43 protein-coding genes (1 of these 43 only partly in view) are annotated in these 52742 nt (G+C 67.5%); 13 read left to right on the top strand and 30 right to left on the bottom strand.

The window, feature by feature from the left end:
• The 5 genes in view from OK17_RS04350 to OK17_RS04370 are tightly spaced (at most 22 nt apart) and all read left to right on the top strand, a layout consistent with a single transcriptional unit that may run on beyond the window.
• Positions 1 to 803 carry the 3' portion of an aldehyde dehydrogenase gene (locus tag OK17_RS04350; protein WP_232718255.1) on the top strand. Its footprint begins 664 nt before the window's first position, so only the last 803 of its 1467 coding nucleotides appear in the window; its start codon lies off the left edge, out of view; its stop codon occupies positions 801 to 803.
• 22 nt (positions 804 to 825) lie between these two features.
• Entirely contained in the window at positions 826 to 1566 is a 741-nt protein-coding gene (locus OK17_RS04355; protein ID WP_232718254.1) for an SDR family oxidoreductase, read from the top strand.
• Entirely contained in the window at positions 1563 to 2444 is an 882-nt protein-coding gene (locus tag OK17_RS04360; protein WP_232718253.1) for an NAD(P)-dependent oxidoreductase, read from the top strand. The genes OK17_RS04355 and OK17_RS04360 overlap by 4 nt, the downstream gene beginning before the upstream one ends.
• A complete protein-coding gene (locus OK17_RS04365; protein ID WP_006866137.1) occupies positions 2441 to 2830 on the top strand; it encodes a carboxymuconolactone decarboxylase family protein in 390 nt (129 codons plus the stop codon). The genes OK17_RS04360 and OK17_RS04365 overlap by 4 nt, the downstream gene beginning before the upstream one ends.
• Positions 2827 to 4179, top strand: a complete 1353-nt coding sequence (locus tag OK17_RS04370) for an alpha/beta hydrolase domain-containing protein (RefSeq protein WP_461416773.1) — start codon at positions 2827 to 2829, stop codon at positions 4177 to 4179. The genes OK17_RS04365 and OK17_RS04370 overlap by 4 nt, the downstream gene beginning before the upstream one ends.
• A gap of 195 nt (positions 4180 to 4374) precedes the next feature.
• On the opposite strand, the gene OK17_RS04375 is transcribed toward OK17_RS04370, so the two are convergent.
• Genes OK17_RS04375 through OK17_RS04390 form a run of 4 tightly spaced genes read right to left on the bottom strand, consistent with a single transcriptional unit; the run spans position 4375 to position 9462 of the window.
• Entirely contained in the window at positions 4375 to 5547 is a 1173-nt protein-coding gene (locus OK17_RS04375; RefSeq protein ID WP_461416774.1) for an alpha/beta hydrolase family protein, read from the bottom strand.
• Positions 5544 to 6992 carry a wax ester/triacylglycerol synthase domain-containing protein gene (locus OK17_RS04380; RefSeq protein WP_461416775.1) on the bottom strand — a complete coding sequence of 483 codons (1449 nt, stop codon included), beginning with the start codon at positions 6990 to 6992 and terminating at the stop codon, positions 5544 to 5546. Before OK17_RS04380 ends, OK17_RS04375 begins: the two co-directional genes overlap by 4 nt.
• Before the next feature lie 3 nt (positions 6993 to 6995).
• Complete coding sequence (locus OK17_RS04385) at positions 6996 to 8645, bottom strand: AMP-binding protein (RefSeq protein WP_461416776.1); 1650 nt, start codon at positions 8643 to 8645, stop codon at positions 6996 to 6998.
• A gap of 19 nt (positions 8646 to 8664) precedes the next feature.
• Positions 8665 to 9462 (bottom strand): 1-acyl-sn-glycerol-3-phosphate acyltransferase, encoded by a 798-nt coding sequence (locus tag OK17_RS04390; RefSeq protein WP_232718248.1) that lies wholly within the window; start codon positions 9460 to 9462, stop codon positions 8665 to 8667.
• A gap of 194 nt (positions 9463 to 9656) precedes the next feature.
• Between OK17_RS04390 and OK17_RS04395 the strand changes: the two genes are divergently transcribed.
• The 4 genes from OK17_RS04395 (at position 9657) to OK17_RS04410 (ending at position 13248) form a co-directional block, all read left to right on the top strand.
• A complete protein-coding gene (locus OK17_RS04395; protein WP_232718247.1) occupies positions 9657 to 10298 on the top strand; it encodes a PaaI family thioesterase in 642 nt (213 codons plus the stop codon).
• Positions 10299 to 10301: 3 nt separating this feature from the next.
• Positions 10302 to 11303 carry an alcohol dehydrogenase catalytic domain-containing protein gene (locus tag OK17_RS04400; protein WP_232718246.1) on the top strand — a complete coding sequence of 334 codons (1002 nt, stop codon included), beginning with the start codon at positions 10302 to 10304 and terminating at the stop codon, positions 11301 to 11303.
• 46 nt (positions 11304 to 11349) lie between these two features.
• Positions 11350 to 12270: an amidohydrolase family protein gene (locus tag OK17_RS04405; RefSeq protein WP_461416777.1), complete on the top strand. Its 921-nt coding sequence runs from the start codon at positions 11350 to 11352 to the stop codon at positions 12268 to 12270.
• 174 nt (positions 12271 to 12444) lie between these two features.
• Positions 12445 to 13248, top strand: a complete 804-nt coding sequence (locus tag OK17_RS04410; RefSeq protein WP_461416797.1) for a FadR/GntR family transcriptional regulator — start codon at positions 12445 to 12447, stop codon at positions 13246 to 13248.
• A gap of 4 nt (positions 13249 to 13252) precedes the next feature.
• On the opposite strand, the gene OK17_RS04415 is transcribed toward OK17_RS04410, so the two are convergent.
• The 6 genes from OK17_RS04415 to OK17_RS04440 all read right to left on the bottom strand — a co-directional run bounded on the left by OK17_RS04415 (position 13253) and on the right by OK17_RS04440 (position 20996).
• Complete coding sequence (locus OK17_RS04415) at positions 13253 to 13999, bottom strand: amino acid ABC transporter ATP-binding protein (protein ID WP_461416778.1); 747 nt, start codon at positions 13997 to 13999, stop codon at positions 13253 to 13255.
• 3 nt (positions 14000 to 14002) lie between these two features.
• Entirely contained in the window at positions 14003 to 15784 is a 1782-nt protein-coding gene (locus OK17_RS04420) for an ABC transporter substrate-binding protein/permease (protein ID WP_461416779.1), read from the bottom strand.
• 994 nt (positions 15785 to 16778) lie between these two features.
• Positions 16779 to 19178 carry a TPR repeat region-containing protein gene (locus OK17_RS04425; RefSeq protein WP_461416780.1) on the bottom strand — a complete coding sequence of 800 codons (2400 nt, stop codon included), beginning with the start codon at positions 19176 to 19178 and terminating at the stop codon, positions 16779 to 16781.
• Entirely contained in the window at positions 19178 to 19474 is a 297-nt protein-coding gene (locus OK17_RS04430; RefSeq protein WP_461416781.1) for a hypothetical protein, read from the bottom strand. Before OK17_RS04430 ends, OK17_RS04425 begins: the two co-directional genes overlap by 1 nt.
• Before the next feature lie 226 nt (positions 19475 to 19700).
• Positions 19701 to 19970 carry a DUF2277 domain-containing protein gene (locus tag OK17_RS04435; RefSeq protein WP_005201435.1) on the bottom strand — a complete coding sequence of 90 codons (270 nt, stop codon included), beginning with the start codon at positions 19968 to 19970 and terminating at the stop codon, positions 19701 to 19703.
• 57 nt (positions 19971 to 20027) lie between these two features.
• Positions 20028 to 20996, bottom strand: a complete 969-nt coding sequence (locus tag OK17_RS04440; protein WP_461416783.1) for an NADPH:quinone oxidoreductase family protein — start codon at positions 20994 to 20996, stop codon at positions 20028 to 20030.
• Between the two features lie 49 nt (positions 20997 to 21045).
• On the opposite strand from OK17_RS04440, the gene OK17_RS04445 reads away from it, so the two are divergent.
• Positions 21046 to 21738, top strand: a complete 693-nt coding sequence (locus OK17_RS04445; RefSeq protein WP_232718237.1) for a class I SAM-dependent methyltransferase — start codon at positions 21046 to 21048, stop codon at positions 21736 to 21738.
• A 93-nt stretch (positions 21739 to 21831) separates the two neighbouring features.
• Here OK17_RS04445 and OK17_RS04450 read toward each other — a convergent pair whose 3' ends face one another.
• From OK17_RS04450 to OK17_RS04460, 3 genes are read right to left on the bottom strand one after another with little or no spacing between them, the layout of a single operon-like run.
• The gene (locus tag OK17_RS04450) at positions 21832 to 22599 is read right to left on the bottom strand and encodes an SDR family NAD(P)-dependent oxidoreductase (RefSeq protein ID WP_461416784.1); all 768 of its coding nucleotides are present in this window, start codon (positions 22597 to 22599) and stop codon (positions 21832 to 21834) included.
• Positions 22596 to 23537: an alpha/beta hydrolase gene (locus OK17_RS04455; protein ID WP_232718235.1), complete on the bottom strand. Its 942-nt coding sequence runs from the start codon at positions 23535 to 23537 to the stop codon at positions 22596 to 22598. The genes OK17_RS04450 and OK17_RS04455 overlap by 4 nt, the downstream gene beginning before the upstream one ends.
• On the bottom strand, positions 23534 to 24925 hold the full coding sequence (locus OK17_RS04460) for a flavin-containing monooxygenase (RefSeq protein ID WP_232718234.1): 1392 nt from the start codon (positions 24923 to 24925) through the stop codon (positions 23534 to 23536). Before OK17_RS04460 ends, OK17_RS04455 begins: the two co-directional genes overlap by 4 nt.
• A gap of 169 nt (positions 24926 to 25094) precedes the next feature.
• On the opposite strand from OK17_RS04460, the gene OK17_RS04465 reads away from it, so the two are divergent.
• On the top strand, positions 25095 to 25697 hold the full coding sequence (locus OK17_RS04465; RefSeq protein WP_232718233.1) for a TetR/AcrR family transcriptional regulator: 603 nt from the start codon (positions 25095 to 25097) through the stop codon (positions 25695 to 25697).
• Between the two features lie 26 nt (positions 25698 to 25723).
• On the opposite strand, the gene OK17_RS04470 is transcribed toward OK17_RS04465, so the two are convergent.
• The 6 genes from OK17_RS04470 to OK17_RS04495 all read right to left on the bottom strand — a co-directional run bounded on the left by OK17_RS04470 (position 25724) and on the right by OK17_RS04495 (position 32353).
• Positions 25724 to 26587 carry a mycofactocin-coupled SDR family oxidoreductase gene (locus OK17_RS04470; RefSeq protein ID WP_461416785.1) on the bottom strand — a complete coding sequence of 288 codons (864 nt, stop codon included), beginning with the start codon at positions 26585 to 26587 and terminating at the stop codon, positions 25724 to 25726.
• A gap of 58 nt (positions 26588 to 26645) precedes the next feature.
• Entirely contained in the window at positions 26646 to 27503 is an 858-nt protein-coding gene (locus tag OK17_RS04475; protein ID WP_006866158.1) for an LLM class F420-dependent oxidoreductase, read from the bottom strand.
• Positions 27504 to 27617: 114 nt separating this feature from the next.
• A complete protein-coding gene (locus OK17_RS04480) occupies positions 27618 to 28673 on the bottom strand; it encodes a prenyltransferase/squalene oxidase repeat-containing protein (protein ID WP_232718232.1) in 1056 nt (351 codons plus the stop codon).
• On the bottom strand, positions 28670 to 29398 hold the full coding sequence (locus tag OK17_RS04485; RefSeq protein WP_461416786.1) for a class I SAM-dependent methyltransferase: 729 nt from the start codon (positions 29396 to 29398) through the stop codon (positions 28670 to 28672). The genes OK17_RS04480 and OK17_RS04485 overlap by 4 nt, the downstream gene beginning before the upstream one ends.
• The gene (locus OK17_RS04490) at positions 29385 to 30662 is read right to left on the bottom strand and encodes a glycosyltransferase family 4 protein (protein ID WP_461416788.1); all 1278 of its coding nucleotides are present in this window, start codon (positions 30660 to 30662) and stop codon (positions 29385 to 29387) included. The genes OK17_RS04485 and OK17_RS04490 overlap by 14 nt, the downstream gene beginning before the upstream one ends.
• Before the next feature lie 2 nt (positions 30663 to 30664).
• Entirely contained in the window at positions 30665 to 32353 is a 1689-nt protein-coding gene (locus OK17_RS04495) for an FAD-dependent oxidoreductase (RefSeq protein ID WP_461416789.1), read from the bottom strand.
• 100 nt (positions 32354 to 32453) lie between these two features.
• Between OK17_RS04495 and OK17_RS04500 the strand changes: the two genes are divergently transcribed.
• On the top strand, positions 32454 to 33287 hold the full coding sequence (locus tag OK17_RS04500; RefSeq protein ID WP_461416790.1) for an acyl-[acyl-carrier-protein] thioesterase: 834 nt from the start codon (positions 32454 to 32456) through the stop codon (positions 33285 to 33287).
• Between the two features lie 13 nt (positions 33288 to 33300).
• Here the strand turns inward: OK17_RS04500 and OK17_RS04505 are convergent, their stop codons facing one another.
• The 9 genes from OK17_RS04505 to OK17_RS04545 form a co-directional block, all read right to left on the bottom strand.
• Entirely contained in the window at positions 33301 to 33852 is a 552-nt protein-coding gene (locus OK17_RS04505; protein ID WP_155225516.1) for a DUF3558 domain-containing protein, read from the bottom strand.
• The gene (locus OK17_RS04510; RefSeq protein ID WP_461416798.1) at positions 33849 to 34733 is read right to left on the bottom strand and encodes a DUF3558 family protein; all 885 of its coding nucleotides are present in this window, start codon (positions 34731 to 34733) and stop codon (positions 33849 to 33851) included. The genes OK17_RS04505 and OK17_RS04510 overlap by 4 nt, the downstream gene beginning before the upstream one ends.
• A 182-nt stretch (positions 34734 to 34915) precedes the next feature.
• Positions 34916 to 35110, bottom strand: coding sequence for a hypothetical protein (locus OK17_RS04515; RefSeq protein ID WP_005201466.1), 195 nt, complete (start codon positions 35108 to 35110; stop codon positions 34916 to 34918).
• 191 nt (positions 35111 to 35301) lie between these two features.
• On the bottom strand, positions 35302 to 37116 hold the full coding sequence (locus OK17_RS04520; protein ID WP_461416799.1) for a hypothetical protein: 1815 nt from the start codon (positions 37114 to 37116) through the stop codon (positions 35302 to 35304).
• Between the two features lie 220 nt (positions 37117 to 37336).
• A complete protein-coding gene (gene atzF / locus OK17_RS04525; RefSeq protein ID WP_461416791.1) occupies positions 37337 to 39007 on the bottom strand; it encodes an allophanate hydrolase in 1671 nt (556 codons plus the stop codon).
• Positions 39004 to 41058 carry a 5-oxoprolinase/urea amidolyase family protein gene (locus tag OK17_RS04530; RefSeq protein WP_232718227.1) on the bottom strand — a complete coding sequence of 685 codons (2055 nt, stop codon included), beginning with the start codon at positions 41056 to 41058 and terminating at the stop codon, positions 39004 to 39006. Before OK17_RS04530 ends, atzF begins: the two co-directional genes overlap by 4 nt.
• 51 nt (positions 41059 to 41109) lie before the next feature.
• Positions 41110 to 41778: an urea amidolyase associated protein UAAP2 gene (locus tag OK17_RS04535; RefSeq protein ID WP_461416792.1), complete on the bottom strand. Its 669-nt coding sequence runs from the start codon at positions 41776 to 41778 to the stop codon at positions 41110 to 41112.
• Positions 41779 to 41805: 27 nt separating this feature from the next.
• Entirely contained in the window at positions 41806 to 42654 is an 849-nt protein-coding gene (locus OK17_RS04540) for an urea amidolyase associated protein UAAP1 (RefSeq protein WP_232718225.1), read from the bottom strand.
• 106 nt (positions 42655 to 42760) lie between these two features.
• Complete coding sequence (locus OK17_RS04545) at positions 42761 to 44305, bottom strand: amino acid permease (protein WP_232718224.1); 1545 nt, start codon at positions 44303 to 44305, stop codon at positions 42761 to 42763.
• Positions 44306 to 44523: 218 nt separating this feature from the next.
• Between OK17_RS04545 and OK17_RS04550 the strand changes: the two genes are divergently transcribed.
• Positions 44524 to 45165, top strand: coding sequence for a TetR/AcrR family transcriptional regulator (locus OK17_RS04550; protein WP_461416793.1), 642 nt, complete (start codon positions 44524 to 44526; stop codon positions 45163 to 45165).
• A gap of 96 nt (positions 45166 to 45261) precedes the next feature.
• On the opposite strand, the gene OK17_RS04555 is transcribed toward OK17_RS04550, so the two are convergent.
• Positions 45262 to 46251 (bottom strand): hypothetical protein, encoded by a 990-nt coding sequence (locus tag OK17_RS04555; protein ID WP_461416794.1) that lies wholly within the window; start codon positions 46249 to 46251, stop codon positions 45262 to 45264.
• 101 nt (positions 46252 to 46352) lie between these two features.
• Positions 46353 to 52742: amino acid adenylation domain-containing protein (locus OK17_RS04560; protein ID WP_461416795.1), on the bottom strand; the 6390-nt coding region annotated here is incomplete at its 5' end.

Genomic DNA, 52742 nt, shown 5'->3' on the forward strand with positions numbered 1-52742 from the left:
AGCAGCTCAGCACCGATCCACGCGTCGACCTCGTCTCCTTCACCGGCTCCACCGCGACCGGAAAGAAGGTGATGGCGGCCGCATCGGAGTCGCTGAAGAAGGTGTTCCTCGAGCTGGGCGGCAAGTCCGCGTTCATCGTGCTCGACGATGCCGACATCGGTTCCGCCTGCGCGATGGCGGCTTTCAACGTCGTCACCCACGCCGGCCAGGGGTGCGCGATCACCACCCGACTGGTGGTCCCCCGCACCGCGCTCGACGAGGCGATCACCGCGACCCGCGATGCACTGGCAGGCCTCCCGGCCGGGGACCCGACGAGTTCGGGAACCATCTGCGGGCCGCTGATCTCCGAGCGCCAGCGTCAGCGCGTCGAGTCCTACATCGAACTCGCGAAGCAGGAGGGCGGGACGATCGAGATCGGCGGGGGTCGCCCGAACGACAAGCCCAAGGGCTTCTTCGTCGAACCGACACTCATCTCCGGACTCGACAACTCGGCACGCGTCGCACAGGAGGAGATCTTCGGCCCGGTGCTGGTCATCATCGCCCACGACGGCGACGACGACGCCATCCGTATCGCGAACGACTCCCCCTACGGATTGTCGGGGATGGTCTACGGCACCGATGAGGACCGGATCACCAAGGTGGTCAACGGTGTTCGCACCGGAACCATGGGCGTCAACGGCGGCATCTGGTACTCCGCCGACGTCCCGTTCGGCGGTTACAAACAGTCCGGCATCGGTCGCGAGATGGGCGTCGCCGGATTCGAGGAGTACCTGGAGACCAAGGCCGTCGCCCGGCCCGCCTAGTACCTACACAGAAAGCAGGACAATGAGTTCCAAGCGTTTCGAGAACAAGACCGTCATCGTGACCGGGGCCGCGGGCGGTATCGGTGAGGCCTATGCGCGGGCACTGGCCGCGGAGGGCGCGAACGTCGTGGTCGCCGACCTCGCCGACGACAAGGGCAAGCAGGTCGCCGCCGACATCGGTGGCCTGTACGTCAGCACCGACGTCGCCGACGAGGACTCGGCGAAGGCTCTCGCCCAGGCGACGGTCGACGCCTACGGTTCGATCGACGGCCTGGTCAACAATGCCGCCATCTACGGCGGCATGAAGCTCGACTTCCTCATCACCGTGCCGTGGGACTACTACAAGAAGTTCATGAGCGTGAACCTCGACGGTGCGCTCAACGTGACCCGCGCGGTCTACCCGCACATGACCAACGGCGGCGGCGCGATCGTCAACCAGTCCTCCACCGCCGCATGGCTGTACAGCGGTTTCTACGGTCTGGCGAAGGTCGGTGTCAACGGCCTGACGCAGCAGCTCGCCACCGAGCTCGGCGGGCAGAACATCCGCGTCAACGCCATCGCACCCGGCCCCATCGACACCGAGGCGACACGCACGACCACTCCCAAGGAGATGGTCGCCGACATCGTGAACCGGCTCCCGCTCAAGCGGTTCGGCACACCTGAAGACCTCGTCGGCATGTGCCTGTTCCTGCTGTCCGACGAGGCCGGCTGGATCACGGGGCAGATCTTCAACGTCGACGGTGGGCAGGTCATCCGGTCATGAGCGAGGACACCCCGATCCGCCTGGGGTATGTCGGCCTCGGCAACATCGGTGGCCCGATGGCCGGCAGCCTCGCCGCATGGCCGGGCGGTCTCACCGTGTTCGACCTGTCCGACGAGGCGATCGCGAAGGTCGTCGACAAGGGCGCGAAGGCGGCCGGTTCGCTCGCCGAACTCGCCTCCGGTGCCGACATCATCGGCATCTGCGTTCTGAACGACGAGCAGGTCCGCTCGGTGGTCACCGGTCCCGATGGCCTGCTGTCGACGGCCCGCCCGGGCACCATCATCACGGTCCACTCGACCATCGGTCCGGACACCGCGATCGATCTCGCGAGACAGTGTGCAGAACGCGAGGTCATCCTGCTCGACGCCCCGATCTCCGGCGGCGCGATGGGCGCGGCGTCGGGACGGCTGGCGATCATGGTCGGCGGCCCGCGGGAGGCCTACGAGAAGCTGAAGGAACCCTTCCGGCTCACCTCGGACATGCTCGTGCACGCGGGGGCCGAGGTCGGCGCGGGCACCAAGATGAAGCTCGCCCGCAACCTCCTGCATTTCATCTCGTTCACCGCCACCACCGAGGCGGCTCGTCTCGCCGAGGCCGCCGGGCTCGACATCACCAAGCTGGGCAAGGTCGTTCGGCACACCGACGCCATCACCGGCGGTGCCGGCGCGATCATGCTGCGGGAGACCACGGCGACGCTCGACGCCGACGATCCGTGGTACGGCATCTTCACCGGCGTTCGTACACTGGGCGAGAAGGACCTGTCGTTGGCACTCGCACTCGCCGACGACCTCGGCGTCGATCTGCCACTCGGCCAGATCGCACTCCGCGAGCTGGCCCCCGGACTCGGTGTCCCCCATCTCGAAGGAGAAACCGCATGACCCGATCCAACATCTCCGACGAAGCACCCGACGAGGTGCGCAAGCGCGGTCTCAAGCGGATGTCCGAGGTCTACGGCTGGGAGATGAGCGACGGTCCCGGCGACTATTTCGCGCACACCGCCGATCAGGTGTTCGCCAACGTGTGGGCGCGCGAGGGCCTCTCCGACCGGGATCGGCGACTCATCCTGCTCGGCGCTCTCGCAGCGAGCAACAACATCGACGTCGCCGAGATCCAGGCCGGCGCCGCACTCGGCAACGGCGAACTGACGCCTGAGCAGCTCGAGGAGATCAGCCTCTTCCTCTGCTATTACATCGGCTGGCCCCAGGGAACCAAGATGCACTTCATGTTCGGTGAGGTCATCAAGAAGCACCGGAAGCAGAAGTGAACCAACAGATCACGTTTCGACCCCTGACCGACGGCAAGGGCTCCTCACTCCTGAGTGCCTCGCCGCTCCCCGACCTCGCGGCCGCCGGATACACCGACACCGAGTACGCGGCGTCAGGAGTTGCCCGTCGCCTCGTCGGCGACGCCGACGCCCCGCCGGCCGAGTTCACGACCCGGCTCGTCGTCCGACGCCCCGCCGACGCCGCAGCGTTCAACGGCTGCGTCGTCGTGGAGTGGCTGAACGTGAGCAGCGGCAGCGATGCCGCACCGGAGTACTCGTATCTCGCCGCCGAGCTGGTGCGTGCCGGCTACGCCTGGGTGGGGGTGTCGGCACAGTACGTCGGCATCGAGGGCGGCGCCGGATCGGTGGGCGTCGCGACCGGTGAACCCCAGAGCCTCGCCGCCAAGGACCCCGATCGCTATGCCGGACTACATCATCCCGGCGATGCGTACTGCTACGACATCTTCCGTTCGATCGGCATCGCGGTCCGCGGTGACCACTCCGGCGAGACCCCTACCCCGGACCACCCGCTCGCCGGGCTGGCAGTCGGCTCGGTGCTCGCAGTCGGCGAATCCCAGTCCGCGATGGCCCTGACCACCTACGTGAATGCCGTTGCAGGCGATGGAGATTTCGACGGGTTCCTCATCCACAGCCGGGCCGCTGCAGGGTTGCCCGCGGGCGAGGTCGGCACCGGTATCGACGTTAGCACCGTGTTCAGCGGCGAACCCACCACGATCCGGACCGATCTCGACGCACCGGTCCTCGTCGCGCAGACCGAGACCGATGTGCTGACCAACTTCCGCTACCACCTGGTGCGCCAGCCGGACACCGACCGTCTGCGGGTCTGGGAGATCGGCGGTACCTCACACGCCGACCTGCATCAGATCGGCGACTTCGAGGAGTTCCTCGGCTGCCCCGACCCGGTCAACCGGGGCCAGCAGCGCTTCGTGCTGCGCGCCGGACTCCGCCACCTCCGCGCCTGGGCCGACGGCGGGGACCCGCCACCGTCCGCCGACCCGTTGCGTCTGCGAGGTGTGACGACTCCCGAACCCGAGTTCGAGGTCGACGACATCGGCAACGTCCTCGGCGGCGTCCGCACCCCCTGCGTCGACGCACCGACCCAGGTGTTGAGCGGCGTTGTCCCTGAGCCGATCTCGCGGATCTGCCTGCTCTTCGGATCGACCCACCCGGTGCCGGAGCATCTCCTCGCCGAACGCTACGGAACCCGCGACGAATACGAGAAGCACTACCGCGACGCTGCCGACGCGGCCATCGCCGCGGGGTTCGTGCTCGTCGAAGACCGCGACGAACTGATCGCCGACGCGAATCCGGAGTTGGTGCCCGAGTAGGGGCTCCCGTACAGAAGATCGACGTTTCGGGTGCGCGGCCGAGAAGAGTCACCGGCACCACGCTGCTGAAAACCGCCCCTGATTTGCGCCCTCCACAGCGACGCCGGCGACATATCGTCGCCGGCACTCGCCTGGAGGGTGGTTATCGGGGGCGGATTTCAGACGCGCTTTTCAGGGGCGCTTTTCAGACCAGGCTCAGAACGCCGCGCGCTCGCCTTCCTCGGCCGGTCCGGCGGGGCGGGCGGGTTCGCTGAGGAAACCGTCCGTCGCGTGCCGAATGCCGGCCGAGATGGCATGGCCGACATGGCTTCCGGGGTACCAGTGGATACGTCCGCCCCAGTGTTCGTGGAGTTGTTGTGCCGCCGACACCCAGGTCACCCGGTCGTTGAGAGCCGCGACGACCATCCGACGATCCGGCGGCGCGATCGGCGTGACCCGCAGCGGGCTGATGACACTCGCGACCTCGCGTACCGACTCGTCGCGCATCAACGACGCCAGGTGCTCGCCCTTGGGTCCACCGCGGGACATGTGATGGGCCAGCGTCGCGTGCATGTCCAGCATCGGGACCACCGCGAGAACGGTGGCGACCCGCGGGTCCATCGACGCGACCAGCGCGGCGATCGGCCCGCCGAGAGATGTTCCGGCGATGGCGATCTCGGCAGGTTCGTGCTGCTCGATCCAGGAGACCAGCGACCGGATCTCGGCGACGGCGCGGATGGTGATGAGCGTGTTCACGAGCGGGTCGAAACCCGGGTAGGACACCTTCGCCATGCGCCGACCACCGTGTGCGGGCAGCACCGGGAAGGCGACGTCGTAGCCGAGCTTCTTGTGCAGGTGGGCCGCCCGGAAGGCGTAGAGATCGTCCGGCCGGCCCTGTGCCGCACCGTGCACCCAGATCAACCATCGTGCTCCGGGCCTGTTCTTGGTCATCACCCGGACCGACGAGATGCCGTCGACATACGGGTCCAGTGACGCCACCGACGCCGGCAGCTTCGCGTCGACGGAGTAGTCGATGTGCTCGAACGTCGTGGTGCCGAAGGTCTTCCGGTCGCGCGACAGGATGCGGGGCGGACCCGGATCGCGGTGCACCCCGGCAGGTCCGAGGCGTACGAATTCGTCGGCGACGTCGGCGCACCGCGCCACCATCTCCTCGACCGACTCCATCGGCGGGATGTCCCGGATCACGGAGTTGATCGCGATGAACATCTCGTCGATCGCGGTCTCACCGACCTGTCGCGGTCCGCAGCCGGCAGCCGGGATACCCGTTTCCGGATTCCCTCGTCTCGCGGCCAGCGAACTGCCGATCGCGCGGGGCAGTACGCCCGCGAACAACCCCAGCCGGGCGCGCTCGGTCTCCCAGTCGATCAACTGGCCTCCTGTGCCATGGCACCGATACCGAGGGCATCGGTCGCCTCGTCGACGGCCTCGACGACCCGCCGGAGGAACCCGGCCGGGTTCGGCATCGATTCCGGTGTCGCGATGAGTCCCATGCTCAGCCGTCCGGCGTAACTGTAGGTCGTCAGGTTCACATCCGCGGGCGCAATGGCCAGGGCGAAGGAGATCCAGTCGACCACTTCGATGTCACCGATCCAGCGCGTCGTCCGCGGGCCGGGCATGTTGGCGGTGGTGATGTTGTTCATCACCAGCGGCATCACATTGGCGGCCAACCCGCGGAACAACGGGCCGAGCCGGCCGGTGTAGGTCGAGAGCTTCTCGGTCAGTTCGAAACCGACCTCGCGACGGCAGGCGACGGTGGCCCCGCAGCTCTCGCCCGTCGCGACGATCCGCTCTACGGGATCGGCGAGGTCGGAGCGCAGATACGCCATGGCGGTGGCGATCTCGTTGCCGTGCACGCGGTTCGACGCGAGGTCCTTGCAGACCCCGAAAATGGTCACCGAGTTGCCCGGCTCCTCGGCGCGGGCGAGAAGCTCGTTGCGAATCGCACCGGCGATCACGCCGTGCAGTGCACCGTTCACCGTGGTGCCGGCGGCCAGGGCGATTCGCTGGATGTCGGCGAGCGCGATGTCGGCCGACGCGCACACGCGGTCCGCCCCGCTACGTGCGTTGAAGCTGGTACGACGCACCGTCAGCGGCTTGGGGATCAGGTCGCCGTCGGCCACCCGGCGTCGTGCCCGCACAGCGCGCCGCCCGGCCGAGATCGCAGCCGGCACACCGCGGAACAGTCGTCGCGACTCGGCGCGGGCCGCCTTCGTGAGGCTCTTCGTGTCCGGGGCGAGGGCCTCGGGGATCGGTGCCGGGTGAACCCGCTCGCCGGGTTCGGCGGTGGCTGCCATGAAGGTGTTGAGCGCAGCCAGCCCGTCGGCCACCGCGTGGTGGACGCGGACCACGATCGCCTGACGGCCTCCCTCGAGACCGTGGACGAGGGTGAGCCCCCAGAGCGGTAGCTCGCGGTCGAGCTGCCGCACGGCGAGTTCGGACAGCACCGCGTCGAGCTCGGCGCGCCCTCCCGGGGCGGCGACCTCCGTCTCGTCGATGTGACGCGTGATATCGAAGGCGGTGTCGTGCACCCAGAACGGGCGAGCAGAGCATCCGGGTACCCAGCGCACCCGCTGGGTGGCGCGCGGGAACATCCCGAGATGGCGCGGGATCACGTCGGCGATCTCGTCGAGTGTGAGTGGACGGTCACGCCGGCTCGTGTCGAGCACCGCGACCTTCAGCGTGTGCATCGGATTCGACGGGGACTCCATGTTGAGCATCAGCGAATCCGGACCGGTCATCCGCTCGGCGTCGTGCGGGACGCCGCCGGCGCCGGCGAACAGCTCGGTGACGCGAGGCGTGTTGCGTGCGTTCATCGTTCAGCTCACCTTTCGTTCCGGGACGGCGGAGAGCAGATCACGCTTGAGGATCTTGCCGGTGGCGTTGCGGGGCAGCTCGTCGAGGAAGTGGACGTCGCGGGGGACCTTGAACCCGGCCAGCTGTTCCTTGACGTGCTGTCGGATCTGGTCGGCACCGATGAGGGTCTGCGGGGCGCGCACCACGTAGGCGGCCAGGCGCTGGCCGAACTTCTCGTCGTCGACGCCGATCACCGCGACCTCGTGGACCTCGTCGAGCGCGCCGATGACCTGCTCGACCTCGAGCGGGTAGACGTTCTCGCCGCCGGACACGATCATCTCGTCGTCGCGGCCCACGACGAACAGCCGGCCGTTCTCGTCGATCCGTCCGACGTCACCGGACACCATGTGCCCGTCGCTGAACGCCTTGGTGTCGGCGGTGGTGTAACCGTCGAACCCGGAGTTGTTGGCGACCACGATGCGACCGATCTCGCCGGTCGGCAGCCCCCGATCGTCGTCGTCGAGGATGCGGACGCTGGTGCCCGTCAGCGGGCGACCCGCGGTGTCCGGCGCGATGCGCAGGTCCTCCGGGGTGGCGGTGCTGATCAGGCCGGCCTCGGTGGCGTTGTAGCTGTTGTAGACGACGTCGCCGAAGCGGTCGAGGAACGCGATCAGGGCGTCGGTCCGCATCCGCGAACCGCTGGCCGTCGCGAAGCGAAGACTCGGCACCGGGTGGGCGTCGAGAACGTCGTCGGGCAGGTCCATGATGCGTTCGAGCATCACCGGCACGACGGCGAGCCCGGTCGCCTCGTGGTCGCGGACGAGGTCCAGTGTGGCCTCGGGGTCGAAGCGCCGACGCATGATCATCGTGCACGTCATCGTCGCCGAGATCGCCACCTGCCCGAATCCCCAGGCGTGGAAGATCGGTGCGGCGATGACCGTGGACTCACCTGCGCGCCAGGGGATGCGGTCGAGCATGGCGGCCAGCGACGCGATGTCGGTGCTGCCACCCCGCCGCGCACCCTTCGGGGTGCCGGTGGTGCCCGAGGTCAGCAGCACGATGCGGCCTGCACGTTCGGGGCGCGCGGGGCGTCGACCGAGGTTCGCCGCGATGAGCGAGTCGGTCGTGTCCCCGGCCACCGGGCCGGTCTCGGTCCAGGCGTGGATGCGACGGATCTTCGGAATCCGTTCTGCCGCAGGGGCGATGACCGCGTCGAACTCATCGTCGGCGATCAGGACGTCGGCGCCCTCGCGTTCGAGGACGTCGGCGAGCTGCGGCCCGGCGAACCCGGTGTTGAGCAGCACCGCGTCGGCGCCCAGACGCGATGTCGCGGCAAGGGCCTCGATGAGCCCGCGGTGGTTGCGGCAGAGGATGGCGACGGTGTTCACCGCCGTGTCGGGAAGCTCACGCAGTCCGACGGCCAGTGCGTCACAACGCGCGTCGAGTTCTCCCCAGGTGAGTTCGCCGGCCTCGTCGACGAGGGCGAGCCCCTTCGGGGCGCGGGCTGCGGCCAGGCCGATGCCGCTGACCGGGGACGCACCGCCGTGGCGACGCAGGTTGAGCCCCATGCGGATGTACCGGTCGAGTCGCAGTGTGCCGAGGAAGCCACTGCGGATGAGGGTGCGTACGAGCCACGTGTAGGTGGTGATGCGATCGCGAAGGCGCGTGATCATCGTCGATCTCCTTTCGTGGTCAGCCGAGAACCGGGAACCGGCGCTCGCGGGCAAGCCCGTCGAGGGCGTGCTGCATGCGCTTGCGGATCATCTGGTCCACCTCGTCGTGGTCGGGATTCGTTCCGAACTCGGCGGTGATGTCGATGGGGTCGAGCACCTCGGTGACGAGCTTCGAGGGCAACGGGATGTTGGGCGGGAAATGGGCGGTGAGGCCGAACGGGAAGCCGAAGGCGAACGGCGCGCTGTCGATGCGCAGCAACTTGTCCAGCTTGAGCAGCTTGGCGAGGCTGTCACCGCGGTTGAGGAAGAGCTGGGTCTCCTGGCCGCCGATGGTGACGATGGGGACGATCGGGACACCCGCCTCGAGGGCCGTGCGGATGTAGCCGGTGCGGCCGTGGAAGTCGATGGTCGCCGACTCGCTGGTGGGACGCAGCACCTCCCACTCGCCGCCGGGGAACACGATGGTCGCGGCGCCCGCCTTGAGCGCGGCGACGGCGTTCTTCGGATGGGCCGGAAGAAAGCCGAACTTCCCGAAGACGTCCTTGCCCGCGCCGGTGAAGATCAGGTCGTGGGCCAGCGTGTAGAGCGGGCGGTCGGCACCGAACTCGTCGGCGAAGGCCACGCTGATCACCGGGACGTCGAAGGCCATCAGGCCACCCGAGTGGTTCGAGACCAGCAGGACGCCCCCGTCGGGGACCTTGTCCATGCCCCGGACCTCCGAGCGGAAGTACTTCTTGGCCACGAGCTTCAGGACGGGCAGGACCCGTTTGACCCATGTCTCGTCGCGGGCGGTGAGGTCGAAGGTGCCGGCACTCATCGTCGTAACTCCTGTGGTTGCGTTTCCGGGTTGGGGATCACCGCCCCGGGATGTCACCCACGGGCTGGATGACCTGGTGGTCGATGTCCACGAAAGCGGAAAACTAGAACACGTTCTAGTGTTGAATTAGAACACGTTCTAGTGGGAGTCGCCACTCGGCGTTACCTATGCCACACCTACTGATGGGTAGCCATATGCAGTTCATCCTCGAGGACATCACCGAAGCCGAGGTCGAGCGCCGTCGCGGGGTCTACACGCCCCTGACCGACACCGTCCGCGACCTGGTCGACGCGGTGATCAGGACCGAGGTCGGCGAGGACGCCCTCGCCGACGCCCAGCGGCGGATCGCCGAGATCGTCGCCGACCTGCGGTCGGAGCAGATGGACGGGCCGTACGGGGTCCGGCACACGCGCGAGAACACCGGGATGGCCTGGGGCAATGCTGTGATCGGGGTACGCAACGCCCTTGCGCCGCCGCTGAATGTCGAGCATGTCGACGACGGGGTGCGCTGCGACTTCACCCTGGGCGCGGCCTACGAGGGGCCACCGGGATGTGTGCACGGCGGGGTGTGCGCGATGCTCCTCGACCATCTCCTCGGCAACGCCGCCAGCTACGAGAGCGCCTGCTACACCGGGACCATCACCATCCGCTACCTCCGTCCGACGCGCCTGGGCGCGCTGACCGCGCGGGCCTGGGTCACCGAGGAGACCGGCCGCAAGCGGATCGCACGCGGCACCATCTCCGACGCCGAGGGCGTGACCTGCGAAGCCGAGGGCGTCTTCATCGTGCCGCGATCGGCGGTCGACACCCCGCGGGTGCGCTGGTCGGCGGGCTGAGTCATGAGGGCTGCAGTGACCTCGGCGGACGGATTCGAGGTCGTCGAACTCCCCGATCCGACACCCGGCCCCGGTGAGCTCGTGCTCCGGGTCGCCGCGAACGGCATCTGCGGCTCGGACCTGTCGACCGCACCGTTCCTGCCCGCCGGCACCGTGATGGGTCACGAGTTCGCCGGCGAGGTCGTCGCGATCGGTCTGGATGTTCCCGACGTCGCGCCGGGGTTCCGCATCGGTGACCAGGTCGCGTCGATGCCCGTCCGCGGCTGCCACCGGTGTCGCGCCTGCCTGACCGGCGACATCGCCCGGTGCCCGGCCGCGCGCACGCTGGGACTGGGCGTGCTGCCGGGCGCGTTGGCCGAATACGTCGTCGTCGGTGCCGCCGAGAGCGTGCTCGTCGACGGCATCGACCCGGCCGAGGGTGCACTGGTCGAACCCCTCGCGGTCGGCCTGCACGCCGTGACGCGCGCCGCGGTCGAACCCGGCGACCGCGTCCTCGTGCTCGGCGCCGGGCCGGTGGGAACGGCTGTGCTGCACTGGTTGTCGCGCAGTGTCGCCGGCGAGGTGACCTGTTCCGACCCCTCCCCCGGTCGTCGCGCCGCGGCACTCGACGTCGGCGCATCCGAGGTGCACACACCGGAATCGGTGACCGCGCAGATCCGGGACGGCTTCGACGTCGTGATCGAGTGTGTCGGCAAACCGGGGATGATCGCCGCGGCGCTCGATGCGGTGCGCACCCACGGGCGCATCGTCGTCGCCGGCGTGTGCCTGCACGACGACCACTTCATGCCCGTCGCCGGCATCGTCAAAGAGGCCTCGATGGACTTCGTCTCGTACTACACGAAGGCCGAGTTCGGCACCGCTGCTGCCGAACTGAACCGCGGCGCGGTCGGCTCGTCGACGCTGGTCAGCCAGATCGTCGGGCTCGACGCCGTGAACCGCGTCTTCGCCGAACTGTCCGCGCCCAACGACCACCGGAAGGTGCTGATCGCCCCGGCCGTCGGCTGACCGGCCTCCGTGTCCCGGGCCGGGCGTCGGGCGTACCGTCGTACAGGTGAACAGTGCCGTTCCAGAGTCCCCAGTGCCGTTCAGTTCCCACGAGGCGGAGCGCGTTCGCGCGGTCTGGCAGGACCTCGATCTACCGGGCATCGTCGACGTCCACACGCATTTCATGCCGCGTCCGGTGATGGACAAGGTGTGGGCCTACTTCGATTCCGCGGGTCCGCTCGTCGGACGCGAGTGGCCGATCACCTACCGCGCCGACGAGGACGTCCGGGTGTCGACCCTGCGCGATTTCGGGGTCCGCGCCTATTCGTCGCTGGTCTACCCCCACAAGCCCGACATGGCGGAGTGGCTCAACGGCTGGGCGAATGATTTCGCCGCCCATCACGAGGACTGTCTGCACACCGCGACCTTCTATCCGGAGGAATCGGCCGCCGCATACGTCTCCCGCGCGATCCAGGCCGGCGCGCGTGTGTTCAAGTCCCACATCCAGGTCGGCGGCTACTCCCCGATGGACTCGCTGCTCGACGGCGTGTGGTCGCAGATCGCCGACGCGCAGGTACCGGTGATCATCCACTGCGGTTCGGGCCCCGCACCCGGGCACCACACCGGCCCGGAACCCATTCGCGCTCTGTTGCACCGGTTCCCGTCGCTGCCGCTGATCATCGCGCACATGGGCATGCCCGAATACGAGCCGTTCCTCGACTTCGCGCTCGAGTACCCGAACGTCCATCTCGACACCACGATGGCGTTCACCGACTTCGCCGAGGAGAACGCCCCGTTCCCCGACACCCTGCGCTCACGTCTCGCCGACGCCGGGGACAAGATCCTGTTCGGCAGCGACTTCCCCAACATCCCGTACGGCTACACACATGCGCTCGAGGTGATCACCGGCCTCGGCATGGGCGATGACTGGCTGCGCAATGTGTTCTACCGCAACGCCGCTCGGTTGTTCCGCCTCGAGGAGCAGTGAACCGCCGGCTCCCACGTCCTCTGCACGGATGACAGGTGCGTGCTAGAACGGTGCGGGGGTTTCATCCACTCATACGATTTATCCCGGTCTCGTCCCGCGACCACGTAGAGTGCAACCGATCGGATTCCAGCCAGCGGCTCCGTGCCAGTTTCACCGAATCTGAAGAGGTCGATGATGACACGCGAAATCGTCCGCGCGGGCCTGCCGATCATCTACCGGCCGGGCGACATCCATTCGTCGGCGAAAGCCGGCGAGACCACCCGTGCCCCGAAGGCGTCGGAGACCACCGCTGCGGCCATCGTCTCCGACATCGTCAGCCTCGGCCTACGACGCGGCGACCGACTCCCCGCCGAGAGCGACATGCTCGCCAACTACTCGGTCAGCCGGGAGAGCCTGCGCGAGGCGCTGCGCATCCTCGAGGTCCAGGGCCTGATCACGTTGAAGCGCGGTCCGGGTGGCGGCCCGTTCGTGAGCGCGCTCAACGCGTCGTACCTCGCCCGGACCGCGACGCTCTACTTCCACCTCGCCGGTGCGACCTACGACGAGGTCTTCGACACCTGGAAACTCCTGGAACCGCAGCTGGCGGCCAAGGTGGCCCGGATCGAGGACCGCAAGACGAAGGAGGCCGCCTTCGCGCGGTTCCTCGACCACGACGTCGAAGCACACCGGGACAGCGAGATCCTCGGCGAGCTCACCAACTTTCACGCCGTCATCGCCGAACTCAGCGGCAACCGGGTTCTCACCCTGCTGACCCAGACCATCAACCACATCGTCGTCGAGCACGTCCTCGCAGCCGGCCGCGACACCGCCGCCGGGGACGACGCGATGCGACACGACCACGCCGACATCGCCAGGGCGATCATCGCAGGCCGCCCGCGCAAGGCCGAGACACTGATGCTCGAGCACATCAGCGAGGTCGTCGAACGGTTCCGGGAACGTCACCCGGAACGGTCCGACGAACTCGTCCAGTGGATGTGAGGTCTCAGAGCACCTGAGACAGGAAGGTGCGCAGGCGGTCCGACTTCGCGTCGTCGAAGACGTGCGCGGGGTCGCCCGTTTCCACCACGGCGCCGTGGTCCATGAACAGCACGTTGTCACTCACGGTGCGGGCGAAGCCCATCTCGTGGGTGACGACGACCATGGTCATCCCCTCGGACGCGAGGTCGGCCATCAGCGCCAGCACGCCCTTGACGAGCTCGGGATCGAGGGCCGAGGTCGCCTCGTCGAAGAACATGACCTCCGGCGTCATCGCGAGCGCCCGGGCGATGGCCACGCGCTGCTGCTGACCGCCGGACAGACGCGCCGGCCGCACGTCGGCCTTCTGGGTCAGGCCGACGATCTCGAGCTGCTTGAGCGCGACCTCGCGGGCCTCCTCCTTGCTGAGCCCCTTGAGTTTCTGGGGCCCGAGGGCGACGTTCTCGGCGACCGTCTTGTGCGGGAAGAGGTTGAAGTGCTGGAAGACCATGCCGATTCGGCGGCGCAGTTCATCGGGGTTGTCCTTCAGGACGGACCGGCCGTCGAGCAGGATGTCGCCCTTGTCGGGCTCGTGTAGGCGGTTGAGCACCCGGAGGAGCGTCGACTTGCCCGACCCCGACGGTCCGATGACGGTCGTTGTCGTCCCGGCGTCGACCTGGATGTCGACGCCGCGCAGCACATGATGCTTGCCGAAGGACAGGTGTAGGTCGGTGCCGGTCAGTGACACCGCTTTTCGTGTGGTGGTGGCAGGCATGGCCTATCCCTTCTCGACGGCGGTGACGGGCAACGGGTCATCGTGGACATCGACGGGCCTGCCGGTCCGGAGGCGACGGTCGATGTAGTTGACCAGGTGCGTCAGCGGGATGGTCAGGATGAGGTACATGATGCCCGCGGCGACCAGCGGCGACAGGTTTCCGGTCTGCGCGTTGAGGTCTCGGCCGACGGCGAAGAGCTCTCGCTGGCTGGCCAGCAGTCCGAGGAAGTAGACCAGGGAGCTGTCCTTGATCAGGCTGATGAACTGATTCATCAGCGCGGGCAGCACCCTCCGGACGCCCTGCGGCACCACGACCAGCCGCATCGACTGGCGGTAGCTGAAGCCGATGGCACGGGACGCCTCGAGTTGACCGTCGTCGACGCTCTGGATACCGGATCGGAAGATCTCGCCGATGTAGGCGGCCGCGAGCAGGGCCAGGGCCACCGCTCCGAGCCAGTACGGGTTGTTGCCGGTGATGCCCTTGACCACCGGGCCGACGCCCAGGCCGACGATGAGGATGACGACCACGGCCGGCAGACCGCGGAAGATGTCGGTGTACACGCGTGCGGGCCAGCGCAACCAGCGCGACCGGGAGATGCCGCAGATCGCCAGGATCATGCCCAGGATGGTGCCGAGCACACCGGACACGACCGAGAGGATCAGCGTGTTCACCAGGCCGGTCTTGACCAGTTCGGGGAAGGACTTCCCGTACAGGTCCCAGTTGAAGAAGGTGTCGCCGAGCTGCTGGAGCGTGCTCTTCGGCTTGGTGGTCTCGGCCGGGCCGGCCTTCTCGGCGTTCTCCGCGGCGATGGCGGCGATGTCGGAGAGTTCGGGTGTCGGCGCGGCCTTGCTGCCCGGCTTCCAGCCCTCCGGCAGTTCTCGCGGCACCCAGTCCTCGTACAGCTTGGCGTAGGTGCCGTCGGCGATGATGGCGTCGAGTCCGGAGTTCAGCGCCTCGACGAGATTGGGCTTGTTCTTACCGACCGCCCACGCGATGAAGTTGTTGACGCTGAAGGTGTTCTCGACGATCGCAGTGCTGTCGCCCTCGCGGACCGCTCCCTCGGCTTGCTGTGACGGCGCCACCCAGGCGTCGACCTGACCGCTCTTGAGGTTGGCGTAGGCCGTCGCGTAGTCGGGGAACTTGACCGGGTCCAGGCCGAGGGTGTTGATGACGTAGTCGTCCTGCACGGTGCCCTGCACGACCGCGATGCGGGTGGCTTCCGAGAGGTCACCGAAGCTCTTGACGGAACCGTTCGTGGGTGCGACGAGCGAGAAGTAGCCGAAGTCGTAGCCGTTGGTGAAATCGACGGTCTTGCGGCGGTCGTCGGTGGTGGTGATCGACGACGACCCGACGTCGAACCGGTTGTTGGCGACCTGCGAGAGCAGACCGGCGAACTCGGTGCCGTTGAACTCGACCTGCAGACCCAGTTTCGCGGCGACGGCCTTCAGGAGCTCGTTGTCGAAGCCGGTGAAGTCACCTGCGCTGTTGACGCAGATGCTGGGTCCGGCGTCGGACAGCGTGCCGACGGAGAGCTTGCCCGGCGCGAGCAACTCGAGCGCATTCAGGTCGAGCTGATCGATCGGCGTCGTGTTCGGGGTGGTGTATTTGTCCTCCCCGCCCTGTTCCGCCGCGGCCAGGTTGACCGGAGCGGCCGACGCGGATGCGAGACCAGCCGGAGCACAGCTGTCGTCGGGAGCGGCCTGTGCCTGGGGCGCAGGTCCGCCGAGGATGGACAGAAGGCCGATGATGGCGGCCGTCAGCGCGAGCGCTAGGAGACGAACCACGCGCGGTACGGCTCGAGCGCGGTGAGATCGGTGGTTGGACACCACTCCGAGACTATCTGCGGCGCCACGCGAGGTCCCAATTTTTCGCTCGCCGGTGGTTCTAACCGCGCTGAACTGGGGTTTGTCCGGGTTGTCGGATTGCCCGTCGCTCAGCCATCAAGCAGCCCCACCGAGCGAAACCTGTGGCTGGGGTTTTACTCGGCACGCTGACAACTCTCATCTATCGCGGCGCGCTGACATTCAAACTTCGCTCCCCGACCACCCGGGATAGGACGGCCCGGGAGCGGTCAAGTCGCCCATGTCACCGCAGATACTCGGGTCAGGCATCGGTTCCCGCCCCCACTCGTCCTGACCCGACGTCGGCGCCCAGGAATCCTTGTACTCCGAGATCCACCAGTCTCCGAATACGTCATACCCGGGAAACAGCTTGGGACCGGGCCGACTTTCCGGCGGAGACTCGCCCTCCCGGTGAAACGTCAAGCGGTCGACCGCCACGAATCTGTCGTGGGCATCGGGGATATTTTTCGAATCGAAATAGGGCGGAAAACTCGCTGGATCGGAGCTTACCTTTCCGGAAGTGCAGACAAGCGCGACAGCTGAATTGTCGCCGATGTCACGAACGTCAGCTATCTTGTGGATCTCATCCACTGTCTGGTAGTCGCTGCTTCCCAATGGGGGCATCCAATCCTTCCGCCCAGGGATCGCGTCTTTGATGCCCGGAAACTCACCGTCAACATTCCAATCGAAGAGCAGAAGGGTCTCTCCTTCGATTACCCCACGAATGAACGTTCCCGTCGGGGATGACAGGTCGACAGCACCGTTCTCAAGCCATCGGGTTCTCCACTGCAAACGGTCGGCTGCACGGGCCTCCGAGGGGGACGCCGTTCGGACTGAACTCGACGTGGTGCTGCCTGCAGACCCCGAGGACGGGGACCGATCAATGTCACCGCAAGCAGTCACAAGCCCAAGACACAGAACAACTATCGCAGCAACGTCAGCGCGGCGCACGATCTACTACCTCCATGGACTGGTCAGAATCGTTGATCGTCGGGTCTTCGAGTGATTCACCGAAGTGCTCGTTGTATTCGAAACGAATACTCTCCGCACCGATCTCCTTCGAGAATCTCGTGAATTCTCGGCCGTTGGCCTGAACTATTTCTAGGTCAAGGGAACCGTCTGGCCTCACGAACGTTATCTGAGAACCGTCGCGCGCAGTCCACGCCTTACCCCAAAGATCTGGCCGGTCCTCGACGTATCCGGACGTCACATGAACAACCCGGTCCTGCCCGGCCGTCAGTTTGTCGAGGCTGGTCCCAAGGTCCCCAAGCTCTGTCTTCCATGCAGCCTCGTTATCTTGCGGATCGGCAGTTGGCAACGCGACCTCATCCATCTTCACGAGTGGTACTGCCAAACCTGCGACCTCCGAAAGCCCAGGAACTTTTAAGCCGCCGGCAGCCAAGAGTCCACCGGCTGAATCGATCAGAAAAGACTTCTCGTTGTACTCGCGCACCCGCTCCCATTGGTCGTTGTCGGCGAGGGTTGTCAACGCATTGGTAAGGCCGTCATCCATGGATTTGTGCATCTTCGCCGCTGCAGTGGCCAACTCCGCGTTGTCTGGGTCGCTGCCGTACTCATGCGCAAGGAAGTTCTCCCACTGCACCGCAGCACTCAACGCCACTCGACCGGCACCAGGATCCGTTGACAGAACCCCGATCAGCTTCGAGAACTCGACCGTGTCTTCAAGCTGACCGGCCGTGTGGTTGGTCAACACCTCGTCCGGAGCGCCGGCAAAGTTACCGAAGTACGGCGCCAGATTCTTGGCAAGTACTTGCGATAGCAGGGCATTCCGGTCACCGAATGTCTCGTACTTGTTGTTCCCCGCGGAGTCTCGTTCGACAACCAAGGAGTCGAGTTCGTTCTCGTGGTCAATTATGACGCGTGCCAATGCATTTGCTGCCTTGCCACCAAGCTGTCCCTCGAACCCGTCTGCAGGCGCCGCGGCTCCGATCCAATCGAACAGATCTCTACCGCCCGACAAGTCGCCCTCTTCACCGATCTTCGCGCCGTCGATAGACCACCGCTCAGACAGGATGTTCAACACGTGCGCGTCGGCGTCGTACCTATGCCCCTCGGCAACAGTCGCGGCCATCCGTTCCCCTGTGAGAAAGTCCGTCACCGCCTGCCGGTCGTGACTCGAGTTGGTAAGCATTGAGCTCGCAAGCTTCCGAACATCCTCGACGCGTTGGTTCTCGTCACGCATGCCAAAGAGCTTGCCTTCGTCGTCCGGAAGAGCGCCTACGATCTCAGAGGCCTGTTTGAGCATCCCGCGATCGACATCCGTTCCGAGTTGTAGACCACGGTCGGTGCGGTCACTCAGTATCGTGTTCAAAGTTTTGAAATCATCCAGGCGTGGGACCCCAGCGAATGAGTACGGAAATCCCGTCGATATACCCGCGGTCGTGTACTCGATTGGGTTGTCGCGCAGTAGCGAGACAACCGAGTCAGGTAGGCGGTCGAGCCCGCCCGTTGAACCCGCGTTCGTATGCAAATTCGGATTCGACATGATGCGGAACGCATCTCCGAGTAGCCCCGGCGCAGCGTTATTGATACTGAGTAGCTCGTCCATGTTCGCCGTCTTGAGCTCGTTCATGATGCTGCTCAGGTAGTCGTACTGCCCCTGAGGGATCTCAGTAGCTTGCCCATCACTCAGCGCTTCGAGCTGCTCAGGACTCAACGACGTCGCTTGCCTCAGTCGATCTCGGGCCGCGGGAGACAGCTTGCCGTCCCTGAGTGCCTTCAGGTCGATCTCTGACTGGCGGACACTGAATCCCGCGGTGACGGGCGTAAGTGTTCTGATGAGCTCTTCTGCTTCACTGATCGCGCGCTTCGTGTCGAGGTCAGCGGTGTGCAACTCTTGGGCGAGTCTTTGCAGTCGAATGGTCTCGTTGGTAGCTTCTTCGCCCCGAATTCGACGGGCTTCGGCGATCGCCGACAGTGCTGTGGGGTCGCCCTCGTTGCGTTTCTCTTCTGATGCGTAGTCTCGCAAGTCGCGGACTGTCCACTCCTCCGAGACTGAGAACTGGTCGTTTTCGAGGTTGGTAGCCGACGTATTGAGGCTCGCGACCATCGGAGCCATCCGGCTGCCACCCGACTTGAACGCTTCGCCGAGTTGGTCGACGGCGTCCGCTGCGCGGGTCATCTGTGTCTTTTCTCGGTCCGCGCGGGTCAACGCCCCGTCACGAGCGGCCCCCTTCCAGTCGAGGCCGGTTACCTTTGCATGCAGCTGCTCGGCTTTACCCTCGATTGCGGAGGACACCGGTACCAGTGCGGACGCCGCATGAGCGAGTATCTCGGGGTGTGCATCGCGGACAACACTGCGCGTCTTCGCCACCATCACTCAGGACGCTGATTGAGGTCGCCAAGCGCCTCTAGTAGTCGGGCGGCCACATAGTCCGCGTTGACCATCGCGATCGAAGCGGACTCCAGCGCATCGCCAAACTGCTCGTGTCGACCTGCAATCGTTGTAAGAGCCTGCTTCACCGACCCGTCGACCCTGGCCGCGGCGGATGCGGTCTCGAAACCCGCCAATGAGTTCCCGATCGCTCCAAACGCCGGCGCTTCGATTCCCCGAATCGACGCCCCCAACGAATGCAGGTGTGTCGCCGTGTCAGCAAGGCTGCCCGTGTTCACCTCTACAGGCTTCGGTGTCACTATTTCCCCCACCCAACCGCATGGCCACGCACGGCATGGCCATGATCAGCACAAATGTCTTCGCGATCCTAACCCGGCCAGAACGCGGGTGCACCCAGGTACTCCCCAGGGCTGGCGGCGGACATGCTTTCGTTGCCCGCTCCGCCCCGATTCGCAGGTGTCGCGGTTCGTATCGACGGCCGATACGAATCGCGACATCTGACTGCTAGCCCCGCGCGGCGATCCGCGCCTGGACCTCGGGGCGTCGAAGCGGCGGCACCGTCTTCGGCGGTTGGCGCCGCTCGGGCAGGGCGTCGAGCAGGGTGCGGGTGGCCGCGGTGACGGCGGTGACGGCGGCCTCGAAGGCCTCGGCGTTGGCCGGCGACGGGTGCCGCACGCCGCTCACCTTGCGGACGTATTGCCGTGCGGCCGCCTCGACCTCGTCGGCCGTGGCGGGCGGTTCCAGTCCGCGGAGTTCGGTGATGTTGCGGCACATGGCGGTTCCCTTCGCAGGTGGTTTCTCCTGCGGTCGTCGCCGGCCGAGCCGATGTCCTCAGTCGCCGATCTTGACGACCGCCTTACCCAGGATCCGCCCTTCGGCGAGATCGGTCAACGCCTCGGGCAGCTGATCCAGCGAGTAGGTGACGTTGACCTGCGGGGTCATACCGTCGGCGATCATCTGGGCCAGCTCCTGGTGCAGGATCGCCGGGAGGTCCGGGTGGGTGCGCACGTATTCGCCCCACGCAGCACCGACTACGGCGATGTTGCGGAAGAGCACGCGGTTGAGCTTGACCGTCGGGATTCCGCCCGCGGCGAAGCCGATCACGACGTAGCGGCCGTCCGGCGCGACCTGACGCAGCGCCTCGTCGAAGACCTCACCACCGGACGGGTCGATCATGACGTCGACGCCCTTGGGCGCGACCTCCCGGAGCTTGTCGCCCCAGCCCTCTTCGAGCTGCACGATCGCGTCGGCGCCCGCGCTGCGCAGCAACTCCTCGGCCCCCTTGCGATGGACGATGGCGACGACCTTGGCGCCCATGGCCTTCGCGACCATGATCGAGGCGGTGCCGACGCCGCCCGCCGCGCCCAACACACCGACGACCTCGCCGGGCTGGGTGTGCGCGCGGGTCTTCAGCGCGAACAGCGCGGTCTGGTAGTTGATGCCCATCGCCGAACCCTGCTCGAAGCTGAGTCCGTCGGGCAACGGCAGCAGCTGTTCCGGCGCGGCGGCGACCTGCTCGGCGAAACCGCCGACGATCGACGCGACGAGGACCTTGTCCCCGACCTTCACCGACGAACCCTCGGGGGCCGACCGCACCACGCCGGCGACCTCGGTACCCGGGGTGAACGGGGTGGGCACGCGCAGCTGGTACTTCCCCTGGCTCATCAGGAGGTCCGGGAAACACACACCGCAGGACTTGACGTCGACGACGACCTGGCCGTCGGCGGGAGTGGGATCGGGGACCTCGGTCAATTCGAGTCCGGAAGGGCCTGTCTCTGCACTGAGTACCTGAGCTTTCATACCGGTCACCCTACGCGGCGCCGCTCACACACCCGATAGGATCTGTGCCATGTCACAGTCCACGGCGCCGTCGCCGAACGCACCGTCCCCCGAACGCCGCAAAGTCGCCGACGAAACACCCGGCTTCATGCCGCTCGACGAGGCACAGACGTTGTTCGAGATCGCCGGAGAGTATCTGTCCCAACCGGATTCGACGAAGGTCGGCGTGGAGATCGGCACCTACTGCGGAAAGTCCACGGTCTTCCTGGGTTCCGCCGCCGAGGCCAACGACGCCGTCATCGTCACCGTCGACCACCACCGCGGTTCCGAAGAGCACCAGCCCGGCTGGGAGTACCACGACGAGTCGCTGGTCGACCCGCACACCGGCACGCTCGACACCTCGGCACGCTTCCGCCGCACCATGTTCGACGCCGGGCTGGAGAAGACCGTCGTCGGACTCCTCGCACCGTCGACCGTCGCCGCACGGGTCTGGGGCAAGCCGGCCGACTTCGTCTTCATCGACGGCGGCCACAGCATGGAAGCCGCCCAGAACGATCTCGACGGCTGGGCGCCGTGGGTCCGCATCGGCGGCGCCCTGCTGATCCACGACGTCTTCCCCGACCCCGCCGACGGCGGACGCCCGCCCTACGAGATCTATTGCCAGGCACTGGAGACCGGCCAGTTCACCGAGGTCCGGGCGGAGGGCTCACTGCGCGTGCTGCGCCGCGACTCGGGCGAGATCGGGGCGCCGCTGAAGGGCTAGTCCCTTCGATACGCTCGCCCGCTCGCTACTCAGGGAGCAGAACAACGCTCGCCGGCTCGCTACTCAGGGAGCAGGACAACGCGCACCCGCTCGCTACTCAGGGAGCGAACCGGCGAGCATCGCACGCGCCTTCCCGAGGACGTCGGGATACCGCTTGAGGTGGGCCCCACCGTTCACGTCGAAGGCCGCGCCCGTGATCCATCGAGCCTTGTCGGAGGCGAGAAAGACGATGGTGTCGGCGATCTCGGCCGGTTCACCGCTGCGTCCGAGCGGGGTGTTCTCGATGTACTCGTCGGTGAGACCCGGCACGAATCCGATGCCCTCGGTCAGCGGCGTCTGCACCAGCCCGGGCGACACGGCGTTGACCCGGATTCGACGGTCCGCCAATTCGAGAGCCGCGACCTCGACGAGCATCAGGACACCCGCCTTCGACGCGCAGTACGAACCCATCCCGGCACCCGGTTGACGGCCGTTGAGCGAGGCGATGCAGGTGATCGACCCGCCGTCGGCGATGCGACGACCGGCGTGCTTGATCACCAGGAACGTGCCCGTCAGGCAGACATCCACGGTGTGTTGCCAGGCGCTGAGCTCGAGTTCAGTGAGCGCACCGGGATCGGACAGTCCCGCACAGTTCACCACGGTGTCGAACTCCCCGATCGCGTCGAACGCCGCGATCACCGAGTTCTCGTCGGTGACGTCGAGATGCAGTGCGCGGACGGTGTCGCCTCGCTCGGCGGCGATCGTTTCCGCACGGTCGGCGTCGACGTCGGCGACGACGACCTCCACGCCCTCGGCCGTCAGGGCGTCGACCGTCGCGAGCCCGATGCCCGACGCCCCGCCGATGACGACGGCGCGCTTCACCGGGCGCTCACCGTCTGGTCGGCGAGGTGGCGGGTGAGGAACGAGATCGCGTGCCCGACACACGGTTCGAACCAGTCGTTGCCCTCGAAGACATCGAAGTGATCGCATGGGTAGTGCCGCACCTCGGCGCGTGCCTTGAAGGCCGTCTTGGCCGCCGCGTGAGGCGGCGCAGCGGAATCGTGGTCGGCGATCTGCACGAGCACAGGAGCGTGAATATCACTGACGTGCTTGTCCGCGCGGAACCCGCCGATCTCCAGGCCGACCGACGCGTCGACCTCGTTGCGCCACGACGGTCCGGCGATCGCGAGGTAGCTCTCCAGGAATCCCGGTGCGGTCAGTGCCGCATCGCGATCGCCCGGCTCTCCGACGACCCGCATCATCTTCGGGCCGCGACCCAGCTTCGAGGAAACCGCGCTCGCCACCGCCGACGCCGTCGAGCGCGCGATGGCCGCTCCCCCGACCTGGTCGTAGGCCACGCGACCGGCGGCGAGGCCGTTCACCAGTGGGATCACCGAGATCACCGCGGCGATGTCGGCGCGGCCGCTGGAGACCGTCAGTGCGTGACCGCCCGACTGGGAGACTCCCCAGAGGATGACCCGATCCGGGTCGACGCCGGGCTGCTTCTTCGCCGCGACGATCGCTGCGCGATAGTCGTCGGCCTGGCGTTCGAGCGAGATCTGCTGTCGCGGTTGCCCTCCCGACAACCCGAAACCGCGGTAGTCGAAGGCGAAGACCGCGAGCCCGGCCTCCGCGAAGCGCTGCGCGAATGGCGCGAGACCCGAATCCTTGGTGCCCGCGAAACCATGCGCCATCACGACGACGGGACGTTTGCCGTCGACCTCGAAGGGCGAGTCCGACGATCCGGTGAAGAACCATGCATCGCAATCGATGCCGGACGATGGGAAACGAACGGTCTGAGCTCCGGACGGTGTGGTCATGCGGTGGCCTCCGCTTCCGAGATCGTGCCGACGGACACGGACTCAGCAACGCCGGCCCAGGTCATCGGACCCTGCTCCTGCGCGCGGCGTCGACCGTCGGGAATCTCCTTGGTTCGCATGTTGTGTTCGTACAGATAGTGGTCGAGCTGCTGCGTGTGTCGGGCGCTCTGGACCATGTGACCGGTGAAGAACTCCGTGTCCGCTGCGATCGTGGCCCGCATCTCCGCCACCGACGGCGGCCGGTAGTGGCCGGTCGCGTACGCGCCGATCAGGCGCGACTGACATTCGACGAACGGGAAGAGCGTCGGGACCGCCTGGGCGAAACCGGCGAAGACGAGGTCGTCGATACCCGGATAGAACATCCGCTTGTAGAGGTCGATGCGGTTGCCGGGGGCGGAGATGAAGTCCGGGTCGAAGAACGGGAAGGTGATGTTGTATCCCGTTGCATAGATGATGATGTCGAAGTCGTCGGAGGTGCCGTCGTCGAAGTGCACCGTCGACCCGTCGAGGCGACTGACGTTCGGCTTGGCGATGACGTCGCCCGATCCGAGTCGTAGTGGCAGCTCCACCGACTGCGTCGGATGTGCCTCGAAGAACTTGTGATTCGGCGTCGGCAGGCCGTAGTCCTCGGGTCGGCCGGCGGTCACCGGCTGCATGATCTGCACGAACTTGCGCTGCCAGGCCATCGGGATGTGCGGTGAGGTCCTGTAGTACTTGTCGGCGGGCTTGCCGCCGAAGTACTTCGGCACGATCCAGGCACCGGAGCGGGTCGACAGCGTCAGCTTGTTGTCGAGAGCCTTCGACGACAACTCGACTGCGATGTCGGCCGCGCTGTTCCCCAGGCCGACGACCAGGATGCGTTTGCCCATGAAGTCATGTGGGGTCCGCGGATCGATGTAGTGGTGGGCGTGCATCTCGATGCCGTCGAACTTGCCCGGGAAGTTCGGATACCGCGGGTCCCAGTGGTGCCCGTTGGCGACGACGAGGAGATCGAAGCGGCGTCGTTCACCGCGCTGGGTCTCCAACTCCCAGCCCCCGCCGTCGAGTCGACGGGCGTGCTCGACGCCATTGGTGAACTCGATCGAGGAGGTGAGGTCGAAGGCCTCCGCGTAGGAGTCGAGATAGGCCTTGATCTGCGTGTGGTGCGGAAAGTCGGGGTACTCGTCGGGCATCGGGAAGTCCCGGAAGGACAACTGATGCTTGGAGGTGTCGATGTGGAGCGACCGGTATGCGCTGCTGTGGCCGTTCGGGTTTCCGAAAGCCCAGTTGCCGCCGATGCGGTCGGAGCTCTCGAAGCAGGTGTACGGGACGCCGTAGTCGGTCAGCATCTTGCCGGCGGTCAGGCCGCTGATCCCGGCTCCGATGATCGCGGTGGTTGGTAACGGCACACTGCCCCCTCTGGACAAACAAGATCTGTAGACACAATCTGGTTTGTGTCTACACCCATGGCCCCGGCCGTGTACACAGATTCCGCGAACTGTCTACGGGCTTGTTAGTGTTCGGCGGAGCGCTGACGACAGAGCACGACCCCAGGCGACGAGCGACGCAGGAGACCCCGTGACCGAGACAACCAACCCGTCGGTCCACGACCGGTTGCTCGACGCCACCGAGAAGCTGCTGGCCGAAAAGGGTATTCGGGCGACGACCATGCAGCAGGTCGCCGAGTCCGCCGGCGTCTCCCGGGCATGGTTGTACCGGCACTACCCCGACAAACCGTCGATGATCGGCGCGACCATCGTGCGGCTGACAGAGTCGTTCTGGCGCGACGCACGCGCGACGCTCGACGGCATCGGCGATCTTGCCGGACAGCTGACCGCCGGCGTACGGATCGGGCGCGGCGCCTACGACGACCCCGGAACCCTTCTCATGCGATTGCGCACCGACGAGCCGACGGAGTTCGCCGAATGCGCGGGCGTCGGCGTCGTGAAACTGGTCCCCGACCTCGCGGGCTTCTGGTTCCCGTACGTCGAGGCAGCCGCGCGGCGCGGGGAGATCCACGCCGGACACGACCTGCACGAGGTCGCCGAATGGGTTGCGCGCGTACTGATCAGCCTCGGTACATCGCCGGGCGAGACCGTCGACATCGACGACGCCGAACAGGTCCGCCGCCACCTCGACCGCTTCGTTCTACCCGGCCTGCGCACCGACCCGAATCCCTGACGCCCGCAGGCGTTTCAGGGCTGCTGTCAGTCGGGCACACCCGGCGGGACCGAGTTCAGCAGTGCACCCGCCTCCAGACGCAACTGCTGTCCGGTCATGTAGCGGGAGGCATCGGACGCCAGGTACACGACGGCCTCGCTGATGTCCTCCGGCGGGATGAGATCGACCGGCATGCCGTGCAACGCCGCGAAAACTCCCTTGACGTCGTCGTACGTCGGCTTCTCGAGGTCGGGACGGAACAGATGGTAGATCTCGTCGTGGTGCACCATCGGGGTGTCGACGTTGCCCGGGTGAATGGCGTTGACCCGGATACCCCTCGGCGCGAGGTTGCGTGCCAGGTCGTTCACCAGCCGCGCCACCGCCCGCTTCGAGTGGCTGTATCCCGAAGCTCCCGGTCCGGCCTCCTTCGACTCGAAGGAGCCCATGAACGCCGCCATCGAACCGATGCAGATGATCGATGCGCCCGACTCCAGGTGCGGCACAGTCAGTTCGAGGGTGTTGATCACCCCACCGAGATTCACCGCGACCGTGTTGAGCCACGTCACGGACGGACTGTCGGGACCGAGCGGACTGACCCCGGCGTTGGCGACCACGATGTCGAGACGCCCGAACTCGGCCACCGCGTCGTCGATGGCAGCCTTGAGTGCATCCCGGCTGCGCACGTCGGCAACCTTGGTGATGACGCGGCGATCGAAGGAGTCGACGATCTTCGCGGTCTGCGCCAGATCGTCCGGTGTGCTCATCCCGTAGTTCACCGTCGGGATCTGGTCGCAGATGTCGATCGCGATGACATCGGCGCCCTGCTCGGCCAGGCGAGCGGCGTGGCTACGTCCTTGTCCGCGCGCCGCGCCGGTGATCAGGGCGACCCTGCCGTCGAGCCGTGTGTCCACGTGCTTCTCCTCTGGTGTGCAGACTCTCGGCCGGACGACGCCGACCGCGTTCGGTGGTTCAGACGGTTGCGGGGACCAGGTCGAGCTTCCCGGCCAGCTTCGCCAGGTAGCCCGTCGCGCGTTCCACCGAGTCGTCGGGCAGGCCGTAGAGCACGGTGGTCACGCCGATCTCACGCCACTTCGCGAGCTTCTCCGGGACCGGTTTGAAGTCGAGGACGACGATCTCCGGCTGACCTTCGCGGCCGGCGTCGGACCAGATCTGCTTGAGCAGTGCGACAGACCCCTCGATGTCCTCTTCACCCGGCGTGGTGATCCACCCGTCGGCACTGCGAGCGATCCACTTGAAGTTCTTCTCGTTGCCGGCCGCACCCACCTGCACGGGGATGTGGCCCTGCGTCGACTTGGGCCACGCCCAACTCGGCCCGAAGTTCACGAACTCGCCGCTGTACTCGGCTTCTTCCTGCGTCCACAGCGCGCGCATCGCCTCGAGGTATTCGCGCAGCATGGTTCGACGCCGCTTCGGCGGCACGTTGTGGTCGGCGAGTTCGTCGAGGTTCCAACCGAATCCGACGCCGAGGGTCACACGACCCCCGGAGATGTGGTCGAGAGTGGCGATGGTCTTGGCCAGGGTGATCGGGTCCGACTGCACCGGGAGCGCCACGGCGGTCGCCAGGCGGATGCGTTCGGTGACCGCGGCCGCGGCGGCGAGCGACGTCCACGGGTCGAGGGTGCGCATGTACCGGTCATCGGGCAGGGTCTCGTCGCCGGTCTGCGGGTGCGCGGCATCGCGGCGAGTGGGGATGTGCCCGTGTTCGGGAACGTAGTACGACGCGAAGCCGGCGTTCTCGATCAGCGGTGCCAGCACATGCGGCTTGAGCCCGCGATCGCTGGTGAACTGCACGATTCCGAAATCCATGTGGCCTCCCCGGGCACCGTTGCTGCCGCCCGGGACAGAGTCGGACGGTTGACTGGACACCAGTCTAGGTGATGGGCGCCACAGAGACCAGGGGTTCGCGCGTCGCGAGGAGGCCTAGGGCGCGACGGTTAGCCGCTGCCGGACGTCGCGGAAGATGCCGTTGGCGACGCTGGTACGACTCACGGCATCGGCCGCCAGGACGACGGCAGCCGACGTCCAACAACTCTTCTCCACCGGCCAGCGTTTGCCGTCGGCGAAAACCAGTCCCGTCCAATACGATCCGTCGGGATCGCGCAGATGCTGGATCGAGGCGATGAGCCGGATGGCGTCGGCGGTGTCACCGAGGGCGTCGAGAGCCAGTGCCAGCTCGCAGGTCTCGGCACCGGTGACCCAGGGGCGGTGGTCGACGCACCGGACGCCCTTGCCGGGTACGACGAAGTCGTTCCAGCGTCGGGCGATCAGTTTCTGCCCGGCTTCTCCGCGCACCGCGCCACCGAGGATCGGGTAGTACCAGTCCATCGAGTGCTCGGACGGGGGCGTGAAGATCTCCCATTCGGAGTCGCGCGCGGTGTCCGTGCGGATGGCGTCACCGAGCTTGGTGTGCGCGGCGGTCCACGCATCGTCGGGCTGATCCAGCTCGGCGGCGATCCGGATCGCGCAATCGAGGGCCTGGAAGATGCTGGCGTTACCCGTGATCAGGGCCTCGCCGAACATCGCGCCGGTGCGGTGGTCACCGCCCCAGCGGAAGGCGCCGTCGTCGCGCTGGAAGCGCAGCACACAGTCGATGGCCGACCAGACGACCGGCCACATCCGCTGGAGGAAGGCATCGTCGCCGGTGATCAGGTAGTGGTGCCAGACCCCCACCGCGATGTAGGCACAGAAGTTGGAGTCGGTGCCGGCGTCCTCGACCTTGCCGCAGACGGTGCGGATCGGCCACGAGCCGTCGGCGCGCTGCTTACGCCGCGACCACTCGTAGGCCGCCTCGGCCTCGGCGTGAAAACCGGTCACCGACAACGCCATCGCCGATTCGATGTGATCCCACGGGTCGGTCTGCCCACCGGGGAACCACGGCAGTGCACCGGATTCCTCCTGCATGCCGACGATGGCCGCGCCGGTGGCGCGCATCTGCTCGGCGGTGACCACTCCAGGGACAGCCGGAGCGGCCGTCATGAAGACGCGGCGGTCTCGGGCTTACGGAGATACAGTGCCACGGACTTTCCGATGATCGGGTTGAGCACCTGCTCACCCACACGGGTCAGCCACGGCTTGCTCATCATGTCCCAGACGAGCAGCTGGTGGTATCCCTTGACCAGTACGTTGTCGTTGTTCTCCACGCCGACAGCACATTTCAGCCACCAGTACGGAGCGTGGAGGGCGTGTGCGTGATCGGTTCCGGTGACCTCGAGGCCCGCCTGGCGCAGCTTGTCGGACAGTTCCGAGGCCTTGTAGATGCGGACGTGTCCGCCCTCGACCTCGTGGTACTCGTCCGACAGGGCCCAGCAGACCTTCTCCGGCCAATACCGCGGCACCGTCACGGCGGCCACTCCACCGGGCTTGAGGACGCGGACCATCTCGCTGATCGCACCCTCGTCGGTCGGGATGTGCTCGAGGATCTCGGACATGAGGACCACGTCGAAGCTGTTGTCCGCGTACGGGAGACGCAGAGCGTCGCCGACCTCGGCGCGAGCCTTGGCCGACGCGGGCACATGACCCTCGGCCGTCATGGCGTCGAACATCTCCGCGACGTCGGCCATGTCGCTCTCCGACATGTCGAAGGCGATGACATCCGCTCCCCGACGGAACATCTCGAAGGAGTGTCGTCCCTGACCCGCCCCGATGTCGATCGCCTTGGTGCCCGGGCCCACGCCCAGACGGTCGAAATCAACTGTCAGCACTCGATGTCCCTTCTGTTGCTCGCCGATGACCGGCCAGCACGGTTTCGTAGTGAGCCGCCGTCTTCGCGGCCACTGCGGCCCAGCTGTAGTTCTCCTCGGCGCGGCGTCGACCGCCCGCACCGAGACGAGCCCGCAGCTCGGAGTCGTCGAACAGTCGCCCGATCGCCTGGGCCAGGCGTCCGGAATCCCGTGGCGGGACCAGCAGCGCGGCTTCCTCTGACGTGCCGACGACCTCCGGGATCGCACCGGCGCGAGTGGCCACGAGCGGTGTCCCACAGCTCATCGCCTCGACCGCAGGCAACGAGAAGCCCTCGTACAGCGACGGCACACAGGCGACCTCGGCCGAGGCCAGGAGTTCTGCGATCTCGGAGTCCTCGAGTCCCGAGACCACCGACACCCGGTCGCCGATCGCGAGATCCTCGATCATCTTGGCAGAAGGCCCATTCGGGTCCAACTTGGACACAAGTACCAGTTTGACGTCGTCACGCTCGGCAGCGAGCTTCGCCACCGCCTCGAGCAGGTAGGACACACCCTTGAGCGGCGCGTCGGCGCTGGCGACACAGACGATCCTGCCCGGGACGCGCTCTGCACGAGGGGTGAAGATCTCGGTGTCGACGCCGAGCGGGATCGTGGTGATGCGACCCGACGGGATGTCGAAGGCCTTGCGGATGTCGACCTCGCTGCTGCGAGAGACGGTGAGCAGCTCCGGGATTCGTCGAGAGACACGCCCCTGCATACGCAGGAAGGAGTGCCAGCGCCACGCGGTGATCTTCCGCCAGCCCTTGGCCGCCTTGACCGCGAGGGTGCGGTCACGCGTGATCGGGTGGTGGATCGTCGCGATCAGCGGGAAGCCCGCCTTCTGGATCTCGAGCAGTCCGTAACCGAGACACTGGTTGTCGTGCACGATGTCGAAGTCGTCGCGCCGTTTCTTCAGCAAGCGGGCGACCCGCAGGCTGAAGGTGAGCGGTTCCCCGAAACTCGCCGTCCACATCGATCCGACCTCGAGCAGATCGATCCAGTCGCGGTACTCGTTCAGCTTCGGCGTACGGAACGGGTCCGGCTCGTCGTAGAGCCCGAGGCTGGGCACCTTGGTGATCGTGACACCGGCGTCGATGGCCGACTGGTCCAGCTCCGGATACGGCTGCCCGGAGAAGATCTCGACGCTGTGCCCGAGGAGCGCGAGCTCGCGGGAGAGGTGACGGACGTAGACGCCCTGCCCACCGCAATGAGGTTTGCTGCGGTAGGACAGCAGTGCAACCCGCACGGTTACTGCGCTCCGGCGGTGGCAGCCGCCTCGAACTCGGAGATGCTGATGAACTTGGCCCGCGCCCGACCGGCGGCCTTGCCCGCGGACTTCTCGGCTGCGTCGATGGCCTTCCATCCCGCCAGGTCGATGCGATTGGCACCGCGGTCGGCGCACAGCGCGGCGACGTCGTCACGCGGGGTCGACGGGTCGCCGATGCTCCCGGCGACGAAGTCGTCGATCACGGCGCGTGCCGTTTCCTGGCCGCACAGTCGATTCATGCCGATACCACCTGTCGCTCCACGTTTGATCCAGCCGGTGACGTACAGCCCCGGCATCACGTCGCCCTCCGTCGCCGCCTGCACGCGCCCCTCGGCGTTCGGGACGACGCCGCGCCCCTCGTCGAAGGGGAGGTCGGTGACCGGGACGCCGCGGTAGCCGATGGCCCGCAGGACCAAGCCGGTCTCGAGGTCGAACTTCTCGTCGGTGGCCTTCACGGCCACGCGGCCGGCGGCGTCGTCGTCGGCTTCGGTGTAGGCATTGCGCACGCACGTCAGCGTAGTCACTTCGCCGTCACCGGCAATCTCTACAGGAGATGCGAGGAACCGGAAGACGATCCGCTTGTTGCCCGGGGTCTGCGGACGCTCGGAGAACTCGCGGGCCAGCCGGATCTTGGTGGCGATGGTCGAGTCGAGTGTGTCGTCGGCCAGTGCCGCCTCGGACGACTCGTCGAGGACCAGGTCCTCGGGATCGATGACCACGTCGACACCCTCGACGTCGCCGAGGGCGAGGAACTCGCTGTTGGTGTAGGCCGCCTGCGCGATGCCGCGTCGGCCCAACAACACGACCTCGGAGATGTTCGACTCGCGCAGCTTCGCCAGGGCGTGGTCGGCGATGTCGGTCTTGGCCAGTTCGTCTGGATCGGTGACGAGGATCCGCGCCACGTCCAGCGCGACGTTGCCGTTGCCGACGACGACCGCCCGTTCCGAGGAGAGGTCGACATCGAGGTCGGCGAAATCCGGATGGCCGTTGTACCAGGCGACGAACTGGGTGGCCGCGACGGAGTTGCGCAGGTCCTCGCCCTCGATGTTCAGCCGCTTGTCGGTTGCGGCGCCCACCGCGTAGATGACCGCGTGGTAGCGGGCGACGAGTTCGTCGTGGCTGATGTGCTTGCCGACCTCGACGTTGAGGTAGTAGTCGAAGTTCTTCTTGGCGGCGACCGACGCGAAGGTCTTCTCGACACCCTTGGTGGCGGCGTGGTCCGGGGCGACGCCCGCGCGGACCAGGCCGTAGGGCGTGGGCAGGCGGTCGAACATGTCGACCTTGATGGACGGTTTGCGGACGAGTTCCTCGGCGGCATAGAACGCGGCCGGACCGGCCCCGATGATCGCGACGTGCAGTTCCCGGTCGGGCAGCTGCGGCGCCTTGCGGGGCGGGACGAGCCCGCCCTCGACGTCGTGGTCCTTGTAGTAGTCCGCGTTGATCTGTAGATAGGGCTCGTCGCGCTCGGTGAGCTGGTCGTCGGGAACGATCGCCTCGACCGGGCACTCGTCGATACACGCGCCGCAGTCGATACAGGTCTCCGGGTCGATGTAGAGAGCCTCGGCAGTCAAGAACTCCGGCTCGTCCGGCGTCGGGTGGATGCAGTTCACCGGACACACGCTCACGCAACTGGCGTCGTTGCAACATGGACGGGTAATCACATGCGCCATCTGCTGTTTCTCCGTAATTCCACACGTAGAACGTGTTCTAGTTTCAGCCTTGACTGTATCTTAACTGCAAAGATACCTGCGACCCATCGAAGGGACCCGAGTGAGCCAGGTTACGTCAGGCGTGAGAGCGGGATCACTCCCCGACCGCAAGGAGGGCGCCCGGTTCTACCAGGCGGAGTACCGGGTCCGGACCGGCGATGTCGACCAGGACATGCGAGTGCGGCTCGACGCCGTCGCGCGGTACCTGCAGGACGTCGCCAACGACAATCTCGAGGCCACCGAGTTCGGTAAGACCGAGCCCTTCTGGATCGTCCGGCGCACCATCATCGACGTCATCCGGCCCATCTCCTGGCCGGCGACGGTCACCGCCCAGCGCTGGTGCGGCGCGCTGTCGACGCGCTGGACCAACATGCGGGTGCGGCTCACCTCCGAACACGAGACCAACCGCTTCAATCCCGACGACCGTCCCGAGGGCCTCATCGAGACCGAGGCGTTCTGGATCAACGTCAACGACAAGGGCGTGCCGTCCCGACTCTCCGACGAGGCCTTCGAGATGTTGTCGTCGATGACCGACGAGCACCGTCTGCGATGGAAGTCGATGAACCCGGAGAAGGCGCCGGCCGCCGAGGACATCCCGTTCCCCGACCGCGAGCACGTCCTGCGGATCACCGACTTCGACCCCTTCAAGCACCTCAACAACGCCGCCTACCTCGAGGCCATCGAGGACGAGCTGGTCGAGCACCCCGACCTCGTCGACATGCCGCACCGCGTCGTCATCGAGTACCTGCGGCCCATCGTGCCGGGGACCCGTCTCACGCTGCGTCGTGTCCGCGAGGGCGATCAGCTGACCGTGTGGCTGATGATGCCCGGCACCGGCGACGAACTCGTCGTCGCGGCGAGTGTGGTGGTGGGCCCACTGCCCACCGATCGGTAGAGGAAATCCCGGGCTACTGACCGCCCTGGAGCAGTAGCTCCATCAGCTTGATCGGCGCCTCGCACGGGTCGCCCGCGGGTGCGCTGCGGGGTTCGACGAACCAGGTGAAGATCCCACGGCTGGGAGCCCGCGCGGTGACCCCGCAGACGCCGGGACGGTTCGGGTCGCGTTGCGTGAAGGCGGACTGGCTGGCGACCTTGATGTTCTCGGTCTGGAAGCCGAGCTTCTTGGCCGTCTCCTTCTCGAGGTTGACGTTGCCCCACTCGAACCAGTTGAACGTCACGCTGACGACGTCGGTCGCGCCGGACACCAGCCACCGGCAGATGGCGCCGCTGAAGGACCGTTCGGCGAAGCCGCCGCCGGCCACCACGTCGGCGATCATCGCGTCGGGTAGCACGTCGCATTCGAGGAGCAGTTTGTCGAACTGATCGGTGTCGATGTCGCTGCTGCCGGACTGTCCGGCGGCGCCCACCGGCACCGGCTCACCGTCGACCGTGCGCGCGCAACCGACGAGTGCGGTCAGGCCGAGGAGGAGCGCGACGAGGACTGCGAGTGAACGCCTCATGAGGCACGCTCGATGGACAGCTTCGCCAACTCCCGTGCGGCGTCACAGATCTGCTCGATGGGCCGCGCCTCGACCGCGTCGCCCCGGATGGACCACTCGAAGAAGTCGGCGCCGAATCCCATACCGACCTCGCAGATCTGGCCGGACTGGGTGTAGCCGATGAACCCCTGGTGGCCGTCGATCTCGAGTTTGTTGGTCACGTCGCGCGACAACTTGACGTTGGCCTCTTCGCGGCCGATCGGCGAACCACGGTACCAGTTGAACGAGGCGACGGCACCCGTCCGCGAACCGGTGGTGTCCCACTCGCAGACCGAGGTGTTGTTGACGGTCTCGGTGAGTCCGCCGAAGCCGGTGATGCGGGTGACCTCTTCCAGCGTCACGCCGCCGCATTTGCCGAAGAACGGCCCGGAACCGGCCTGTGCGGGCGCCTCGGGGGTGTTCGGCCGGTTCGGGTCGGCCGGCTCGTCGTCTGAACAGCCACCGACGAGCAGCACGACGACGGCGAGGAAAGCCACGAGAAAGCTCGAGTCGCGGAGCCGATCGAGTTGTCGCCGTTCGCGTTTGGTGGGCCGACCGGCACCGCGGTCGCGGCGCGGCTGGCTCGCCAAGATCTCCTTGGGCGGCGGTGGCGGCGACCGGTCGATGAAGCATTCGGCGGCCATCGGTGCCGACACCCGCTTGTTGATGGTCTTGGTGACCTCGACGATGCGTTCGCGCCCGGCGAGCCGGACCCGGACCTCGTCACCCGGCACCACCGGCTGGGCGGGTTTCGCGGTCACGCCGTTCACACGAACATGGCCACCGCGGCATGCGGCGCCGGCCGCGGATCGGGTCTTGGTCAGGCGGATGGCCCAGATGTAGGCATCGACGCGCGTGGACATGGTCAGTGACCCGGCCGCCCGGCCGTCCGGCCGTGGTGACGTCCCGAATCGTCGATCATGCGCCCGCACTCCCTTCACCCGCATGCGCCCGCCGGCACCGCGCAGCGATGCGGTCGGGCTCATTGGCCACCACTGTAGCCGCGCCGATCGTCGAGTCGGGGTTCACCGCGCGGGCGTCGTGCTCAGCGCTTCCGGGACAGCAGGTACACCCCGCCGCCGACGGCCAGGATGGCGAACAGGATCGCCAGGAACGTCTGGTCGAGCAACAGCAGGACCACGAACACGGCGATACCCGGCGACACCGCGACCAGACTCATCACCGGATGCTGCCGGACGACCTCCGACACTGCTCTGCTTCTGTCGCGATCGATCGCCATCACGGCCTCCCTGCTCGGCTCCGCTGTCGTCCAGCTCGGTTGCGTCCAGGGTAGTTCCTACCCGCGCGCAGCCGCCGGAGGTCGATCCGGCGACCGACACGGTGAGTCCCGAGCCCAGGGGTCGAAAGATGGTCGACGCCCCGGCACGGATCGAGTCCAGTGCCGGGGCGCCGGTCTGTGGGCGGCCGGTGTCAGGCCGCTTCTGCGCCGGAGCCGCTCGACGAGCCCGAGTCGCTGTCGGAACCGCTGCCCGAGCCGGAGTCGCTGCCGGCGCCGGAGCCACCGCTTCCGCTGTCAGAGCCGGAGCCGCCGGCCGAGCCGGAACCGCTGTCCGAACCGCTGCCGCCGTCGGAGCCCGAGTCCGAGCCGGAGTCGGAGCCGCTGCCCGAATCCGAGTCACCACCGCCGCTGCTGTCGGAGTCGTTGTCCGAGCCGGCGTCGGAATCCCCGGCGGCGGGCGCCTCGGGGGCGCGATGCTTGCCCTCGTAGCCGTCATCGGCCGCACGATGCTTGCCGACGTACTCCTCGGTGATGTCGCTGCCCGAATCGTCGGACGCGATCTCGGGTGTTCCGTACTCGGGGCCCACGAACTCAGCGGCTTCCGGTTCCGCGAAGGTCGACGCCGCGAAGTCGGCGGGAGCCGAGGCCGCAACCCGGGCGACGGTGTTCGACTGCGGGATCACGGCGTCGTCGGTTGCCGGGATGCCGAAGGGGAACTCGTAGCTCGGGATGTGGATGACCGGGATGATCTCGCCGGTGTCGAGCTGCCCGAACGTGATGACCGGGAGGCCGAGGCGGTTCGGGCGGTACTCGCCGTTCACCTCGACCAGCGGGCGGAACGTCACGTGGGAACCCAGCCAGTCGACGGTGATCGGACCGGTGAAGCCGTAGTCACTGGTGAGGCGGAGGAAGTTGCCGCTCAACAGGCCGTAGTCGCCACCGATGCTCAGGCGGGCGAAGTCCTTGGAGAGCGAGAACCAGTCTCCGTCGAAATCGACCCCCTCGCCGCCGAGTAGTGCAGACGCCAGACCGGACAGGATCTCGAGTCCGGCACCGCCCAGGACACCGGTCGGGTCTGACAGGAGCGCGGTCGGGTCGGTGAGCGCGAACTGCACTTCCCGGTTCGGTTGCCGGTAGCGGAAGTCGAAGGTTCCGGCCACGTTCGCACAGGCACCGACGCCGTCGGCGTAGCCGGCGGTGAGCCCTCCGTAGCAACCGACACCGGTGACACCCGGGATGGTGGCAAGCGGTTTACCGAGAACGGTCACGTCGAGATCCCCGGTGTTCCACGCGTGGGCGGAACCGAGGACCGCGAAGGCGAACGACGACCGGCCGTCGCTGGCCCCGGCGGTTGCGATGCTCAGCGGGAGGTACGAGACGGCGGTCGCGTTCCCGTCGCGGTACGCGAGTGCGAACTGGAAACCGTTGCCCTTGACCGTCGCCGAGCCGGTGGTGTCGGGTTCGGGCGTGATGTTCGACGGCAATTCCGTCTTGAAGATCGGCACGAGAATGACATTCGCGCCGTCCTTGATCCACTGCGGGATGTCGTCGTAGAAGTCCTTGAACGCGCCGTACACGCCGACCGGGACCAGCTCTAGGCTGTCCGGCAACACGACGGCGACGCCGAATCCACCGAGGCCGGTGGAAGAATCGGAGCAGTCCGCGCCACCTCTGTCGCCGCCGGAGGCACAGAGTTCGACCCGCCAGGCCTCGACGAGCTCAGCCAGCGCCTCGTTGTTGATGTCGGCGAGGAGTTCACCCAGAGGGTTCGTGCCGTACTCGTTTTTCAGGTCCTCGATCTGGTTGGCCAGACCGGTACCGGTCGTCGGGGTCGGCCACCACCACGAAGCCGCCTCCGCGGCTGCCGGTTCCATCGCCTGCCCGGCGCCGATCGCGGCCACCGTGGCGATCGCGGCAGCGCCCGCGACGACGCGGTGCTGACGCTTCTGCTTGCGGTCCGCGCGTCGCGCGACCTTCTCCGAACGCTGAGTTCCGTTCCGCCCCATGCTGGTCACTCGTCCAACTTTCTTTCTTCCCACCCCTTGCGCTGAGCAAGTTAAGCATCGGAAATCGAAAATTGGTAGCCGGGACGAGACACGTGCACAAAACCGTCCCGTTGGACAAACGACCAGGTGGGAGCAGCGCTCGGAGGACGTTCGAGTTCCGTATGACGTCGAGCCCGGTTTCCGGGTTCGACGTCATACGGAACTCACCTGGACACTCGCTCTACCAGCGGTCGCGATCCAGTTCCGTTCCCGCAGCACCGGCGTCGGCCGCGCAACCGAAGCCGACGATCCACCGCGCGGGTCCAGTCTCCCCGGCGGCCACCTCGACCTTGCCCAACATCATCGGTTCCGGGAGGGCGGCGAGGAACTCGCCCAGCGCGGCCGGGGACAGGCGCCAGACCTCGCCCCGGATCACCCGTCCCACAGCGGGATCGCGGATGAGTCCCGGCTTCGGAGGGACGGTGTCGAGCGCGACGAGGCGGTAGGTCGGGGTCGTCGTGATCTCCCCCGCCCAGCGGGCACCTCGTTCGCTGAGCTCGTGGGTGAGCGGACCGCCCCGCATGTGCGCACCGAAAACCGCGAGCTCGATCGCCTCCTCGGTCTCCACCCACGACGCCCCGAGATCGGGAACACCGAGAAACCGGGCCGCCACGTCGACGAGAACCGCGTCCTCGTGCGCAGCACCGAGGAAAGTGACGCCGAATTGCGCTCGGCTACCATCACTTTCGGGCACCTCACCGCTCGGCACGGCGAGCCCGCACAGGTCGAAGAGGTTGCAGAAGTTGGTGTACGTACCCAACCGCGAGTTGACGCCGACGGGGTCGGCGGCGACCGAGGCGATCGTCGGGTGCGCAGGCGCGGTGGGAACCATCAGCACGGTGGCGTCGCCCCACTCCCCCATGGCCTCTGCCCGGAGTTCGGCGAGTCGACGTCGGGCGCGCAGCAGGTCGACCGCGCTGAATCGCGAAGCGGCACCGATGATCCCGGCGACAGTGGAGTCGATTCCGGCGGCTGCCGGGTCCGCCGAGTCCAGGAAATCGCCGACGGCGTCGTGCCGTTCGGCGACGAGCGCGTCCTCGTACAGCAGCTTCGCTGCCGCCAGGAACGGCGACAGATCGATGGTCTTGGTCACGAAGCCTGCGGCCTCGGCCCGCAACACCGCTTCGGCGAACGCGGCATGCCACGCCTCGTCGAGTTCGGGCAGTTCGGCGGGTACGGCGACGACGGGTCGTTCCGGCGCGGCCAGCGGCACCGACGACCCGAACGGCCGGGGGCCCTGTGCGGCGGCCATCGCCGCCATCGCCCGATTGGCGAGCGGCAGGTCTGCGGCGAAGATCGTCACGGCGTCGTAGCTCGCACAGGCCGGCACGACACCGTCGGTGGAGATCGCCCCGACCGTCGGTTTGACCCCGACGAGCCCTGCGAATCCGGCGGGTACGCGCCCGGACCCGGCGGTGTCCGTGCCGATCGCGATGTCGGCGAATCCGAGTGCGACGGCCACCGCGGAACCTGAGCTCGAACCGCCCGAGACGCGGTCGGGTCGTCGAGAATCCCGCACCGCGCCATAGGGACTGCGTGTCCCGACGAGGCCGGTGGCGAACTGGTCGAGGTTCGTCTTGCCGATCACCACCGCACCGGCGGCCCGTAGTGCCGCGACCACGGGGGCGTCGGTGGCGGGTGTGTAGGCGTAGCCCGGGCATGCGGCCGTGGTCGGCAGCCCGGCGACGTCGACGTTGTCCTTGACCGCGAGGACCGTACCGGCCAGGTCTCCGCCCGTTGCGAGGGCTGCGTCGAACTCGGCCGCGACCTCAGCCTGCGGACGCAGCGTGATGAAGACCTCCGGACGGTCCGCCTCGGCGATCCGCGTGTAGATCTCGTCGACCTTGCTCATGCCACCCGCTCCTCGTTCTCGGCCCCGGCCGTGCTCAGATCGGCGGCGAATTCACCCTGCGCAGACCATCTCTGACGTTCCTCGGCGCGGGCGATCTCCATCTTCTCCCGCCGGAAGGCGATGTCGCCGGCGTTGGCGTCCAGGAACCGCTGGTGTTCGGCCAGCGAGAAGACACCGTCGGCGATCTTCGTGCTGTCCCCGCGGCCGGCCGCGACGTCGGCGCGCATGTCGAGGAGTTCCTCGGCACTGACCGGATACCAGGAGATGCGGTCGAAGAAACGCAGTAGCCAGGGATGCTCGGGATCGAAGCCGGGTGCCGGCAACGGGTGTCGGTGGTTCCACACCTGCGTGGTGCGTCCGACGAACTGATAACCGCCGGGGCCTTCCATGCCGTAGATACACAGGTAGGCGCCGCCGATGCCGACCGCGTTCTCCGGGGTCCAGGTTCGGGCGGGGTTGTACTTCGTGGTGACGAGCCGATGCCGAGGGTCCAGTGGAACCGCAACGGGCGCACCGAGGTACACATCCCCCAGGCCGAGCACCAGGTAACTGGCGTCGAACACGGTCCGGTAGACGTCGTCGACGGAGTCGAGTCCGTTCATGCGGCGGATGAACTCGATGTTCCACGGGCACCACGGAGCGTCGGAGCGGACGCCGAGCATGTAGCGCTCGATGGCCTCACGGGTGGCCGGGTCGTCCCAGGACAGCGGCAGATGCACCGTTCGGCTGGGCACCACGAGGTCCTCGGCCGCGGGCAGCTGGCTCTCACATTCGGTGAGCCACTCGAGCATCCCGGACTGGGACCACACGTCCGGATCGGCCTTGACCTGCAGCGACCGGATACCGGGTGTGAGATCGATGAGGCCCCTGGGCTTCTCGGCGGTGATGCGCTCGCTCAGGGCATGCACACGAGCACGCAGGGCCAGATCGAGCTGCATGTCGCCGTATTCGACGAGGATGTTGTCGTCACCGGAACGCCGGTAGGTCACCGAGGTGGTCCCGTCGGCGGTCGTCGTCGAGCCGAGGATGCCGTTGTCGGCGTCGCCGCCCGAGGACAGGACGTCGACGAAGCTGGCACGCCGGCCGAGACCGGTCTCCTTGGGCGACGCGGTCTCCTCGCTGCGCACCGCCACGAAGCGGATCGTGTCACCGGGCTTGAGCTGGCCGAGCTTCCACCGCTGGGCGGTCACGACCGTCACCGGGCACACGAACCCGCCGAGGCTGGGGCCGTCGGGACCGAGCAGGATCGGGGTGTCACCGGTGAAATCCAGCGCACCGACGGAATACGCGTTGTCGTGGATGTTCGACGGGTGCAGACCCGCCTCGCCGCCGTCGTTGCGCGCCCACCGCGGCTTGGGACCGATGAGCCGGATGCCGGTCCGATCGGAGTTGAAGTGCACCTCGTAGTCGGTGGCGAACACGTCGGCGATGTCTGCCTCGGTGAAGAACTCCGGCGCGCCGTGCGGACCGACGGTCACCGCCAGCTGCCAGGTGTTGGTGAAGGCGGGCTGCTCGTCACCGAGGATGCGCCGCGCCGGGCCGGTCGGGGCGCCGAGCAGCGCGAGCTGATCACCGGCCGCGAGCGGGCGGCCGTCCAGACCGCCGAATCGACCCATCGTGAACGTGGAACGGCTCCCGAGGTAGTCCTCGGCGTCGAGACCGCCGGACACCGCGATGTACGCCCGCATGCCGAGCGACCCCACCGTCCCGACGTCGAGGACGTCACCGGCCGAGACCGTCAGCGGAACCCATTGCGGCACAGACTTTCCGTTGAGGCTCACGGTCACCGGTGCGCCGGTGACCGCCACGACGGCGTCGGCGTCGAACCGCAGCGCCGGGCCCATCAGGGTGACCTCGAGACCGGCTGCCGTCTCGGGGTTCCCGACCGCGAGGTTGGCCAGACGGAATGACAGGTCGTCCATGGGGCCGGACGGCGGAACCCCGACCTTCCAGTACCCGATACGACCGGGCCAGTCCTGGATGGTGGTCAGCGGACCGGACCGCAGGACGGTGACGGGGGCGGGCGTGGCGGCCCCGGTGGCGGCAGACATGGTGTGGTTCCTCGCAGGTCGGAGTGCAGTAAGGGTGTCGGCGCGACGGTCCTAGGCCGCGGGTCGGGTCACGATCACGCGGACCGCGGTCGGATCGAATCCGTTGCAGGGGTTGTTGATCTGCGGGCAGTTGGAGATCAGCACCAGGGTGTCGGCGTCGGCCCGCAGGGCGAGGCGTTTGCCGGGGGCCGACAGACCGTCGACGATGCCGAGGGAGCCGTCGGGATCGACCGGCACGTTCATGAAGAAGTTGACGTTGCCGACCAGATCGGCCTTGCCGAGTCCGTGCCGACTGCCCTCGATCAGGAAGTTCTCGACGCATGCGTGCTGATGCTTGGTGTGGTGGCCGTAGCGGAGCGTGTTGGATTCCTGCGAGCAGGCGCCGCCCACGGTGTCGTGGTTGCCGACCTCGTCGGCGACGATCGTCATCAGCGGTTCGCCCTCCTGGTCGCGGATGACGGTGCCGGTGGTCAGGAAGATGTTGCCCTGCGCAGCGATCGTGGCCTGCGCCGAATAGCGCTTGGCGTGGTCGGCCGCACCGTAGAAGAGCGTGTCGACGGCCTGGTTCCCGTACAGGTCGACGATGGTGAGCACGTCGCCGGCGGCGACGATCCCCGACCAGGGTCCGCGTTCGCCGACCAGGCCGTCGTGGACGACGGCGCCGGACACGAGGGCCAGGCCCGCGGCAGGGGCGGTGGCGAGATCGATGGTGGTGGTCATGAGTGTGTTCCTCTCGGGTCGGGACGCTCAGAAACGAGCTGCGGCCCAGGCGTCTTCGGAGTTGGCGACGGCACGCTGGTATTCGGGATCGCTGTCCGCGACTCCGGCGAGCAGGGAGTCGAGATCGGGCCGGGCCTTCCACGCGAGCACCTCGAGCGAGGTGGTGTCGAAGGTCGGCGACGGATCGACGGGATGTGCGGTGTTCGCGATCGCCACGACGCACGGCAGGTGCAGGATCAGGTCGACCGACGTGCCGGCGCCCGCGGAACCGGTGGAGTGCAACGAGCCGTCGTCCTCGACCTTCACCCCGTGGAAGAACGACACCGACGGGGCGACGTCGGTCGGGGTCAGGCCGTGCTTCGCCGCGGCGAGGGTGAACATCTCGCGTCCTGCCGGGCTGGCCGAATGAACGTGTCCGTCCCCGTATTTCGCGGTGTTGGCGGCGAGGGTCGTGGTGCCGCAGAGAGCGTCATGGTGTCCGGAACCGTCGGCGACGATCGTCGCGAGGACGCGGCCCTGGTCACTCAGCAGCGGGTGCCCGGTGCCGAGGTAGGCCTGCCACGGAACCTTCACGGTGTCGGCGACATTCAGCCGCTCCCACGGTGCGTCGGCACGCCACAGCAGGAGGTGCGCGCAGGCCGACCCGGCGACGTCGTGCAGGCGCAGCCGTGTGCCACGGGCCAGGACCTTGCTCGTGTACCGCCCACCGGGCACGGTCTCGGCCCAGGTGAGGCCGGCGGGGTCGACGTCGGCCGGCGGGTTCGGCCAGTTCGACGCCGGGACGACGGGCATGCTGTCGGTGATGCGACCGGCCTGCGACCGGGCGTGTTCACGGGCTCCCGCGGTGGTGCCGGTGCCGGTGGCGGTGATGGTCATGTCGGATGTCTCCTCGGAATGTGGTTGTGGTTGCGGGTGTGATCGCGAGTCGCCAGGCCTTCGAGGCTCGTCGCTTTCACTCCTCTCACCTCAGGCAGCAACGGGCTCAGGCAGCGAGTTCGACGGGCTTCGGATGTTCCTTGCCGCGCGGGAAGCACGCGATGCCGGCGATGACGGTGACCGCGATGACGATCGGCCCGGCCCAGCGCAGGACCGGCATGTCACCGGCCGGGTCGAAGACCTCGGCACGCGGCCAGGCGAGGTTGACGACCATCAGCGCGCCGTAGAGCACGGCGAGGAGATTCACCACGATCCCGAAACGGCCGAGGCCGAACAGTTTCCGGCCGCCCGCGTCGACACCGCCCTGGTGCGGCCAGCCATGGAACCGGCGGTAGAGCATCGGACCGGTGACGGCGAGGTAGGCCAAGTAGATCAGGATGATGCACACGCTGGCGAGCGTCGCGAAGATCGCGGAGTTGCCCACGTTGACCACCAGGACGCCGATGCAGAGCACGCCGATGAGGATCGACGGGGCGATCGGGGTGCCCGTCCGCGAGTTGACGTGTGCCAGTTGCTTCGAGAACGGCAGCCGGCCGTCGCGGGCCATCGAGAACATGAGGCGGGAGCATGCGGTCTGGATGGCGAGGGTGCAGATGAAGATCGCGACCGCGACGTCGCAGAGCAGGACCTTGCCCCAGAAGCTGCCGAGCACCGAGTCGAGCACGTAGGGCAGGCCCCCGATGGCGAGTTCCTCGCTGAGCGTCGGAGCGGCCATGAGTGCGCCCAGCAGCATCAGGCCGCCGCCGATGGCCGAGACCGTCAGTGCCATGCGGATCGTGCGCGGTGCGACGCGACGCGGGTCGCGGGTCTCCTCCGCGAGCTCGCCGGCCGAACCGAATCCGACCATCACGTAGGCGGCCATCAGGCCCGAGACGATGAACGCCCAGATGTAACCGGGCTGCTGACCGGGGGCGCCGGTGTCGAAGACGACGCCCGGACCGCGCTGAGCGTGGGTGAACAGCGCCAGGATCACCGCGACCACGCCGACGAGTTCGCAGACCACGCCGATGCTGTTGACGCGGCTCATCCAGGTGACACCGACGCAGTTGATGGCGGTGACGATCACCAGCAGGATCGAACCGAGCAGCACCGCGTTCGACGCGCCGCTGGTGCTGGTGAGCGTGGGATCGTCGCCGACTAGCTGGAAGCCCATCCACACCGACGGCAGCACCACCTGGAGGGCGATGGCCGCCGCGGCGGCGGTGACGACCTGCGCGATCATCATGAACCAGCCGCCGAACCAGCCGATGACCTCACCGCCCATGCGGCGCGACCACTGGTAGATCGCGCCCGAGATCGGGTAGCGCGCAGCGATTTCGGCGAAGCACAGGGCCACCAGGAACTGGCCCGCGTAGACGATCGGCCACGTCCAGAAGAAGGCCGGGCCGCCGAACCCGAAACCCAGGCCGAAGAACTGGAACACCGTGGTCAGGATCGAGACGAAGGAGAAGCCGGCCGCGAAGGAGGCGAACTTGCCGAGCGACCGGTGCAGCTGCTGGTCGTAACCGAACTCGGAGAGGTCATCGGCGTCGTGGTCGCCGGCCGGCGTGGTGACCGGTTGCGCGACGGTCTTTTCCGGGGTTGTGGTCATGATGCGTTCTTTCTGTCGAGGAGCTCCTCGTTGAGCGCGTATCTGTCAGGTGATAGATAAGCGAACGCACATTTCTTTCGGTTGACAGTTTTGTTCCGTCCGCGAAAACGTGGGTAACGACTGCGTTAATCGGCCCAGGTCGCGGGATCGCACCGTCATCCGAGGGTTCCAGGGCATGGTCAACTATGTCGAGAACATCCACCACAGCAGGAGGAATCATGGCGACCGGCACGCGCACGGCCTCCCAATCCGGCGGCCCCGGACGCCCGCGTCTGGTCCCGTCGAGACGCCGTGGCGAGACCGCCCGGGACGAGATCCTCGACGCCGCGGCCGAGCTCTTCACCCGTCACGGTTACACCGGGACGTCGACCCGGATGATCGCCGAGGCGGTGGGCATCAGGCAGGCCTCGATGTACCACTACTTCGGCACCAAGGACGACATCCTCGCGCATCTCCTGGAGACCACGGTCGTCGGCTCGGTGGAGCAGGCCCGCGCCCTGCTCGATGCCGACGGGCCTGCGCTCGGGCGACTGCTCACCCTCGCCCGCTACGACGTGGAACAGCTCGCACGCGCGCGCTGGAATCTCGGGGCGCTCTACCTGTTGCCCGAGGTCGGGGAACCGCGCTTCGTCGATTTCCGCACCGCACGACAGGAACTCGCGGCCGGGTACGCGGCACTGACGGCAGCGGCCCTCGGGGATCCCGCCGACAAACGCTGTCTGCTGCCGTTCCGGCTCGTGGAGTCGGTCATCATGATGCGCGCCGACGAGCAGCGCGGCGAACTCGGCGGCAACACCGCCGAAGGTCTCGTCGACACGATCGTCGGCGCGATCCGGATGCTGATCGAACATCAGCCCTAGTCAGGCAGGAAAGCGGCTGCAAACGAAGCGGCCGGCACAGAAAGCGGCCCTGACGCAGTCCGCGACTGCGCCAGGGCCGATCCTTTCGGCAGTGACTCAGCAGCTGCCGATGCCACCTCCCTGTAATGCGACCTCGGCCATCCGAGCCCACGTGCACGGCACCGCGTCACGACGGGCAGGCGCCGACGGCGCGACCTGCTTCACCGCGGGTGTCGGCGTCACGCGCTTCACCGCGGGCGCCGGGGCCAGCTGTTGCTGCTTGACGGCGGGCACCGGCGTCAGCTGCTTCAGGGCGGACACCGGCAGCGGCGGGGCCAGCTGGGCCGGGGCCCGATCGAGCGAGGCCGCCGTCGGCTGGGGCCGCTTGGCCGGCTTGCGGTTGAGCGGCACCTTCCACCCCTTGTCGTAGCCGTGCGCCGCGCCGATGGCGACACCGGCCGCGACGGCCGGGAGTGCCACCAGGGTCGCGACCACGGCCGTTCCGATCAGCGGTCCGAACACCAGACCGGTCGGCCAGAGCGGCAGCGTGAGGAGGAGCCCGAGCCCACCACCGACCACACCGCCGACGGCGAGGGCCAGCGGAGCCGCGACCCCGGCACCGATCACGCCACCGACCGCGGCGTCGCCGACCATCTGTTCGGCGACCTTGTCCGCACGCGCGGTCGAGACCCCGTTGCTCCGAAGGACATCGGAGATACCCGCGACGAGTTCACCGGACCCCGCGCTGATGTCCGAGGCGAGTTGCGGAGACACTGCGCGCGGGCGACGCAGTTCGAGGTTCCCGATCCGCACCACGTCACCGGCCGCCGCGGTCTGATCGGCGACGCGATGGGCGGGGCCCAGTGGCGTCGGGAGAACCGTCCTCTCACCGGTGGTGACCCGCGGCCAGGTCGACGTCACCACCGATTCCTGTTCGGTCCCAACCGAAGTGGACACCACCACCTGGGACACCGGACGGAGATCCGGCAATACCCCGGACGGGAGCGCCATGGTGGGGATACCCACCGTCGCGATCCCCGGTGTCGGCGGACCGGCCGCCGGGGTGGCGGCGTGGGCGGGCACGGTCACCGCGAACGACGCGGCCATCGCACACCCCAACATCGCGACCGCTGGGCGTCGAACACGCAAGCCCTGGAAGCGCGTTCGGCGTAGCTCGGTCGAAGTCCTTGACCTGCTCATGGACTACCTCATTTCTGGATGGTGAATCTCCCATTGTTGAAAACGCTAGACCCGGAACGGCCGGCTTCGTGACCGTTTGCGCGAGTCATGTATTCGTCGAGAATCCCGGCGATCCGGATGATCGCCTCGTTCTCGGTCATCCCGCGGTGGTGCACGTCGACGTCGACATTCGAGATGTCGCCACGGACGTAGGGCGCCCACCCGTCGTGACCGACCGCATCAGCGCGCCGATCGCGAACCGCGGTGAAGTACCGCAGGTCGACGTCGACGGCCGGTGGCTGCCAGTCACCCAGTGCCCGAAGCAGAATGTTGTATGTCTCGGTGAGGTTCTCGATGGACTTGGCGTCGATGCCGAGGCCGCTCCCGAGACGCTCGGCGATCTGTTCGGCCGCCTCTTCCGCGGTCGCGTCGGCACTGACGAAGTCGATGCCGAGAACCGGGCCGAGGTTGCTGATCAGTTCACCGGCCGTGATCGTCTGGATCGCGTCGGTGTCGACGGCGTCGGCCTCGGTGTCGAGCATCGCGAGCAGCGCGACCTCTTCGCCGGCGGCCCGCATCTCGGCGGCCACGGCGTGCGCGATGGTGCCACCCAGCGACCACCCCATCAGGTGGTACGGCCCGTGCGGCTGCACCGTCCGGATCTCGTCGAAGTAGCGACGCGCGAGACCGGACACCGTTGTGGGACCGTCCTTCTCGCCACCGATCTGCGGTGCCTGCAGACCGTACACCGGCCGTCCGGACGCGAGGTGCCGGCCGAGGGTGTGGTAGGCCCACGAGAGGCCGGATGCGGGATGGACACAGAACAGCGGCGGCTGCTCCCCACCCGGCCGGATGGGCAGCAGGACGTCGAACCCGAGCGGCGGCAGCGCATCGAACTCCATCGACGCGTCGGCGCCTTCACCGTTGCCCATCCAGTCCTCGATCCGCCGGGCCAGATCGGCCGGACTCGAGGCGGAGAGCATCCACCGGACCGGGATGTCCATGTGCAGCTCGCTCTTCAGGTCGTTGACCACCTGCACCGACCTCAGCGAGTTGCCGCCGAGCTCGTAGAAGTCGTCGTCGACTCCCACCCGCGGCACGCCCAGGACGTGTTCGAAGGTGCGGACGATCTCACCTTCCAGCCACGTCGACGGTTCGCGGAACTCCGCGGTGTTCAGCTTCGGCTCGGGCAGTCGCTTGCGGTCGAGCTTGCCCGACGCGGTCAGCGGGACCGTCTCCAGCACGAGTACCGCGGTCGGCATCATGTAGCCCGGCAGCTCCGTCGACGCGAAGGCCGTCACCTCGTCGGCGTCGAGCGATTCGGCGTCGCCGTTTGCCGGCACGAGGTACACCGCGAGGAACTCGACGGTCTCGGTCGAGGTGACCGTGGCGACCGCGCGGGCGACCTTCGGGTGTTCGGCGAACACCGCCTCGATCTCGCCGAGCTCGATGCGCAGACCGCGCAGCTTGACCTGGAAGTCGCTGCGGCCCAGGTACTCGAGGTCACCGGTCGGGCGTCGACGCACGAGGTCGCCGGTGCGGTACATCCGCTCCCCCGGTGCGAACGGGTCGGCCACGAACCGTTCCGCGGTCAGGCCGGGCCGGCCGTGGTAGCCGCGGGCCACCTGGGTTCCCGACAGATACAGATCGCCGGTCACCCCCATGGGCACGGGCTGCAACCTCGAATCGAGGACGTAGGCCCGGGCGTTCCACACCGGCTTGCCCATCGGCACCGCACCGGTGTCGTCGGGACGGGCGGCGTACGCCGTGGCGTGCACCGTGAACTCCGTCGGGCCGTAGAGGTTGTGCAGTTCCACTCCCGGCAGCATCCGCCGCGCCGCGGTCACCACGTCCGGACCGAACGCCTCGCCCGCCACCAGCAGCGCCCGCAGCGAGTCCAGCGCAACGGTTCTCGCGGAGTCGGCGAACACCGCGAGCATCGAGGGCACGAACGAGGTGATGGTCACGCGCTCACGGGCGATCGTGTCGGCGAGGTAATCAGGGTCGGTGTGCCCGTCCGACCGTGCGATCACCAGTCGCGCTCCCACCACGAGGGTGGCGAAGAGCTCCCACACCGAGACGTCGAAGGTGGCGGGGGTCTTCTGGAGGACGACGTCCGCGACGTTCAGGTCGTATTCGTCGCTGATCCAGAGCACCTGGTTCACCACCGAACGATGCGACACCGCAACACCCTTCGGCCTGCCGGTGGACCCGGAGGTGAACAGCACGTAGGCGAGATTCGCCGGGGTCAGCGGGCCGAGCCGGTCCGCGTCGGTCAGCGGCGCGTCGTCGAAGGCGTCGAGATCGACACCGTCGAGCGAGGTGAGGACCACTACCGGATCGGCGCACTCGAGCATGTAGTCGATCCGCTCGGCCGGGTGATCGGGGTCGACCGGCACGTAGGCGCCGCCGGCTGCGTGCACCGCGTACATCGCGGTGACCTGATCCAGCGAACGCCGCATCCGCAGCGCCACCAGCGAATCCGGACCCACCCCGCGGGAGACGAGGCACCTCGCCAACCGGTTGACGCGACCGGCGAACTCACCGTAGGTGTGGGTGACGTCGCCTGCCGTGATCGCGGGGCTGTCGGCGAATCGGGTTGCCGAGTCCGCGAAGAGCGACGCCAGCGTGGCGGTGGGGTCGATGGCGTGAGCGGTCTCGTTGCACCGCACCAGGACCGCATCGCGTTCGTCGTCGTCGAGCAGGTCGACCTCGTGGACCAGGCGTGCCGGGTCCTGAGCGAGCGCGCTGAGCATCCGCACCAGGCGTTCACCGAAACCGACGACCGTCGATGCGTCGAACAGGTCGGTCGCGAAGGTGATCCCGCCGCGGAGTCCGGCCGGCGCGCCGCTCGCGTCGTAGGTGTCCGACACCGTGACCTGCAGGTCGAACAACGACATCCCGGTGTCGGGTTCGACGGCGGACACCGACAGCTCCGGCAGTTCGATGTCTGCCGAGGAGATGTTCTGGAACGCCAGCATCACCTGGAACAACGGGTTGTAGGCGTCGGACCGGACCGGGTTGAGCTCCTGCACGAGTCGTTCGAACGGGACGTCCGCGTGCCCGAAGGCCGCCAGATCGGTGTCCCGCACGTCGTCGATCAGCTCGCGCAACGTCATGTCCTGGCGCAACCGCGTGCGGAGGACCAGCGTGTTGACGAACATGCCGATCAGATCGTCGAGTTCGCGTTCGCCGCGTCCGGCGTACGGGGTGCCGATCGCCACGTCGTCGGTGGCCGCGAGCCGCGCCAGCAGTGCGGCCAGCGCCGCGTGGACGACCATGAACAGCGTCGTGTTGTGGGCACGGGCGACCTGTTGCAGCGCCGCGTGCAGGTCGGCGTCCACGGTCAGCGGGACGTTGCCGCCGGTGTAGGACTGCGCCGGCGGCCGCGGGCGGTCGGCAGGCAGTTCCAGCAGGGCGGGCGCGTCGGCCAGCTGCTTTGTCCAGTAGTCGATCTGCGCGCGGAGCAACGAGTCGGGGTCGTCGGTGGCACCGAGGACCACCCGCTGCCAGATCGCGTAGTCCGCGTACTGCACCGGCAGCGGTTCCCAGCCGGGTTCGCCACCGTTGGTTCGGGCCGCGTACGCGTTCATCAGGTCCCGGGCGAGCGGCGTCAACGACGAACCGTCGGCGCCGATGTGGTGGATGACCACCGCGAGCACCCACTCGTCGTCGCCGAGCGAGAACAGCCTGATCCGTACCGGGACCTCCGACGTCACGTCGAAGGGCTGGGCCAGCAGCTTCGACATCGCCCGCGGCATCTCCGACTCGGGCACCGAGGTGACGACCACCGGGACGCGGTCGGCGGCCGGTGGCAGGATCACCTGTGTCGGCTCGGCATCCATGTACGGGTACACCGTGCGCAGGATCTCGTGGCGGTCGACGACGTCGCCGATCGCCGCCTGCAGGGCGTCGACGTCGAGGTGCCCGGACAGCCGGATGACGATCGGGATGCTGTACGCAGGTGAGTCGGGTTCGATGCGGCTGAGGAACCACATCCGCTGCTGCGCATACGACAGCGGGATGCGTTCCGGCCGGTCCAGCGATCCCAGCGGGATCCGGCCGATGGCCGTGTGCGATTCGGCCCGAGCCGCCAGCTTCGACACGGTCGACGCCTCGAAGATCATCGACACCGGGACGTTGGTACCCAGCGCTGCGCCGATCCTCGACACGACACGGGTGGCGGCGAGGCTGTTGCCGCCGAGGTCGAAGAAGTCGTCGTCGGCACCGACGCCGCCCTCGATCCCGAGGACGTCGGCGAAGACACCGGCCACGATCTCCTCCACCGGGGACGCCGGGGCGCGGAAGCGACGGGTCGTGATGAGCGGCGCGGGAAGGGCCTTGCGGTCGAGCTTGCCGCTCGGCGTCAGCGGGATCTCGTCGAGGACCATGACCGCCGCCGGGACCATGTAGGGCGGCAGCGAGTCCAGGAGCAGGGCCCGCAGCTTCTCCCCCGAGATGACCTCGCCGGGAGCCGGCACCACGTAGGAGACCAGGCGCATGCCCACCCCGCTGTCGCGCCGCGGCACCGTGACCGCGAACGAGACCCCGGGATGATCACCCAGCGCCGAGTCGATCTCGCCGAGCTCCACCCGGAATCCGTGGATCTTCACCTGGAAGTCATTGCGTCCCAAGAACTCCAACGAACCGGCGGCATTCCAGCGGACGACGTCGCCGGTCCGGTACATCCGCTCGCCGGGCTCGCCGAAGGGATGGGCCACGTACCGCGACGCGGAGACGCCCGGGCGGTTCAGATACCCCCGGGCCAGTGCCGGGCCGGCCAGGTAGAGCTCACCGGCCACACCGACCGGCACGGGCTGCATCCGCGGGTCCAGGACCAGTGCCTGCATCCCGGCCAACGGCGTGCCGATGGTCGAACGCTCCCCCGCGTCCAGAGGTTCGGTCGCGGTCGCGACGATCGTGGTCTCGGTGGGGCCGTACAGCACCCGGAATCGGCGGGCCCGGGCCGGGTCGTCGCCCACCCAGCGGGTGATCAGATCGGTCGGCACCTCGTCACCGCCGGACATGACCTCGCGCAGGTCGTCGAGGCCCTCAGGGTCGACCGACGCCAGCGCGGCGGGCGTCACGAACGCGTGGGTGACGCGCTGATCGCGGAGGAAGTCGCCGAGCTCGTTGCCGCCGCGGACGTCGGTCGGCGCCACCACGAGTGCCGAGGACGAACTGATCGACAGCAGGATCTCGAGCAGGGAGGCGTCGAAGGACGGAGACGCGAAGTGCAGGACCCGGGAGGTGGGACCGCTCTCGGGATCGACGAACAGTGAGGACAGGTAGTCGGCGACACCCGCGTGGCTGACCGCGACGCCCTTGGGTACCCCGGTCGATCCGGAGGTGAAGACCACCCATGCCGTGTTCTCCGCACGTACCGGCCGGATGCGTTCGGCCTGCCCGATCTCGGCGTCGTCGAGCGCATCGATGCGTTCGGCGTCGGCGGGATCGTCTACGACGACCCAGTCGATGGTCCCGGGGAGCCCGGCGCGTGCCCCGAGCATCGTGATGCCCAGCGTCGCACCGGAATCGGTGACCATCTGGTCGATGCGGGCGGTCGGGTAGTGCGGGTCGACCGGAACGTAGGCGGCACCCGACTTGACCACGGCCCACCAGGCGATCACCGAGTCCAGGGACCTCTCGACCGCGACGGCCACCGGCCGCTCCGGCGCCGCGCCCAGTCGAATGAGGTGACGTGCCAGACGATTCGAACGACGGTCGAGTTCGGCGTAGGTCAGCTCGACGCCGCCGGCGATCACCGCAGGTCCGCGCGGGTTGCGGCGGACTGCAGCGGCGAAGACCTCCGGTAGGAGCACCGGCGACGGTCCCTCGGCGACGAGACGCGGACGACCGACGCGCGAGAGCAGGTCGGTACGTTCGGCGGCGTCGAGCCAATCGATCTCGCCGACCGGGGTCTCCGGATCGTCGACGATCGCCTCCAACATCCGGCACAGTCGCTTGACGAAGCCCTGGACCGTTGCCGGGTCGAACAGGTCGTTCGCGAACATCATCGCGCCCGAGATGCCCTGCGCAGTGCCGTTTTCGCCGTAGGAGTCGGCGACGACGAGCTGCAGGTCGAACTGGCAGACACCGGTGTCGGCCTGCGCCCGGGACACGGTCACCTCGGGCAGCACCACGTCGGTCTTCGAGAGGTTCTGGAAGGCCAGCGCCACCTGGAACAGCGGATGGTGTGCCGTCGAGCGCTGGGGGTTCAGCTCTTCGACGATCCGCTCGAACGGGACGTCGCCGTGTTCGTAGGCGTGCAGGTCGGTGTCCCTGACCCGACCCACCAGATCGACGAAGGACCGCTCACGGTCGAGCGGCGTGCGCAGGGCGAGGGTGTTCACGAACATCCCGACCAGCGGTTCGAGTCCGGGCTCACCGCGGCCGGCGACCGGGGTGCCGACGACGAT

Source organism: Gordonia sp. GN26 (assembly GCF_054823965.1).

Coding starts and splice junctions, on each gene's coding strand:
- OK17_RS04495 (WP_461416789.1), bottom strand. CDS start 32,353: ATGGCGCATGTGATTACCCGTCCATGTTGCAACGACGCCAGTTGCGTG.
- OK17_RS04390 (WP_232718248.1), bottom strand. CDS start 9,462: ATGAGTGCCGGCACCTTCGACCTCACCGCCCGCGACGAGACATGGGTC.
- OK17_RS04365 (WP_006866137.1), top strand. CDS start 2,441: ATGACCCGATCCAACATCTCCGACGAAGCACCCGACGAGGTGCGCAAG.
- OK17_RS04540 (WP_232718225.1), bottom strand. CDS start 42,654: ATGACCATCACCGCCACCGGCACCGGCACCACCGCGGGAGCCCGTGAA.
- OK17_RS04410 (WP_461416797.1), top strand. CDS start 12,445: ATGACACGCGAAATCGTCCGCGCGGGCCTGCCGATCATCTACCGGCCG.
- OK17_RS04550 (WP_461416793.1), top strand. CDS start 44,524: ATGGCGACCGGCACGCGCACGGCCTCCCAATCCGGCGGCCCCGGACGC.
- OK17_RS04535 (WP_461416792.1), bottom strand. CDS start 41,778: ATGACCACCACCATCGATCTCGCCACCGCCCCTGCCGCGGGCCTGGCC.
- OK17_RS04510 (WP_461416798.1), bottom strand. CDS start 34,733: ATGTCCACGCGCGTCGATGCCTACATCTGGGCCATCCGCCTGACCAAG.
- OK17_RS04415 (WP_461416778.1), bottom strand. CDS start 13,999: ATGCCTGCCACCACCACACGAAAAGCGGTGTCACTGACCGGCACCGAC.
- atzF (WP_461416791.1), bottom strand. CDS start 39,007: ATGAGCAAGGTCGACGAGATCTACACGCGGATCGCCGAGGCGGACCGT.
- OK17_RS04355 (WP_232718254.1), top strand. CDS start 826: ATGAGTTCCAAGCGTTTCGAGAACAAGACCGTCATCGTGACCGGGGCC.
- OK17_RS04435 (WP_005201435.1), bottom strand. CDS start 19,970: ATGTGCCGCAACATCACCGAACTCCGCGGACTGGAACCGCCCGCCACG.
- OK17_RS04480 (WP_232718232.1), bottom strand. CDS start 28,673: ATGACGGCCGCTCCGGCTGTCCCTGGAGTGGTCACCGCCGAGCAGATG.
- OK17_RS04505 (WP_155225516.1), bottom strand. CDS start 33,852: ATGAGGCGTTCACTCGCAGTCCTCGTCGCGCTCCTCCTCGGCCTGACC.
- OK17_RS04385 (WP_461416776.1), bottom strand. CDS start 8,645: ATGATCACGCGCCTTCGCGATCGCATCACCACCTACACGTGGCTCGTA.
- OK17_RS04520 (WP_461416799.1), bottom strand. CDS start 37,116: ATGGGGCGGAACGGAACTCAGCGTTCGGAGAAGGTCGCGCGACGCGCG.
- OK17_RS04530 (WP_232718227.1), bottom strand. CDS start 41,058: ATGTCTGCCGCCACCGGGGCCGCCACGCCCGCCCCCGTCACCGTCCTG.
- OK17_RS04395 (WP_232718247.1), top strand. CDS start 9,657: ATGCAGTTCATCCTCGAGGACATCACCGAAGCCGAGGTCGAGCGCCGT.
- OK17_RS04425 (WP_461416780.1), bottom strand. CDS start 19,178: ATGGTGGCGAAGACGCGCAGTGTTGTCCGCGATGCACACCCCGAGATA.
- OK17_RS04360 (WP_232718253.1), top strand. CDS start 1,563: ATGAGCGAGGACACCCCGATCCGCCTGGGGTATGTCGGCCTCGGCAAC.
- OK17_RS04475 (WP_006866158.1), bottom strand. CDS start 27,503: ATGGATTTCGGAATCGTGCAGTTCACCAGCGATCGCGGGCTCAAGCCG.
- OK17_RS04455 (WP_232718235.1), bottom strand. CDS start 23,537: ATGACCACACCGTCCGGAGCTCAGACCGTTCGTTTCCCATCGTCCGGC.
- OK17_RS04380 (WP_461416775.1), bottom strand. CDS start 6,992: ATGAACGCACGCAACACGCCTCGCGTCACCGAGCTGTTCGCCGGCGCC.
- OK17_RS04445 (WP_232718237.1), top strand. CDS start 21,046: ATGTCACAGTCCACGGCGCCGTCGCCGAACGCACCGTCCCCCGAACGC.
- OK17_RS04515 (WP_005201466.1), bottom strand. CDS start 35,110: ATGGCGATCGATCGCGACAGAAGCAGAGCAGTGTCGGAGGTCGTCCGG.
- OK17_RS04440 (WP_461416783.1), bottom strand. CDS start 20,996: ATGAAAGCTCAGGTACTCAGTGCAGAGACAGGCCCTTCCGGACTCGAA.
- OK17_RS04555 (WP_461416794.1), bottom strand. CDS start 46,251: ATGGCCGCGTCGTTCGCGGTGACCGTGCCCGCCCACGCCGCCACCCCG.
- OK17_RS04545 (WP_232718224.1), bottom strand. CDS start 44,305: ATGACCACAACCCCGGAAAAGACCGTCGCGCAACCGGTCACCACGCCG.
- OK17_RS04400 (WP_232718246.1), top strand. CDS start 10,302: ATGAGGGCTGCAGTGACCTCGGCGGACGGATTCGAGGTCGTCGAACTC.